Annotated in this window: 53 protein-coding genes and 2 tRNA genes; 10 read left to right on the forward strand and 45 right to left on the reverse strand. The window is 46.8% G+C overall.

Features of this window, described 5'->3' with window-relative positions:
- Positions 1 to 297: 297 nt before the first annotated feature.
- The 18 genes from HPS55_RS11520 to guaB all read right to left on the reverse strand — a co-directional run bounded on the left by HPS55_RS11520 (position 298) and on the right by guaB (position 21,703).
- A complete protein-coding gene (locus HPS55_RS11520; protein ID WP_172178306.1) occupies positions 298 to 1,335 on the reverse strand; it encodes an SIR2 family protein in 1,038 nt (345 codons plus the stop codon).
- Positions 1,336 to 1,350: 15 nt separating this feature from the next.
- Positions 1,351 to 1,932, reverse strand: coding sequence for an RloB family protein (locus HPS55_RS11525; RefSeq protein ID WP_172178308.1), 582 nt, complete (start codon positions 1,930 to 1,932; stop codon positions 1,351 to 1,353).
- Positions 1,933 to 1,943: 11 nt separating this feature from the next.
- Entirely contained in the window at positions 1,944 to 3,125 is a 1,182-nt protein-coding gene (locus HPS55_RS11530) for an AAA family ATPase (protein WP_172178310.1), read from the reverse strand.
- A gap of 537 nt (positions 3,126 to 3,662) precedes the next feature.
- Positions 3,663 to 4,859 (reverse strand): MFS transporter, encoded by a 1,197-nt coding sequence (locus tag HPS55_RS11535; RefSeq protein ID WP_172178312.1) that lies wholly within the window; start codon positions 4,857 to 4,859, stop codon positions 3,663 to 3,665.
- 78 nt (positions 4,860 to 4,937) lie between these two features.
- Entirely contained in the window at positions 4,938 to 5,585 is a 648-nt protein-coding gene (locus HPS55_RS11540; protein ID WP_172178314.1) for a DUF1349 domain-containing protein, read from the reverse strand.
- Between the two features lie 160 nt (positions 5,586 to 5,745).
- Positions 5,746 to 6,519, reverse strand: a complete 774-nt coding sequence (locus HPS55_RS11545; RefSeq protein ID WP_253945881.1) for a DUF1349 domain-containing protein — start codon at positions 6,517 to 6,519, stop codon at positions 5,746 to 5,748.
- Positions 6,520 to 6,684: 165 nt separating this feature from the next.
- Positions 6,685 to 7,449 carry a response regulator transcription factor gene (locus HPS55_RS11550; protein WP_172178316.1) on the reverse strand — a complete coding sequence of 255 codons (765 nt, stop codon included), beginning with the start codon at positions 7,447 to 7,449 and terminating at the stop codon, positions 6,685 to 6,687.
- Between the two features lie 150 nt (positions 7,450 to 7,599).
- Positions 7,600 to 7,674: transfer RNA gene (locus HPS55_RS11555), tRNA-Val, on the reverse strand.
- A gap of 305 nt (positions 7,675 to 7,979) precedes the next feature.
- Positions 7,980 to 9,092, reverse strand: coding sequence for a hypothetical protein (locus HPS55_RS11560; RefSeq protein ID WP_172324973.1), 1,113 nt, complete (start codon positions 9,090 to 9,092; stop codon positions 7,980 to 7,982).
- A 48-nt stretch (positions 9,093 to 9,140) separates the two neighbouring features.
- Positions 9,141 to 10,346: a YjbH domain-containing protein gene (locus HPS55_RS11565; protein WP_172178320.1), complete on the reverse strand. Its 1,206-nt coding sequence runs from the start codon at positions 10,344 to 10,346 to the stop codon at positions 9,141 to 9,143.
- 6 nt (positions 10,347 to 10,352) lie between these two features.
- Positions 10,353 to 11,015, reverse strand: coding sequence for a YjbH domain-containing protein (locus HPS55_RS11570; protein WP_172178322.1), 663 nt, complete (start codon positions 11,013 to 11,015; stop codon positions 10,353 to 10,355).
- A gap of 332 nt (positions 11,016 to 11,347) precedes the next feature.
- Positions 11,348 to 12,526, reverse strand: a complete 1,179-nt coding sequence (locus HPS55_RS11575) for an OmpA family protein (RefSeq protein ID WP_172178324.1) — start codon at positions 12,524 to 12,526, stop codon at positions 11,348 to 11,350.
- Between the two features lie 676 nt (positions 12,527 to 13,202).
- Positions 13,203 to 15,194, reverse strand: a complete 1,992-nt coding sequence (gene mutL / locus HPS55_RS11580; protein WP_172178326.1) for a DNA mismatch repair endonuclease MutL — start codon at positions 15,192 to 15,194, stop codon at positions 13,203 to 13,205.
- 18 nt (positions 15,195 to 15,212) lie between these two features.
- Entirely contained in the window at positions 15,213 to 15,461 is a 249-nt protein-coding gene (locus HPS55_RS11585) for a hypothetical protein (RefSeq protein WP_253945882.1), read from the reverse strand.
- Between the two features lie 28 nt (positions 15,462 to 15,489).
- Complete coding sequence (locus tag HPS55_RS11590) at positions 15,490 to 17,280, reverse strand: OstA-like protein (protein WP_172178330.1); 1,791 nt, start codon at positions 17,278 to 17,280, stop codon at positions 15,490 to 15,492.
- Positions 17,277 to 18,611: a peptidylprolyl isomerase gene (locus HPS55_RS11595; RefSeq protein ID WP_253945884.1), complete on the reverse strand. Its 1,335-nt coding sequence runs from the start codon at positions 18,609 to 18,611 to the stop codon at positions 17,277 to 17,279. Before HPS55_RS11595 ends, HPS55_RS11590 begins: the two co-directional genes overlap by 4 nt.
- 72 nt (positions 18,612 to 18,683) lie before the next feature.
- Positions 18,684 to 20,105: a peptidylprolyl isomerase gene (locus tag HPS55_RS11600; RefSeq protein ID WP_172178332.1), complete on the reverse strand. Its 1,422-nt coding sequence runs from the start codon at positions 20,103 to 20,105 to the stop codon at positions 18,684 to 18,686.
- Positions 20,106 to 20,215: 110 nt separating this feature from the next.
- Complete coding sequence (gene guaB / locus HPS55_RS11605) at positions 20,216 to 21,703, reverse strand: IMP dehydrogenase (protein WP_172178333.1); 1,488 nt, start codon at positions 21,701 to 21,703, stop codon at positions 20,216 to 20,218.
- Between the two features lie 531 nt (positions 21,704 to 22,234).
- On the opposite strand from guaB, the gene HPS55_RS11610 reads away from it, so the two are divergent.
- Positions 22,235 to 22,402, forward strand: a complete 168-nt coding sequence (locus HPS55_RS11610) for a hypothetical protein (RefSeq protein WP_172178483.1) — start codon at positions 22,235 to 22,237, stop codon at positions 22,400 to 22,402.
- 99 nt (positions 22,403 to 22,501) lie between these two features.
- On the opposite strand, the gene HPS55_RS11615 is transcribed toward HPS55_RS11610, so the two are convergent.
- From HPS55_RS11615 to HPS55_RS11690, 16 genes are all read right to left on the reverse strand, one after another.
- Complete coding sequence (locus HPS55_RS11615) at positions 22,502 to 22,984, reverse strand: Lrp/AsnC family transcriptional regulator (protein WP_172178484.1); 483 nt, start codon at positions 22,982 to 22,984, stop codon at positions 22,502 to 22,504.
- Positions 22,985 to 23,088: 104 nt separating this feature from the next.
- Entirely contained in the window at positions 23,089 to 23,550 is a 462-nt protein-coding gene (locus HPS55_RS11620; RefSeq protein WP_172178485.1) for an ExbD/TolR family protein, read from the reverse strand.
- Entirely contained in the window at positions 23,547 to 24,152 is a 606-nt protein-coding gene (locus HPS55_RS11625) for a biopolymer transporter ExbD (protein WP_172178486.1), read from the reverse strand. Before HPS55_RS11625 ends, HPS55_RS11620 begins: the two co-directional genes overlap by 4 nt.
- A 3-nt stretch (positions 24,153 to 24,155) precedes the next feature.
- Positions 24,156 to 24,695 (reverse strand): hypothetical protein, encoded by a 540-nt coding sequence (locus HPS55_RS11630; protein ID WP_253945892.1) that lies wholly within the window; start codon positions 24,693 to 24,695, stop codon positions 24,156 to 24,158.
- The gene (locus tag HPS55_RS11635) at positions 24,670 to 25,482 is read right to left on the reverse strand and encodes a MotA/TolQ/ExbB proton channel family protein (protein WP_410543864.1); all 813 of its coding nucleotides are present in this window, start codon (positions 25,480 to 25,482) and stop codon (positions 24,670 to 24,672) included. Before HPS55_RS11635 ends, HPS55_RS11630 begins: the two co-directional genes overlap by 26 nt.
- A 111-nt stretch (positions 25,483 to 25,593) precedes the next feature.
- Positions 25,594 to 25,681 (reverse strand) — tRNA-Ser (locus HPS55_RS11640).
- 395 nt (positions 25,682 to 26,076) lie between these two features.
- On the reverse strand, positions 26,077 to 26,415 hold the full coding sequence (locus HPS55_RS11645; RefSeq protein ID WP_172178488.1) for a DUF2149 domain-containing protein: 339 nt from the start codon (positions 26,413 to 26,415) through the stop codon (positions 26,077 to 26,079).
- Entirely contained in the window at positions 26,412 to 27,056 is a 645-nt protein-coding gene (locus HPS55_RS11650; RefSeq protein ID WP_172178489.1) for a MotA/TolQ/ExbB proton channel family protein, read from the reverse strand. The genes HPS55_RS11645 and HPS55_RS11650 overlap by 4 nt, the downstream gene beginning before the upstream one ends.
- Positions 27,057 to 27,069: 13 nt before the next feature.
- On the reverse strand, positions 27,070 to 27,756 hold the full coding sequence (locus HPS55_RS11655) for a hypothetical protein (protein ID WP_172178491.1): 687 nt from the start codon (positions 27,754 to 27,756) through the stop codon (positions 27,070 to 27,072).
- 48 nt (positions 27,757 to 27,804) lie between these two features.
- Positions 27,805 to 32,160 (reverse strand): cobaltochelatase subunit CobN, encoded by a 4,356-nt coding sequence (locus HPS55_RS11660; protein ID WP_172178493.1) that lies wholly within the window; start codon positions 32,158 to 32,160, stop codon positions 27,805 to 27,807.
- Positions 32,161 to 32,202: 42 nt separating this feature from the next.
- Complete coding sequence (locus HPS55_RS11665) at positions 32,203 to 34,344, reverse strand: TonB-dependent receptor (RefSeq protein ID WP_253945893.1); 2,142 nt, start codon at positions 34,342 to 34,344, stop codon at positions 32,203 to 32,205.
- Positions 34,345 to 34,350: 6 nt separating this feature from the next.
- Entirely contained in the window at positions 34,351 to 35,007 is a 657-nt protein-coding gene (locus tag HPS55_RS11670) for an HmuY family protein (RefSeq protein WP_253945894.1), read from the reverse strand.
- Positions 35,008 to 35,019: 12 nt separating this feature from the next.
- Positions 35,020 to 35,544: a calycin-like domain-containing protein gene (locus HPS55_RS11675; protein WP_172178495.1), complete on the reverse strand. Its 525-nt coding sequence runs from the start codon at positions 35,542 to 35,544 to the stop codon at positions 35,020 to 35,022.
- Between the two features lie 468 nt (positions 35,545 to 36,012).
- The gene (locus HPS55_RS11680) at positions 36,013 to 36,783 is read right to left on the reverse strand and encodes a TatD family hydrolase (protein WP_172178497.1); all 771 of its coding nucleotides are present in this window, start codon (positions 36,781 to 36,783) and stop codon (positions 36,013 to 36,015) included.
- A 37-nt stretch (positions 36,784 to 36,820) separates the two neighbouring features.
- On the reverse strand, positions 36,821 to 37,795 hold the full coding sequence (locus tag HPS55_RS11685) for a polyprenyl synthetase family protein (RefSeq protein WP_172178498.1): 975 nt from the start codon (positions 37,793 to 37,795) through the stop codon (positions 36,821 to 36,823).
- Between the two features lie 61 nt (positions 37,796 to 37,856).
- A complete protein-coding gene (locus tag HPS55_RS11690) occupies positions 37,857 to 38,588 on the reverse strand; it encodes an energy transducer TonB (protein WP_172178500.1) in 732 nt (243 codons plus the stop codon).
- Between the two features lie 122 nt (positions 38,589 to 38,710).
- On the opposite strand from HPS55_RS11690, the gene porQ reads away from it, so the two are divergent.
- Both porQ and cmk read left to right on the forward strand, forming a co-directional pair.
- Positions 38,711 to 39,655 (forward strand): type IX secretion system protein PorQ, encoded by a 945-nt coding sequence (porQ, locus tag HPS55_RS11695; RefSeq protein ID WP_172178502.1) that lies wholly within the window; start codon positions 38,711 to 38,713, stop codon positions 39,653 to 39,655.
- Between the two features lie 34 nt (positions 39,656 to 39,689).
- On the forward strand, positions 39,690 to 40,382 hold the full coding sequence (gene cmk / locus HPS55_RS11700; protein ID WP_172178504.1) for a (d)CMP kinase: 693 nt from the start codon (positions 39,690 to 39,692) through the stop codon (positions 40,380 to 40,382).
- Positions 40,383 to 40,498: 116 nt separating this feature from the next.
- Here cmk and recQ read toward each other — a convergent pair whose 3' ends face one another.
- The 5 genes from recQ to lptB form a co-directional block, all read right to left on the reverse strand.
- Complete coding sequence (gene recQ, locus HPS55_RS11705) at positions 40,499 to 42,682, reverse strand: DNA helicase RecQ (RefSeq protein WP_172178506.1); 2,184 nt, start codon at positions 42,680 to 42,682, stop codon at positions 40,499 to 40,501.
- A 29-nt stretch (positions 42,683 to 42,711) separates the two neighbouring features.
- The gene (gene clpX, locus HPS55_RS11710) at positions 42,712 to 43,950 is read right to left on the reverse strand and encodes an ATP-dependent Clp protease ATP-binding subunit ClpX (RefSeq protein ID WP_172178508.1); all 1,239 of its coding nucleotides are present in this window, start codon (positions 43,948 to 43,950) and stop codon (positions 42,712 to 42,714) included.
- Between the two features lie 12 nt (positions 43,951 to 43,962).
- A complete protein-coding gene (clpP, locus tag HPS55_RS11715) occupies positions 43,963 to 44,628 on the reverse strand; it encodes an ATP-dependent Clp endopeptidase proteolytic subunit ClpP (protein WP_172178535.1) in 666 nt (221 codons plus the stop codon).
- A gap of 137 nt (positions 44,629 to 44,765) precedes the next feature.
- Entirely contained in the window at positions 44,766 to 46,130 is a 1,365-nt protein-coding gene (gene tig / locus HPS55_RS11720; protein WP_172178510.1) for a trigger factor, read from the reverse strand.
- 736 nt (positions 46,131 to 46,866) lie between these two features.
- The gene (gene lptB, locus HPS55_RS11725; RefSeq protein WP_172178512.1) at positions 46,867 to 47,661 is read right to left on the reverse strand and encodes an LPS export ABC transporter ATP-binding protein; all 795 of its coding nucleotides are present in this window, start codon (positions 47,659 to 47,661) and stop codon (positions 46,867 to 46,869) included.
- A gap of 206 nt (positions 47,662 to 47,867) precedes the next feature.
- On the opposite strand from lptB, the gene HPS55_RS11730 reads away from it, so the two are divergent.
- The 7 genes from HPS55_RS11730 (at position 47,868) to HPS55_RS11760 (ending at position 52,784) form a co-directional block, all read left to right on the forward strand.
- A complete protein-coding gene (locus HPS55_RS11730; RefSeq protein WP_172178514.1) occupies positions 47,868 to 48,209 on the forward strand; it encodes a type II toxin-antitoxin system RelE/ParE family toxin in 342 nt (113 codons plus the stop codon).
- Positions 48,181 to 48,486, forward strand: a complete 306-nt coding sequence (locus HPS55_RS11735; RefSeq protein WP_172178515.1) for a helix-turn-helix domain-containing protein — start codon at positions 48,181 to 48,183, stop codon at positions 48,484 to 48,486. Before HPS55_RS11730 ends, HPS55_RS11735 begins: the two co-directional genes overlap by 29 nt.
- A gap of 453 nt (positions 48,487 to 48,939) precedes the next feature.
- Entirely contained in the window at positions 48,940 to 49,191 is a 252-nt protein-coding gene (locus tag HPS55_RS11740) for a hypothetical protein (protein WP_172324977.1), read from the forward strand.
- A gap of 235 nt (positions 49,192 to 49,426) precedes the next feature.
- Positions 49,427 to 49,615 carry a hypothetical protein gene (locus tag HPS55_RS11745; RefSeq protein ID WP_172178517.1) on the forward strand — a complete coding sequence of 63 codons (189 nt, stop codon included), beginning with the start codon at positions 49,427 to 49,429 and terminating at the stop codon, positions 49,613 to 49,615.
- Positions 49,616 to 49,873: 258 nt separating this feature from the next.
- Entirely contained in the window at positions 49,874 to 50,620 is a 747-nt protein-coding gene (locus tag HPS55_RS11750; protein ID WP_172178518.1) for an MlaE family ABC transporter permease, read from the forward strand.
- Positions 50,621 to 50,795: 175 nt separating this feature from the next.
- Positions 50,796 to 51,560, forward strand: coding sequence for an ABC transporter ATP-binding protein (locus HPS55_RS11755; protein ID WP_172178519.1), 765 nt, complete (start codon positions 50,796 to 50,798; stop codon positions 51,558 to 51,560).
- Between the two features lie 144 nt (positions 51,561 to 51,704).
- Positions 51,705 to 52,784, forward strand: coding sequence for a linear amide C-N hydrolase (locus HPS55_RS11760; RefSeq protein ID WP_172178520.1), 1,080 nt, complete (start codon positions 51,705 to 51,707; stop codon positions 52,782 to 52,784).
- Positions 52,785 to 53,041: 257 nt separating this feature from the next.
- Here the strand turns inward: HPS55_RS11760 and HPS55_RS11765 are convergent, their stop codons facing one another.
- The 6 genes from HPS55_RS11765 to HPS55_RS11790 form a co-directional block, all read right to left on the reverse strand.
- Positions 53,042 to 53,443, reverse strand: coding sequence for a hypothetical protein (locus HPS55_RS11765; RefSeq protein WP_253945895.1), 402 nt, complete (start codon positions 53,441 to 53,443; stop codon positions 53,042 to 53,044).
- A gap of 45 nt (positions 53,444 to 53,488) precedes the next feature.
- A complete protein-coding gene (gene der, locus HPS55_RS11770; protein ID WP_172178521.1) occupies positions 53,489 to 54,805 on the reverse strand; it encodes a ribosome biogenesis GTPase Der in 1,317 nt (438 codons plus the stop codon).
- Between the two features lie 126 nt (positions 54,806 to 54,931).
- Positions 54,932 to 55,813, reverse strand: coding sequence for a GTPase Era (gene era, locus HPS55_RS11775; protein WP_172178522.1), 882 nt, complete (start codon positions 55,811 to 55,813; stop codon positions 54,932 to 54,934).
- A 94-nt stretch (positions 55,814 to 55,907) separates the two neighbouring features.
- Positions 55,908 to 56,924, reverse strand: coding sequence for a beta-ketoacyl-ACP synthase III (locus HPS55_RS11780; protein ID WP_172178523.1), 1,017 nt, complete (start codon positions 56,922 to 56,924; stop codon positions 55,908 to 55,910).
- A complete protein-coding gene (gene rpmF / locus HPS55_RS11785) occupies positions 56,924 to 57,112 on the reverse strand; it encodes a 50S ribosomal protein L32 (RefSeq protein ID WP_172178525.1) in 189 nt (62 codons plus the stop codon). The genes HPS55_RS11780 and rpmF overlap by 1 nt, the downstream gene beginning before the upstream one ends.
- Positions 57,113 to 57,137: 25 nt before the next feature.
- On the reverse strand, positions 57,138 to 57,665 hold the full coding sequence (locus tag HPS55_RS11790) for a YceD family protein (protein WP_172178527.1): 528 nt from the start codon (positions 57,663 to 57,665) through the stop codon (positions 57,138 to 57,140).
- Positions 57,666 to 57,671 lie beyond the last annotated feature (6 nt).

Below are 57,671 nucleotides of genomic sequence, written 5' to 3' on the forward strand. Positions count from 1 at the left end.
CCGCTCATATAACGTTCATTTTTGAAATACAATATAAAAAGTCAATTATTTAAATATCATACAGTTATTGCTAAATTTAATGCTATTTTGATACTAAAAATGAACCACAAATTATGGGCACCCTACCCGCCACGCCTCTATCCGTTTCCGCAGTGTAAAATCGGCTATAAACTCAGTTTTTTGTAAAAATCACCGTTATAATCGCAAAAAATTGTACCTCGCTCCGGTTTTAAACTCAATTTTTTGTACGGTGATGCAATTTATGGGAATAAATTGCATCACCAACCATAACCAATTTCAGATAACATTGAAATTCTTTTTATATTCGTTCTGTATCAGCGGTGATAACAAATCTTTAAGTTCATCTAATGCATTGCAAGACTTTAATCTTAGGCTTGATTGTCCCCACCAACCGCTATATAGTCGTTTATAATAGCCCTCGATGCTTCTTCTCGGAAATTCCCCCACAAAACTATCAAATAAATTATTATAGGTTTTTACATGGTAGTTAGTAGGTTGAATGAAGTCATCCCACGTATCAAGCAATTCTGACTCAGGCTTTACATCAATAATTTCAATTTGGTCATAACGCCTAAACGTAGAAGAAAATGCTGTTTTCATGGCTTTTATGGCTTCAACATCAGTTTTTGGCGCACTATAACCAAATACCGTCAATATGCTGGCATTTTTAATTATTTCCAAAAAGCCATTCCAAGCGTTGCTTATATATGGATCTAAATTGTAATTTTTCTTTTTTACTGGAAATAAAAGTTTGGGGCGATGTAGTGATTTGTTATCGCATTTATAACAGTGTGAGTTTCTATATGCCTGTATCGCTCCACATTCACCACATATACCAACTCCTATATTTCCATGCAAAAACACTAATTGCGGTAAATCATTTGTAAAATGACAAACTCTGTTATATGCTTGAATTAGAAGGTCATCCCAATTAAACGTAAAAATGTAATCTTTTGACCTTAATGACAAAATCAAGTAATCATATATAGTAGGTTGGTCGGGCAATTCATACTGGGAAAACTTTTGTATTATTTTATTTTCCAATTCATCCTTCACCGATGAATATTCTGACATAGTATCCAACTCCGAGTAAATATCCTCCAAATTGGTACTTGTAGTTTTTAATTCTACGCCAGACAATATATGCGATAAATCCAATTCCTCAAGAAAATTATTCATAACGGAGCATTTCAACCCGTTCCTATCTCCATTAGGAATTGCCGCAATAGTCGCGCCCGCACCCAAAATAAACACATGAGGACGATTTAAGATAAAGTCATGTATGTACTTTTCAATTTCTGCTTTGTCTTCCATTTCGGTACAACCGATCTATTTAGTATCTACAATCTCAAACAATTTCGGCAATCTGCTATATGACTCTCCTTCCATACCTACTATATTAGCATTGGCTATTGCTTTATCAAGACGATTATCTGCAAGCAATTCCGATACCCATGCTTCTTTTGAAAGGAATGATTGGTGTTTACTGAAATTGGGCATATATCGGTGAAGGACATCAATCACATCATCCGATGTTGCGAAATATCGGTTGGTGTTCAGATAGTGCAAAAGAAACCAGAACTCAATTGACGGCATACTGTCACACAATATGACCACCGGATTGTCAGCATACTTACGCCTCATATCCTCAAACTTTGCTTTTTCTGCCGGTCGTGTACGGGTAACATCGGCATCAAAAACACATACGGCAATTCCATTGTCAGCAAGCACTCGTTCTATCTGCTTCTGCATTTCATCAAAAGTCTGTTCTGTGAAATTTCGCGGTTTGCAGACATAGTTATATCCACGCAGTCGTTTGAGGTGGGTGAAATAGTATCGCTCGGTCGCCCCTTCTCCGATAATTGTGATTGTCGGATTTTTGAGTTTACGCTCCTTTATTCTTCGTGCCATAACTTTACCTCTTACAATACATTCGGTAATGCGCCAAACTGACCGTTCATATATGCCCGATGGATTGACGACAACTTGTTAAGCCCTTTGAAATCAACGAGAGAAAACAGCGTAGTGTTACCGTCTTTGCCCTTTTCGGTAAACCATACGGAGTCCTTGCCAAACAAATCATCAATATCCTTCAATATCGGATCATAATGCGTCGATACAAGCAATTGCGATTGATTGTCCGGGGTATTTATGAATTTGGCGAGGATGTATTCCATCAGATTTGGGTGCATAGATGCCTCGATTTCATCAATGCACAAAAACGCTTGCCGTTTCAACTGTGTATATATAAGCGATTCAAGTTCGACCATACGTTTTGTTCCTGTACTCTGACAGTTCTCAGGCAAAACATAGCTTTCGCTCCCGGCTTCGCTTTTTACGGTATGACCGAACAATGCCGCCATTTTCTGAATTTTGATGTCGGAAATATTGAAATCAGCTTCCTGTGCGAACTGCATAAGGTTTTCCCGGAAATCTTCGCTGTCGGCAATCATCTTCTTAGCTCCCTGCGACAATGAGGATAGTGAACCGCTCTGCAATGGCAGCATACGGTTGTCAATCCAGCGGCGCATATTGTCAAGATAAGGCACGGCGATATTGACTTTCTTCAATACAGCAAGAACCGACATATTCCGCAGGCAGTTCATTGTCATAATATCTACTTCCGCCGGCGAAAGTTTGGCGACAGTTGGATTAAATATCAACTTTGATACCCCCTGCACGTCCTCACGGCAAAACACCTTTGTCGGGCGGTTTGTAAGATAGACAAACAATGCCTCCCGGCATACTTTTTCGGGATTTACCGTAAGCTGATACCAATAACGTATGCCATCCACATACAGCTTGATTTCAAACTCCGTGTCATACGACAGCGCGGACTTTCGCATAAGAAATGGCTGGACATTCGTGCCGTCATCATTCGTTGCCGGAATATTATTCCAAAAATCACGAAGGAACTCAACAGCATCCAAAAGGTTTGACTTGCCGCTGGCATTGGCTCCGAAAACAACTGCAAAACGGAGCAGTTGTACCCCGTCGGGCATCGTTACAACGCTGTTGTAACGGTCATCTCCTGAAGGCTCGAAACTTAGTTCAACCTCATCACGGAAGGACTTGAAGTTTTTTATTTTCAACTCTTGTATCATCGTAGGTGGATTTAATTTGACAAAGTTAGCCATTAAATGCGACACCACCAAAACAAAACGACGATATTTCAAATTTTAATTCCAAAATAAGAGCAAAAGCAGCCAAAAGAGAAATTAAAATTAAAATATAAGTTGATTTAGCAAGCAAAAGGGAGCCGAAAAACTCCGTAAATCCACAACCAAATTAGTGAGGGAGCAAGGATTAGCGAAAAATGGGGCAATAAATAAGGCTTATTTAACGCTCTTAATTGCCGAAAATCAGTGAATTATTACTACCTTTACATAGTAAACGAAGAAGAACATTGAAATATCGGGGTGCGCAAAAAGGGAGCATCACGATTTTTGGAGAGCTAAGTATTTGATAATCATATAGCATACGCCTGTGACATAAATACCAGGCGGATCACAGAGAAAAACGGCAAGATGCCGCAAATCGCTGAAACTAAGATAGTTTCAGCGATTTTTGTAATGCCTCTATCCGGCAAAATGACGCACATTGTAGGTCACCCGATAATTTTTTATGCACTGCACACTTGATTACTCCGGCTCAGCGGGCATTTGTTGAGAAATATGTTTTGCTCTTAATATCATAAACGAGACCATCGCGACAATTAAAGCAAAAACAGCAATTCCAATAAATGATATATTTAAACCATATTGTTTCCCAACGAATCCAATTATTACCGGACCGAGGAGTATCCCCGAATATCCGAAGGCATTAATAAAACTGATAATGTTATGTACAGCCATACCTTTAATGTGTGCCGCAAAGGAAACCAATTGAGGGACAACATTGGCGGCACCGCAACCGACCATCGCAAAGCCAACGACAGCAGCAATGGCACTATCAACCAATACTACAGTCATAAAACCGATAGCAATAAGCAAAGCTCCCCCGACCACAACAATTCTTTGTCCCAACCGATCTACCATTTTGTCTCCACAAAGTCTCATAATTGTCATTGTTATGGCAAAAGCTGTATAAAAAAATCCGGCCATAGACATTTCAATGCCACGCTCTTGACTAACAAATATTGCCGACCAGCCCATTACAGCGCCCTCCGAAGCATACATGACAAGGCACAACAATCCAACCACGACAACCATAGGAGGAATATATAATTTACCTTTCCTTGGTTTCTCAACAGGCGTGTCTGGCTCAAGTTCCTCTTTCGGTAACAAATCCTTGCATCCTAATACCAACGCAATAATTGTGACCACCATACAAATGATGACAGCCCATTTAGGTATGAGTCCCAAAGTAAACAGTACGCTCATTGTTCCGGCACCAATCAGTGTCCCCAACGAGTAGCCGCCATGAAAGCTTGACATAAAAAACCTGCCCGTCTTACGCTCTATGGCAATACCATTCACATTTGCCGCAACATCAATGGTTATGGTGCAACCTCCGAAAATCATAAGCATCACGCCTGTCAGCCATACATTTACAAGCAGGCTTATAGCTAATAATGCAAATGCCATCAGCAGTCCAGACACATAAATAACTTTCTTCGCGCCATAACGATTTACCAAAAAGCCGGAAAGCGGAAGAGCGCAAATAGAACCAAACCCACTACACAGCATAAGCAATCCAAGAGAACCCTCATCTATTGCAAAAGCGCTTTTGACATATGGTACAAGCGGTGCCCATGCAGCCTCAAGAACCCCTATTACCATAAAAGCGACCCGATTAGCGACAAGCAAATGCTTATGTTGGCTGTGAAGTATATTCATCTCAAGTTAATTTTAAACATCATATTGAGCAGGCAATCATTTTATTGATTGCCTGCTCGCTTTTCATTGGATTGCAGTTTATTGGTTTGCGGTCTGTTTGAAACCTGTGTCTTCTGCTGACCAAGACTTCCATTTGCACTCTCCGACTTCCATTTCAGAGAACTGTGCGGTGAATGAATGCTCAACCGGGCTTGCCGCATATATTCCGAACGAAATTTCTCCATCACCCTTGTCTAAATGAAATGTGCGCATCTGGTGGAAAGCGATACCGTCAGTGCTCGTTTCTATATAATAGTCACTTCCCCGGCGGCTAAGACGATACCACATTTCTCTTATGGAAGATGGAATGTCATGTGTGGCCCAGTCGGAATATCCGTTGTTTGTCACCACACTGCCCAGTCTTTGATATTCCTCATTCTCGTATTCAATTGACGCCTTCATCCAATTATCACTGTCAAGATAGATTGCAATACCGCACTGGTCAAACAAGGCAGAACTGTTGAACGATGTCTTTACGGTGAAAGAAAAGAACTTGTTAGAAGTTTTCATTTGCAGCACCGGAGCATTGTCATTGCTGAACCCATAATAGGTGCGCTGCCATAGGTCGGTGTGAGGCTCTGAAACGATTGTAATCAAAGAGTCCGTGATTGTATATTGTTTTGGTTGACGAATCCAAAACAAGTTTTCCGCCACAAATGGCTTTAAGATTGTGTCTTCTTTTTCCATATTCGATTTGTTTGTTGTTGCTGATTGTTGTCTCTGCCCATTTTGACATGATAACAGGGTGCATGCAAGTAGTGACAATGCTATGAAAATTTGATTTCTGTTCATTTGTTGAGATATTAAACCTGTTTATAAAGTCTGATTATAGTGTAATATAAAAATCTTATTCCTTGTTTAGTTTGCCTATGCGAAAATCGGGGACAGCCTCTTGCTTAAGCGATACTTCCGTGAAACAGCAGGTGTGTTCATCGTCTTTAGGACTTTGGGAACTCAGACCAAGAAGCAACTTCTCAGGAAAATCATTCTTGTAGAGGCGAGCCATATGCCATATTTTCCCATCTTCTGAAAAATAACTGCCAAGAGTGGTGCCATCGGAGGATAATCTCATATAAACATACGGACCGACAATTGCCTGATGATTATTGTCATCAGAGGTACCTATTGTGCGAACTGACACTACCCGATGGTCACCATATTCGTCCTGCTCGAAACATAGTTTTTGACAATGAGTGTCATTCTCGTATGCGTATAACACACCAGCCGAATATGTTCCGGTTTCAGTGAAGTCCGGCTGTACTTTAGCCGTAAAAGTGAAAGGCCTGGTATTGTCAATCTCTGTGAAAACGACCGCAGAACTATTAACGACGCTTCCGTCCGGTGAACGGAAATAATCAGTTTGTGGACCGGCTACAAACTTGATGGTGTCGCCCGCGAGTGTAATGCTTTTCTCTGCGCCGTTTTTAGACTTTGTAAAACGGATTCCGCCTACATTGATGTCACATGGAGCGAGTTCAACGGTTTCCGCCATAACTTTTTCGCCCAAACAGCCTGTCTTTTTCCCGGATTCTTTCTGAGTGCATCCAGTCATTGCAAGACTTGCAATGACTGCGATAAATACCATTTTTTTCATTGTGATATTGATTTGATTATTATTCATTTGCAACTTCCTTGTAAATTGTTTGTGGTTGCAAAATTAAATAGAATGCAGGATGTGCGCAATACTGATTTCTAACCAATTTTCGCATCAGTTAAATATAATTACTAACCAATAATAACTGGTGCAACACTTGTTTTTTAACCAATAATTAAGTGGACAAACCTATTAAATAAGGTTCATTCTTAATGCAATTTCTACTGCCGCTGCAGTATTTGCTACTTTTAATGCCGCCAAAATATCCTGACGATGACGATTGACAGTATAAATTGAGATGTTTAATTTATCAGCGATCTGTTTACTTGGCACTCCTTTTGCCATCAAGGACACAATTTCGAGTTGTCGGCGGCTAAGAATTTTATGGTCACTCACTTCGTATATGTCTCGTCCAACCGTCTCTCCTGTCAATAGATTGACAATGATTCCGTCTTGCCGGTTATGAGAAACGGGGTATGGAATGTAAGTGCATAGACCGAGTAAAACACTTCCGTTGGCACTACAGCCAAAATATCTCGTTGTATGGAGTATTTTGACTTTTTCATTGCCTCCGGTCCGATAAAAACTGAGGATGCATGAAGCTGAAAAATTTGTCTTTTCTTTTACTGAAAGTTCTTTTATGAAGTTAAAGAAACGAAGTTCCAGCACATGACGTTCAATAAGTTCGTCTTCTTTTGCATGACTGAATACTATGTCCTCAAAAGCTGAATTACGGTTTACCATATATTCAGGGAGATTCATTATAGTTTGACCGAATTTCCCAGAGAAAATATGGCATTCGTTGTTCTGAAAATCAGACACAACTGCTATACCTTCTGTTGCAAGCGCATAACCATTAGCACATGCTTTTGCTTTAGCAAGTAAAATGTCTCTATTATCCGAGGACTCAAACTGTTGTTCAGTCAAAAGCGATTTTAGTTCATGTTCTTGCTTCATTGTGAATTGAATTAGTTGTTATTCACCATTGCTGGGTTGTGCCATTTGACCTGGATTGCGGAACATCCCATCCCTCTCCATAAAAAACACTTCAAACAAAAAAATCCTGCCTCCAAAATCTTGGATTGCAGGATTAACCTTTTCCCTTTGTGGGCGCTGACGGATTCGAACCGCCGACCCTCTGCTTGTAAGGCAGATGCTCTAAACCAGCTGAGCTAAGCGCCCTTACTTCTTGTAAGCGATTGCAAAGGTAGTGCTTTTTTTTGTAACCGCAAACTTTTTTATTCATTATTTTACCGAATGATAAAAAATAATTCAAAAACAACTCAAATAACCGATTTTGAATCGTATCTTACATACAATATACATCTTAAAGATGAAGATTATCCTAAAAAGCATTTCCGTATCTCCTAAAAATAAAAAAACAATAACATAAATAAAAAAAGAGACTGCATTGTGAGATCATCACGACACAGTCTCCGTTATGTCAATTCTACATTCTGTTTTAATAGAATACCGATATCCTATTATTAGTTAGTGCCAATACCTCCGGAGTGTCCTGTAGTATCGTAAGTAACGTTAAGAACATCCACCCTAATGGCACCGTAAACAGTTGCTGTAAACTGTGTATTGCCTGACTTGTATGTTATAATTTTCTTGGTCTGGATGACACGGATACGAGCCGAGCCCTCGCCAGTAGAAGAAAGAGTTCCTGTCTTGGCTACATTCGTAAGTTTTGAACCGAACTGACTTATCAAGAATGTCTCTGCAATACCATTACGGTTTGAAGATACACCTGCCTTTGCCGTATAATTGAAAGCATTGCTGCCTGCATGTATCAGAATATCTCCATCAAAAAGAACTTCTTCCTGCTCTTCAATCTTGATTACACGAGCCATCAGCGAGAATGTCCAGTTTGAGAAGTGATCAACCTTAGCCGAAAGTGTATTTTGTCCGACACTAATGCTCTTAGCAGGATCGCCTTCTTTATCGTTAGTACACTCGAAACTCAAACCTTCAGCATTCTGAGCTGCAACAGATATTGTAACAGGCTCGTCAAATCTGGCACCATCGGGCTCGCAGACAGCAACAAGCACATCGTGAGGCTTGTCGTTTTCTACCTTATCCTCTGTAACTTTAGGCTCTTCAGTAACGGCAACTACATTATACACACCGATACCAAATTTAGCATCATCCGATACACTTTCGTTTGTTTGGGTTATACCTGCAGGGATAACAATCGAAGAGTTATTGTTACCGTTTACTTCTGTTTCGCTTGTACTGGCTTCTGCATCAGCAACAGAAGTATTGGAAGTAGGTTTCTTAATCAGAGTAACATCAAGTACAATGTTCTTGTTTTCACCAAGAACAACGTTGATTGTCTGTGCTACATAACTATCATCAGCAGAAACAACAAGTTCACCATTCTCTTTTGTAGTGAATGTCTTGTCAACAGGCTTACCGTTGTAAGTCAGTTTTGCATCAGCAGGGTTCGTCTTCACTGTAATTGTGTAAGTAGTCTCAGCAGAAGGAAGAGTTACTTCCGGTTTCTCGTCGAAAGTAGGATCACTAAAACAAGAACTGAGCAAACTTGTGCTTGCTGCAATCGTAAGGATTCCTAAAAGGAACTTGATTTTTTTCATAACCTTTTTTTATTTTAAAAATTAATACTAAGAATTCTTTATATTCAGTCATCTTGATATACCATTCAGGTATCGCTGCAGATTCTGCTCTATGTATTCGGCCTGAAAATATCGTGCCGAACGGTTTTCGTCTGCGCGGACAGTATATTCACGCCCCATATTTTCATTGGCATACCTGTAGTTCGAAACCATACTGTATTCCCAATTGAAATATTCCGGCATCCTCAAACGTATTCTCCCGTTGCGCTTCTGCCGTTTGCCCATCATCGGAATTGCAAAATGGAATCCGGCATTGTGCTCTCCATCTGTCAGAACACCATATACACCTATTGCATAGTCACCGAAATGACGTGTCACGTCCATCCGTCCTCCATAGTCACCATAAACGAACCTGCCGGCCGTAAGCTGTACTTGCAAGCGAGAGAATCTCTCATAATAATCAGCTTTTGCCAAAAACGTGAGTTTGTCAGGCTTGACGAAATGATAGCCTTTGTTGTCCACATAAGCCTCGCCCAAGTATCCCACCTTAAGTTTCAGTCCCAATGCGTCTGTCAGTTGACGACCGGCCTCGACATTCGCTCCCATGAAGTTAGAGTATAGGATTCCAGCCGCAGCCTTCAGACTCCAGCGTCCTCCTTTCATAAATTCCTGCTCAATATCGGCTATACCGATACGGCAATATCTCAACGTGTTGTCCTTCCGCAGATTACCGCCTATCAGCGGTATCACCGGTTGGACCGTTATCCTGCTACCACGCCATAAGGTCGTTTCTATCGACGGTGCTATGGCTACCGCATATTCGTATAGCACATCAAAACGATGGTTGTCAATGGACACCTTAGGGTGGAAGGTCACATCTATTTTACCAAACGAATTGCCGTTTTCATCCGTATTGTCAAGGATAGCCATTGCATTCTCCACCTCATAGTCAGCCTCCAAAGACCACCTTGAATCTACATGGCTTGCATGTACACATACCTTAGGCACTTTTGAATCGAGTACCACTATTTCAAATCTCTCCGCATCGAGATAATATTGCGACAACTGTTCGAGCATGATGCCAAACCCGCGATATGTTCCACGGTAAACAGGATCTTCAAAAGCGGCATAGACCACATTGTCTTCCACGCCTACCCTTACATTCTCAAATCCCATGTCCACAAGTCGCGACATGATGTCAACATCCGACTTGGCCATGCAGAGAAATGTCTTCAACAGCAAAAGAACCAATATGCAATATCTCTTCATCTTCATATAATGTCAATATTTAATTGTATAAAGATAGCTGAGACCTCCACACACTCCCTCAAAATCGCGTGTAAGACACATTGCTCTAAGATGTCGGAAAAGCACGACCGATGCCCCGACATTGATTCCTCTGGTATCGTATTCTGCCATTATCTTCAGATTGTCAAAAGATATCGGCGAGACAGAAATGCCTCCAAAGACTCCATCATACGTAACACCGTCATCTATAGGATGTGCATAACCCAACGTTGCTCCTACGTTCACCATGCCGCCCAAACGGACATTCTTGGTAATCACTCCGTATACTGCAGCATATTCACTGTTGCCGTGATCGGAATATATATCATTTACTCCTACCACAACACTCGGCCACCATTTACCATCCTTCTCTCTCACAGGCCGCAAACGAAGTGTTGTAGAACGGTCTTGTTGGTAATATCCCATTTTGGGGTTGGTGGCACTTTTTCTTGTTTTCCGCAATGTCTCACGAAAAGTTAGTTCGACAAAAGAAAAAGGTGTAAAATTTATATAATAAAGTCCGGTATAGTAGTCATATACGTCTACCATCATCCTCTTCTGAAGAAGATTCATCCCTCCTTCAAAAGTTCCTTCCGGATTCATTTCCGCAGACGGTATGTTCATTAGTCCTTGTGTTCCTATCAACTGCTGAGACATTACGGGTAATTGAAATACCCAAACAGTCCACAAAACAATAAACCACCGGTTACGGACAAATTTTGTCATAACCTCTTTCAACATGTAATTTCTCATTACAAACGGAGCAGACATCAAAATATCTTACTCCTACTTAATTCATATTGCCGTTGCAAAATTACACAATTAAATCCGAATATATTCCATTAGACATTGTCTTTTTTTATCCTTTCAAAAAAATATCCGCAATTAGCTATATTTTACAAACAATTTGGACAATGCGTAAGAAAAAGACCGGTACGGACAACATCCGCACCGGTCAAAATTATTTTTATTTTTATATGTATACAATATTACTTCACAACAACAGTAGCACGGCGGTTGTAAGAAATCGGTGACAAGGTGTTAACACCACCTGCAGCAACAATCTCAATGTTATCGCGGTTCACACCCATCTTAACCAATTCATCAGCAACGGTCTCAGCACGCTTCTTGCTGAGTTTCTGGTTGAATGCAGCACTACCGGTTCTGCTATCGGCATAACCTGTAACAACAATCTTAGAGTTGTTGTCCTTGGCAAGTTCAACGAGATCCTTAACATTCTGAAGATCCTTTCTTGAAGCAATCTTAGACTTACCTATGTTGAAGAATACAGATACCGGAGCAGCTGCAATTTCCTTAACGACCTTAGTAACTTCTGTCGGTTTCTGATTAGCCAGCATATCCTTCAACTTGGCATTTTCAGCCTGAGAATCTGCAAGCTGTGCGTTAAGGGCGTCAATCTGGCTCTGTGACAGAGCTTTCAATGCCTCTACATCAGGAGTCTTGCTGAAACGTGTCTTACCGATGTTGTAAGTCAAACCTACCTCGACATTGAACATCTGGTCACGGCTGGCAAGTCCCTTCTTGTTCTCACCCTTGGCACCGTTGTTAACGCCGTCCATGCTTGTCTCCCAAACACCGTAGTTCACGTCAAGGTTAACAGCAAAACGATCGCTAAGACGGAATGTGTTGAGGATACCACCATTCAGACCCATGGCATAAGTATTTCCACTCATATTACGGCCCACACCGGCACCTATGTAAGGAATGAAGTTCCAAACACGCTTCTCATTGTATCCATAGAGCATGTTGCTCAGATTGAAAAGAGCCTGCTCGCTCAATGTCCAATACTTGTTGCCGTTATCCTCTTTATCGACTGCAACACCCTCTTTTTCAGCCATTACAGTACGACCCCATACACCATTGAACTTCGTACGGAGACCGAGTCCGGGAGTAAACCACTTACCGAGAGCTACAGAAAAACCGAGATTGTTGCGGAAACCTTTGAACGGACTCTTGTCAAGATCCCAACCACGCTCCTGATTGCTATAGAAAGCAGTACCTACTACGTTTGCCTGAACAAACCAATTGCTCCAGAATGAATTTGTAGCAACGCTATACTTCATTTCCGGTACAGCAGTCTCAGTGTTCTGAGCCATTGAAGCCACAGAAATGCCGGCAAAAGCCAGCCCCATTAATAACTTTTTCATACCTATACTAAATTATACATTAAACAATATGCACTTTTGGTTGTGCAAAAGTAAATAATTATTTTTGAATAACCAATTAAATAACAAGGAAAATCATTTTAAGTCACAATAAAAAATCATAAAAGACCATTTTATATAATATGTGCATATTTTTTTTGAATATCATTCGACAATTTAGAATGTTAAAGACGACACCAACACAAAGGATTCCGGTGTTCATGTCTTGAAATAATATATAAGTTGGTCAACAAAATTAAACTACATAATAGTCCGGATATAGGATGGATGCGCCTTGAAAAGGCAGCAAGCACATAACCCGGGGCTGAGCGCAGCGGCACCCCGGGTATCATGTTCAATTATCCTATTCGTCTTGAAAGGGCAAAAGCATTAATTATCAGATAATTACATTTTTCATATCCCATATGTTTTTATGCTTTTGCCCTTGCAGGGCGCAGGGATTGTCGATGTCGATTCCCGGGGTGCCGCTGCGCTCTGCCCCGGGCTATGTGCTTGTTGCCCCGTTGGGGCGCGTTCTGTCAGGGAGCTTTCTGTCAGGGTACGTTCTGTCCAGAGGATGATATAGTTTAATTTTATTGACTAACTTCTTTTTATTTCCAAGCAAACCATATGAAACTCTAAAAACTTGCGACACCTTATCCCCATAAAGCCCTAAAAACTACCCTAAAAGCTTCTCAATATCACGCTGAGGGAGTATACATATGATAGATTTGCCATCAGGGGTATAATTAACATTCGAGCATGCAAACAATTCGTTGACAATGCTCTCCATCTCCACATTGCCGAGCACCTGTCCATGCGGAATAGCCGCAGTGCGTGCAATGCACAAAGCCAGCGACTTGTTTATCTCTTCAAGTGAAGTGCTTCCGCTGTCCACCGCATCACTAACCATATTATGAAGCAACGCCACGTAGTCCAATCCCTCTATACCGGTAGGAATGCCGTTGACGGCATAACTGTTGCCTCCAAGGTCGGTAAGTTCAAATCCGATATTGGCAAGTTCCGGAATAATCTTATCAAGTACAATCCTTTCCGACGGCGAGAACTGCACCACTTCTGGAAACAAGACCCTTTGGGTGCTTGACGCACACGACTCCATTCTGGCCAGACAGCGTTCGTAACGTATACGCATATCTGCACGTTGCTGGTCTATAATCATCAATCCCGACTTCACGGCTGTCATGATGAAACGTCCCTTATACTGATAATGAACCGGCGATTTCTCAGCTATCAAATCATTGGCGTATTTATCGGCCGGCAAACCATATTGTAACGGTTCTGTCGGCATACCGGCCGGCAACTCGTCATATCCTACATCAGTCAAAGGTTCACCGTTACCGTCATCGCCTGTATACAATCCGCCGAAGATGACATTTCCGTCATCGGAATTCATCCCTTCCGATTCGTTTTCCAGACCGGAATATCTACTGCCGACAGCCTCTGCCCCAAACAAGTCTATATCCTTTGGCGGTTCCTTACTGAGTCTTTCGTACATATCGTCGTTCCAACTCTTAGACGACTCTCCCCGTACGGAAACACGTGTCTGAAAAGGATTGTAAGACGAATTGTATTCCGGAGACGGCGGTTCGACGTCCTTTGTCGGGTCATATACAGGAATCTCCGGTTTGCCTTCCGTATCAAAATCAATCGACGGCACTTCGCAGAATTTTCCTATAGAATCCTTCACTGCAGCAGTGATAATCTGCCATACGGCCTGCTCGTTCTCAAATTTGATTTCCGTCTTTGTGGGATGTATATTTACGTCGATATCGGCAGGATCAACGTCAAGATAAATAAAATACGGCACTTGCGTACCGGCAGGAGTCAGACGGTCAAAAGCGTTCATCACAGCCTTGTGAAAATAGGCATGCTTCATATATCTGCCATTTACAAAGAAATACTCGTGGGCACCCTTCTTGCGGGCAGATTCCGGTTTACCCACATATCCGCTGATACGGCATATTGCCGTGTCCACACCTACGGGTAATATGCTATGCCCGAAACGTTTGCCGAAGACGTCTATGATTCTCTGACGCAGACTGCCGGCACGCAGGTTGAGCACCTCATTTCCGTTACTGTGCAGAGAGAAGCTGATTTCAGGATATACCAATACGATACGTTCAAAGGCCGTCATGATGTTGTTGAGCTCCGTAGCGTTGGTTTTTAGAAACTTACGGCGTGCGGGCACATTAAAAAAGATATTCTCCACAAGAAAATTACACCCTACAGCACATGATACCGGCTCCTGCCCTGTCACCTTCGATCCCGAGATGGATATATGCGTACCTACCTCGTCACTCTCCATCCTTGTCTTCAACTCTACCTGAGCCACCGCTGCAATAGAAGCAAGAGCCTCGCCGCGAAATCCCATGGTATGCAGGGCGAACAAATCGTCGGCCTTGCGTATCTTCGACGTGGCATGACGCTCAAAAGCCAGGCGCGCGTCGGTCTCCGACATGCCTTTGCCGTCGTCTATAACCTGAATAGATGTACGCCCGGCATCCACCACAAGCACGCGGATAGTATGTGCACCGGCATCAATGGCATTCTCCACAAGTTCCTTAACGACCGATGCCGGACGCTGTATCACTTCACCGGCAGCAATCTGATTGGCCACCGAATCCGGCAGCAGTTGTATAACATCACTCATTGTCGAATCTTTTTTATTTCACATAAACAAATCCCCCGTAATCAGCCAATGCATCAACAGCAACATAGCCGCTATAAGAACAATAAGAACAATGTTGTTCTTCCGGCCTTCACGCTCCTTGATGCGACGCAAATGTCCGGTGCTTCCGGCAAACACACCACGCAGCCTGTCCCTGTCCGCAACATCCGGCCGAGACATACCGAGTTCACGCATGGCACGCTCCTCCAGGGCCTTCAACCTTTCCTTACGTTCATCAGAATATATCATCACATGATGATACCCCCTTGGACGTCTGTTACAGAATATCCCCATCGGCAGCGGTCTGTTCGGATTTGTTTGCAGGAGTTTCATCTTGTTCCGCCGGTTCTGACACAGCCGTGCCTGCCCCGGCCGGCTCTTTATCCGCAGCACTGCCATTGTCCCCAAATCTCCTCAGCGGTGCCTCACGGCGTTTTTCCTCTTTCAGTTCCGTGCCGGCTTTCTTTCCGCGCCAGTTGAATATATCATTCTTGTCAATCGGACGAATATAATCAAACCACGCATAGTTCGGCAGAAATTTCCTTTCGGGAGGAATCTGCGACATAGGATACAGAGTTCCCTCGGCCTTTGGCATCCAGATACGCTTCATCTTACGGTTCTCAAGAAACATCCTCAGTTTGCTGGTCTCCGTATAATTAAGTCCTATAAGCATACTGTCGCTCTCGTCGACCGGATAATACACTATCAGCACATTATCGTCAGCCTCTGCCTCATATATCTCTCCGTTTCTGAAAAAGGCAAACATCTCTCTCGACGCTACCTGATTATAATGTACCGAGTCAGGCATCTGCTCCACAGAAAGCGCCTGTCCTATAACGTGGGCACGGTCTATCGTAGAATCACGCATATACACCTTTATCACCTCGCCAAGCAGCTGCTGGCTGAGATTCCATACAATGGGGTCGCGATACATCGTAAGACACGAGTCCTGGCTGTTGAACACCATTGAGTCGCACACAGCCTGCACGTCGGTACGGTACGCCCGCACCTTGTTGTAGGCATGAATCTTGCGGTATACGGAATCGGTATTGATGTTGAACGTATAAATCTTGAATGTGTCGGCGTGCATATACAACGTGTCCGCCTGCGAGAAATCCATAGCCACGGCCCGCTTGGTCGACATGCCGTAACCCGTCTGTTCATTATAGAAACAATAATCACCTGTGAGTCTGTTACGGTTTACCGTATCTGTATACACTACATTTCCAAAAGCCTCGCTCGTGCCGTTCACCTTGTCGTAATACACGCTGTCCCCGATGATTACCTTTCCTCCGTCGCGCACCACCGACCGCCCGTACAGTTCGGCCTGTTCGCTCTTCGTGTTGTAATATCCGTCCTCGGTATATATACGGCTGCTGCCCGACACCACCTCCGACGGGCCAAGCACATGAGCCCTTGAAATGTTCATGTCGTAATAAAGAGTATCAGACGTAAGCACATAGTCCTTACCGCGCAACTTCACACTATAGTTGAACAATGCCATCTTCGTACCTGTATTATATTCTCCCCAGTCGGATGTAAGAACACTGCCGTTGTCCACGAGTTTCCCCCCCTCGAAGAAATAGCCTATGCCATATAGCCTGTCAAAATTAAGACTATCCGTATAGAGCGTAGACTCCCGGTTTTTCAACACCACATTGTAACGTGCCTGACACATCTGCTCGTTGCCGTCATAGTAAGCATAGTCACTGAAGAGTGACAGAGTGTCCCCTTGATACATCTTCACATTGTTGAAAGCCTCGAACGAGTTTGTATTCTCGTAAAAATGGGCACTGTCACAATATAGTATGGCTCCCTGATGACGGAATGACACGTTTCCGTTCAGAATCTGTGCGTCAGGGTTGATATACTTGTTGTAGCTCAATTCGTCCGAATGCAGCAGATAAACCCTGTTGTCTTCATATTTGGGTGCGGGGGGGGGGCCGGTGCGCTTTTTCCTAACCGGCTGCCCAGACCAGACCGTACATAGTCCAAACAGGCACAGAATCACTACAAGAATGACTCTATGCCCGCAGAACAAATAATTTGTCATTATTTTCAATATCATCTGATCCAACCTTGATATTCAAAATCGCAGTTCTTGTACTTGTCGTTGATACGCACATATGTAGACTTTATCTTGTCGACCACCCACTCGTGCAGAACTTCTTCCCTACGCTTGTTGAGCACAACATCCTTCATGACCTGAAAATCCTCGGTTATCGTAGCCTTGTGCCCGTTAACCCGGTTTTTCAACTTCACTATCGCACACACAGTCTTTCCCTTGCCGTCTATCATCTCAAACGGAGCCGACACATCGCCTATCTCCATTTTTTCGACGGCTCGCGCCACCTCCGAAGGCAAATCCTGCATTCTGAATTTTGACGTCCGTGCTCCATCCATCACATTGGCCATCAGACCATAATTGTTGCGCGTGTCCTTGTCGTCGGATATGACCGAAGCACCGGCCTCAAACGTAAACTTACCGTCTACAATGTCGGTACGGATCGAGTCAAGACGCTCCATTGCCTTTGTCATGGCATCAGACGACACTTGAGGCTTGCGCAGAATGTGGCGCACCTTAACCTTGTCACCACGCTTGTCTATCAACTGTATTATGTGATAACCGAACTCCGACTCGACAATCTTCGACACCGTCTTCGGATCTGTAAGGTTGAAAGCCACTGCTGCAAAGGCCGGATCAAGCATACCGCGGCCGGTATAGTCCAATTCACCGCCACGGCGTGCCGTACCGGGATCTTCCGAATACAATCGGGCAAGCGTGGCAAACGAAGCCTCGCCCTTGTTCACACGGTCTGTATATTCACGCAGTTCGTCTTTCACACGGTTTATTTCCTCAGGCTCTATCCTCGGCATCTGCGTGAGTATCTGCACCTCTACCTCTGTCGGGACAAAGGGAATGCTGTCGGCAGGCAGATCCTTGAAATAGCGGCGCACCTCGGCCGGCGACACCGTAATGTCCTTCACCAGCTGTTCCCGCATCTTCTGCATTGTCTTCCGGTCGCGCAGAGCGTCACGCAACTCATTGCGCAACTGGCTGATAGTAGCTTTCTTGTATTCCTCCAGTTTCTCACGGGAGCCTGCCAGATTGGTCCAATAGTCAAGATACTGCTCCACGTCAGCCGAGATCTCCGCATCAGTCACTTCGATACTGTCTATCGCAGCCTGATGCAAATACAGTTTCTGAACGGCCAACTGTTCGGGAATAGCACAATCGGGATCACCCTTCCAGCGCGTCCCCTCTTCTTCCGCCTGCTTTCTCATTGCCTCCACGTCCGACTTCAATATAGCTTCGTCTCCTACCACCCATATCACTTCGTCCACTACACTCTTTCCGCCTTCCACAGCAATGCTGTCGACCGGCAGTCCCGTGGCCATGAGATTTGTGAATGCCGTCGTCAGCAACGCAAGCATCCCCATGCGTATCTTGCAAGTCATACCCATTCTGCCTTATTTGTTTTTATTTACAGTCTTCAATACTTCGGTGTCCACTTCAACGGCATACTTCTTGCGCAACGCAGCCACCCATTCCTTCTCAAGCATCTCCTGATAGTCGGCCGTCACCAGTCCGCGCACATCGGTGTAGTCCTCCGGTCCCTTTTTCAACACTTTTCCGAAAACAGCGTCGATAGGATAGTCTTTCATCGGCACCACCGTAGTGTCGGCCTTGAACACCTCCCGATCCACAAGGGCGTTGTCACCTTTCTTGAATATGCCTTTTTCCACGCGTATGCGGATTATGGAGTCGTTGTTGAACGTTTTCCGCAGAGCGTCAGCCCATTCTCCGAATGCCAGTTTTTTCACACAGTTCTTCACTGCCTTTACATCGCCCTTTGTCTTCACATGATAAGCCATTCCCTTGAAACGAGGCTCATCCCAGGCATACTTTTTCCTGTTCTTCGCAAAGAAAGCAGCCAAAGCAGCATCGTCTTTCGACGCCTTATCCCACACCTCACGGTTACTTATCTCGTAGAGCAACAACCCGTCATGATATTCACGTATCAGGTGTTTCATCTCGCTGTCAACAGCCTGAAGCGAGTCAGAGCGATGGTTCATGAAATCCTCTTTCGACACACCATCTGCCGCAGCCAGTACGTCAATCTTGCGATCGATGATCTGCTCACGAAGATTGCGCTGCTCGATGTAGCGCAGTATATTGGCTTTCAGCGAGTCAAACGGTTCCAGCTGTTTACGTTCGTTCATCAGCACGATATGATATCCTGCAGGCGATATGAACGGCTCGCTCATCTCTCCCGGCTGCAGGGCATATGCCTTGTCCTCAAACTCTTTCAGGGTCTGACCCGGACTTATCCATGGCAGCATGCCGCCCATACGTGCCGAACCGTAATCCTGAGAGACAGCCTTCGCCAACTCGGCAAAGTCAGCTCCCGCCTTCAGCGCACCATATATTGAATCTATGCGCACCTTTGCCTTGTCTATCTCTTCCTGAGGGGCTTTCTGGACCAGACGCAGAAAGATGTGCGAAGGGTGTATCAGTCCGCGCTCACCTATACCGGCCTTGGTTGTCTCATATATATTGCGGGCTTCCTGCTCCACATCGGCATCGGTGATTATCGTAGGACGTATCTGTTGGTCACGATACTGCGCAAACTCTTTCTTGAACGAAGTCAGTGTGTCAAGACGTGCGTCAAGAGCGGCAGCCACTTTTAACTTGTAGTTGACAAACAGTTCCACATACTCGTCTATTGTCTTCTTGTCTATCACACCCTCGGTGTTGTTCTTGTTGTAGGAATACTCAAATTCCGAACGCGAAACGGGCTGACCGTTGATGGTCATCACGGTGGGATCGTCCTGAGCGCAAACAAAGCCCGACACCATCAGCATCGCGGCAAGCAGATATGTCTTTTTCATTCGAACCTTTTTAGTTGTTTTTTATTGTAAATAATAGAAAGACGTGTGCGGTAAGACTCCGTTTTTGACGACGGAGTCTGCCGCACATTCTTCTTTGTATTCTTGCATTATCAGTCGTTGGGACGCGAATAATTGGGTGCCTCACTCGTAATCGATATGTCATGCGGATGACTCTCCATCACACCGGCATTTGTAATGCGGGTGAACTTTGCATCATGCAGATTCCCTATGGTCTTTGCACCGCAGTATCCCATACCCGAACGCAGGCCGCCCACCATCTGGTATATCACCTCCTGGACAGTACCTTTGTAAGGCACACGACCGGCGATGCCCTCAGGCACGAGCTTCTTCACTTCTGTCGTATCGCCCTGGAAGTAGCGGTCCTTCGAACCGTTCTTCTGTTCCATGGCCTCCAACGAACCCATTCCACGATAGCTCTTGAACTTACGGCCGTTGAAGATAATCGTCTCTCCCGGGCTTTCCTCCGTACCGGCCACAAGCGAGCCTATCATCACCGAGCTTCCTCCGGCGGCGAGAGCCTTGACCACATCGCCCGAGTAGCGCAGGCCGCCATCGGCTATCAGGGGGACATCGGTATCACGAAGTGCATTATACACATCGTAAACGGCGCTCAACTGGGGAACACCGACACCGGCTACCACACGTGTGGTGCAGATCGAACCAGGGCCTATACCCACCTTTACGGCGTCGGCACCGTTATCCGCCAACAGCCTGGCAGCAGCGCCTGTAGCCACATTACCCACAACGATGTCTACGCCAGGGAATGAGGCCTTGGCCTCGACCAGCTTCTCGATAACATATTTCGAATGTCCGTGAGCCGTATCTATAACGATGGCATCGGCACCGGCATCGACCAATGCCTGCATGCGCACCAGTGTATCGGCCGTGACCCCCACTCCGGCTGCCACGCGCAGACGCCCCTTGCTGTCCTTGCAAGCCATGGGTTTGTCCTTAGCCTTGGTTATATCCTTATATGTAATAAGACCGACGAGGCGGCCTTCCTTGTCCACCACGGGCAATTTCTCAATCTTGTTTTCCTGCAATATCTGGGCGGCGGCGGCCAAATCGGTCTGCTGGTCGGTGGTGACAAGGTTCTCCTTTGTCATCACCTCGTCAACGGTCTTGTCCAAATGACGCTCGAAACGCAAATCGCGGTTGGTTACGATACCTACCAGATGATTGGCTTCGTCAACCACGGGTATACCACCGATATGGTATTCTGCCATCATGGCGAGAGCATCTTTCACTGTCGAACCGCGACGTATGGTCACAGGATCGTAAATCATACCGTTCTCCGCACGCTTCACAATAGCTACCTGACGGGCCTGATCTTCTATCGACATGCTCTTATGAATCACACCTATACCTCCCTCACGGGCTATGGCGATGGCCATGCGCGATTCCGTAACGGTATCCATTGCCGCCGTAACAAAAGGTATGTTCAAGTCGATATTACGAGAGAACTTTGTTCTTAACTCGACTGTCTTGGGCAACACTTCTGAGTAAGCGGGGATTAAAAGGACGTCATCATACGTTAAGCCGTCCATTACGATTTTATCTGCAATAAAAGATGACATATAAATGATACTTTAAAAATTATTGCGTGCAAATTTAGCACAAAAAATCCACATAAATATCAATTTCCATCAATTTCTTTGTTAATTAATGTAAGTTAACGCTAACTCCGAACTTGTTTTCATGAATACTTTCAAACGGTAAGTCAGTCAAATGAAACCATAGATTTTCCAATTACGCAAAGGGATAACCGCAGGAAGCCGCGGCAACTTGAAAATATATTTACTTTAACGTATGTTAAGCAGCCTCCAAAGAGCAAAATCCGACATAGGCCCCAAATACGGCGTATTTTGCCTCAAACGGGGAGCACTGAAAATCAGCGCGTTACGACGGCAGGACTTTGTCAAGAAAGCAGAGAGGGCCGTTTGACGTTGCAATAAGGCCGTTATTGCATTGCGACAGCGGCCTTATTGCAACGTCAAACGGCCCTTACGGGAGTGTCGGGAGGCCCTTACGGCAGATTGGACATGCAAAAAAGGTGTGTCAAGAAAGCAGAGAAGGCCTCCCGGCTTTTCTATTTCGAGAAAAAAGAAATGCGTTTTTTTCAGAATAATAATGACAATGATTTCATATACAAAACCCTTGCCGGTATGCTTGTCCCAGACCTGACGACAATAAATACACCAAGACAAGACATACCGGCGACAGGTCTGATGCTTCCGGAACCATTGGTATATACCATCGACAAAGTAGGGGCATAATCCTGCTTTGTCCATTATACAATCATTGAACACCAATGTGCACTTAAGGCAAAACAAGGTTACGCCCCTACCCGAATGACATGATTTATCCTACACGGTCTATCTGTCACCGTCAGACGACATTTCCATTATCGGCAGCTGACGGCTGATAGCTTGATTGAACGATATGATGGTCTCGCTTCGCGCCAGTCCCAAAGGCTGCAACTTGTCGTGTATTATGTTCAGCAAGTGATGGTTGTTGGTAGCGTAAATCTTGATGAACATGTCAAAATCTCCTGTGGTATAGTGACACTCCACTACCTGGGGAATCTTTTTCAACTCTTCCACCACAGAATCAAATGCCTCGGGATTTTTCAGATTAAGCCCTATATAGGCACATGTCTCGTAACCTATCTTGTCGGGATCTATCACATAATAAGAACCTTTCAGAATACCGAGATTTGTCAGTTTCTGTATTCTCTGATGGATGGCCGCACCGCTCACATTGCATGCACGTGCCACTTCAAGAAAAGGTATCCGCGCATCTCCTGCTATCAGCCGCAGAATCTGCTTGTCAAGTTTGTCCAATTTCTGATATACCATTTGTTTTTATTTTATGGCGCAAAGGTATAATAAAATTCCGACTCTCACAACAAGTATGTAAGCAATATTTGATTTTTAATGATAAATCGTAAATTTTACTGACTTTATTTATCCTTATTATCAGCAAAATATACGATATTCAGAATATCGGCCTCACGTATGGCCTGTTTCACATCCATTATTATTCCCATTGGCGTATCCCTGTCGGCCTTGATACATACGCTCATTCCGGCCATGTCTTCCGGAGCCATCCGTGAACGTTCTTCGGTGAGATAGCTCACGATATCGGACGTCTCCACCAACCTGTCGTTCATCTGTATACACATCTCCGAATCGTTGCCGCCGTACTCCGGCGGGCGTCCTATATGTATGTAGGTGACGGACGACTTCTTGGTAAGCCGCTCCAGTTCTTTTCCTTGCGGGACCTTGTATTCCACTTTCAGCTGCACCTCGCGCATGTTGGTGACAATCATGAAGAAAAACAGCACGGTAAATATCATGTCGGGCATCGACGACATGTTGAGTCCGGGCATCTGTTTTTTTCTGCGGCGGCCGAACATGCTCATAGCCGGCCCTCCTCTCTGCCGGAGGATTCCGGCACTGTTTCTGATATGCGCTGCGGATAATACCGGCCTATGGCTTCCCGCTCCTCTGCTGTACATTCGGAATATGGGTGCCCGAAACGGCTGCGCGACAAACGGTCGCGCAAGAATATATAAGCCTCGGCTATGGTGTTCTGCATCTTGAAATATACATCATAGCCGGCCTGGCGATCCACCTGTATTGCTATAACGTGTCTGTCGGTCACAGCACAACGCCCCAGCATAGGTATGTCGCGCAGATGCTTCTCCGGCAACTGCGGGTCGTCGGCCTTGTTGTCCACAAAGTTTTCAACAACGGCCTTAAGCTCGCCTAACGTCACTTCACGCCCGGAACAAGTAATACGATTGTCTGCTGCGACAGATATGTGCAACACATTACGCGGTTTGACAACTTGTTCAACCGGCTGCTCCTTGTCGCGTGGCATCGGCGGCAGTCTTTGACGCAAGCCCTTGTCGCTTTCGATCGACGTGGTGACAAGAAAGAATATCAGCAACATGAACGAAATGTCGGAAGTGGACGTGGTGTTAAGCGCCGGAACATGGTGCCGATGGCGGTTCTTGAACATAAGCTAAACCTTTTTTTTATTGTGACCGCCCAACCTGCGGTTGAGTCCTGACATGCCGTAACCCACCGCAGCGACGGCTATGACACCGAGCACAATGGATGTATTGATGAACATGTCGGTAAGTTTTAGCCAAAATGCCGATGTAAACCGTCTGCCGTTTACAATCAGAGGTTCGGAAGAACCGAACAGAAAAGTAATCAGAAGACTTGACGCAAGCAATACGCCGATACACCACGCAATGCGCATGGCAGGTATGCCGTTGGACAAGCGGTCGTCACCGGCATGCATCCGTATGCCATGAATCACGGATATCACGGTGACAACAACGGCCGCAACAAGCAACGCATAGGAAAACCAAAGCACAGCATCGGTAAGAAGCGGAGCATTGAAACGCGGATCTTCATCATAAGGAAAATCAAAGCCCACAAGATAGAACAAGCCAAAGAGCAGCACCGACATTATGACAAGCACTGCCTGCACACGGCCCGATGCCCTGTCAGACGGCAACTGCCTCTGTTCATTTCTGCCGAATATCATCTTCATTGTGGGTGAGCTTGAATTTCATTATCATGTCGAGCACGGCAATGGACGACTCTTCCATCTGTGACGTAAGATGCTCAATCTTCGAGATAATATAGTTGTAGAACAGTTGCAGTACAAGAGCCACAATGATACCGAAGATGGTGGTTATCAAGGCAACTTTCATACCCGAAGCCACTATCGTGGCACTTATATCGCCGGCCATCCGTATCTGGTCGAAAGCCATCACCATGCCTATCACCGTGCCGAGAAATCCCAACGACGGGGCAATGGAAATAAACAGTGTTATCCAAGAACAGCCGCGCTCAAGATTGGCGGCCTGCACGGAACCATAGGATACTATGGAACGCTCGATATTTTCTATCGACTCGGTAATACGCAACAGACCTTGATAGCATATCGAAGCTACCGGTCCGCGAGTATTGCGGCAGATGTCTTTCGCTCCGTCTATATCACCGGCTGCAATCTTCGCATCAATATCTTCCATGAATTTCTTTGCATTTATTTCCGACAGTGTCAGATATATGATACGCTCTATACAGAACGCCAGGCCGAGCACGAGGGCAAGGGCCACAAGTGACATGAAACCGGCCGTACCTTCGATGAACTTGGTTTTAAGGATATTATGAAACCCGCCTTTCTCCTCAGGTAATACTTCTCCGCTGTCAGTGGTTTCCGGCAAGCCGACAGCACTAATGGCAGAATCTTCCGAGGCCGTCACGACCGTCTGGCTGTCTGTCGCGTTTGTTATGATTTGAGTGGAATCTTGCGAAACATTGTTTTGCGCCATAACCGTATGGCCGCACAACAGTAAAACATTAATTGCCAAAAGTGCAATTACTTTCTTCATTCCTAAACAAGGGTATATTATAGTTATACTTCGGATCTGAGAAAAACGTTGCGGAGAGAGGGGGATTCGAACCCCCGATACGCTTTTGACGTATACACGCTTTCCAGGCGTGCCTCTTCAGCCACTCGAGCACCTCTCCCTGCGTTTGCGGTTGCAAAATTATCTCTTTTCTGCCGAAATACGATATATCGGGAATAATTTTATATTTCTTTAACCCCCGCCACCGCGTCGGTGTAACTGTTCTGAGCTGATTTTAACCGCTGTGTTCTTTGGCTGTTCCGTTTCTTTGGTGTATCTTTGCAAAAATAACCGCCGTGAAATTCGCGGCGGTGAAAATTCAACACCGGATATGAAGTTCTATAATAGGGAAAAGGAGTTACGGCAACTCGCAGAAATAAGACAACGCAGTGTAGAGCATGCTGCCAGCACCTCTCTCCAACGGCACACCGGCATATTTTCAAAGCCACAAAATGTTTTCTAAAAAACTCGCTGCACACCGACACCGGATGTGCAACGAGGAGTTAGGTGCTTTCTTTATTCGGGTACATATATTATCTGCCCGTTTTCAAGCTGGTAGGCCGTGCCGAGCCGTTTGCCTTGCCTGCCATTCCCGTCGGCACTCTCACCCAAAGCCTTGTAGGTGTTTATTTCCTTTCCTTCCTTTGTGATTATCTCCATATTGTCCTTGCCAGGGTTCTTCACGATGGTGTAGTCCTCCTTGCCGAACACTTCGGTCATGTTCATGTGCATCACCATGGCCACCATGAGCGACACAGCAAACACCATAGCCACATCGAACAGGTTTACGACAACGCTTAACGGGTCGCCGTCGTCCTCGCCAAGAAAGCCGCCTCTATGTCTGCGTCTGCTCATGCCTGTGCCTCCTTCTTCTGGTCTATTGGCACATTATTGTTTGCAGAGTTGTTCACGCTGTTGACAATGCGACAAACACGGTCGAGATTGTTCACGTCCTTGGCATACCAACGCTGCTTCAGCTGGCAAGTGGCCAGACCTACGGCACTGATTACAAGACCGACGACGGTCGATGCGAACACCACCTGCATGTTGTAGGCCATGCCCGAGATGTCGCCCGTTGACAGTCCGACGAGAGCCGGCGACATTGATATGAGCGTACCTACAAGACCGAGCACCGGACCGAGCTTTGTAAGCAGCCGCGACAGGTTGATGTCCTTCTGCACCTCAGTCTCGTAGCGTGCCAGGATATAGTCGGAGTAGTCCTCGGTGTCGTCGTTGTCGAGGATGTCGGCAAGATACTGTGTGAATACGGAGTTGTGCTTCTCGGGTAGCAGTGCCTTCAGCCCGGCAAGTCCAGCGGGCGTTAGCGACTTGATTTTCTCGTCAAACACACGCGCATTCCTGCGCCGCACCATGAAGTTGTTGTACGTGCCGCCCACGAGAATGAGGGAGCGGAAGAAGAATACGATGAGGAGTACTACGTCCGGTATGAGCAGTGAGTTGGCTATGCCGAACAGGGCTTTTGATATGATTTCCATTGTGTTTTGTTTGTTATCGTTTCAGTCTGTATTTTATTCTGTCTATTACTATTCCCAAGGCAAACAGCACAGCGAACACACCGGCGGACAGTGCTATCATGTGCCAGTCGGCAGTTGCCTCCTGCACCTTGTATACTATTTTGCCGCTTTCCGTGGATATCAGCCCGAGCACGCATACGAAGCAGCCAGATAGCAGTTGCATCTCCACGCGGCCGTCACGTTCGGGCACAGGCCACTTGCAGCCTTCGGCAAGGAGCGGCAGCCCTACAAGGCAGGCAATGGCAAAAAAACACACCGTAGTGGAAAAATCAACGCCTACGGCAACGAACAAGGTCTGCGTAAAGGCGTAGAACGTTACTGGAAACACCAGCAGCGAGGGATACCATTTCAAGATGGTGAGCCACCATCTGCCCCGTTGTTGATCTGTGACGTACATGTCCTGGAAGTGGCAGAACGCATAGCCAAAGCAGAACACCGAGTCGACGGTAACCACCACTGCCATGTTCTGCAAGGCAGTGACATTGGCGAGATAATCGGCGAGCTGCGTCTTCGACTGCTGCACGGCATACCGCTCGCTCCACGCCACAAAGGCAGCGAGCAAAGCGCCGAAGACTATCCGCGCAGTCCATCCCCACTGGCTGAGCTTGAAGGCACAGCCCAGGAGGACGAAGACAATGAGAGTATAGATTAATATTTCCATATATTGGTTTAATTTGAGGTAGAGGCCGACGGCCTCCGCGACTTTTGCCTACAGTTTCTTGCGCTTGTTGCGGATGATGACTGCAAATGCGATGAACACCACGAGCACAATGACCACGACATACAGGCCGTTGAAGCCCGTCTTCTCCATCTGATCCCCGTTCTGCACCGTCTGTTTCTTCATCACCATACCTTTCCTGTCCCGGTCGGCAACGGTCTGCTGTTGCCGGCGCATATCTTGGCGGTAAGCCTCGGCAGCGGCAGCGGCCTTGCTTACAATGAAGTCCTGCAACTTGCGGTTGCCGCCCTCGAACGACGAGCCGCTCGCACCATATTTCCTTGTGAACGCCGTGTGCACCTTGGCTATCTCCTTAAGCTGCTCGGGCGTGGCCTTCCAGTAGCCCTTGCGTGCCGTCTCCATCATGGTGGCGGTTATCTCCTGCATGGCGGCGGGGTTGGAGGTCCCCATCTTCTCATGCACACCGAGGTTGTACTTGTCCTTCACATACACATCGTATATCTCGTTCCACATGTCTTTCGATATGGCCTTCGGCTTCATAACGTTCCAGCCGTATGTGTTGCGCACCATCTCGGCCAAAGCGTCGGCAGACGTCGCGCCGCCCTTGAGCGACTCCTTCACATACTTCTCGTTGAACAACTTTGTGCGTGCCTCCACGGCGATAGCTTCTTTGGAATCCTGCACACGGTAGTCGTTGCGGTTGCGGTAGTCAGCAAAGTATGCTTCGGGGTCCTTGCCGGTCACCTGTCGCACAGCGAGGTTCATTCCACCCATGAACTCATACACATGGTCGAGACTCAACGCGCCCCACGTATTGTTCTGTCGCGGCTGCATAACCACGTCGGTGCGCGTCAGTGCGGCTCCGAAAGCGTCGGCGGCGTAAGCCTCCCAATGATCCCGGTCACCGTAGAATGCCCCCATGTTACTGATGTACCGGTCGGCTATCTGCTTGTCGTTGTCCCATGAGTCACCTTTCTCTACCATATTCTGTATGCCGGTGCCATACCCACCCTGCACACCGCCGAACACACGGTACTTGGAAATCTCTCGTGCTTCGGCCGGCGGCACACCTTTGTCGATGAGATAACGCTCCGACTCGTCCACACCGTCCTTAACCATATTGCCGAAATCGTCGTCAGAGGCGGCAGCCGCCATCTGCACGGCGCGGTTGATGAGGAACAGACGCGAGGCGGCGAGGTCGCGCAGCTGGCCCGAAGTCTGCACCACCACGTCGATGCGCGGACGGCCGAGTTCTTTCGACGGAATGAGCTTCAAGTCGTTCACACGTCCGTAGCGGTCGCGCACAGGCTCAACGCCGAGCATGTAAAGCACTTGGGCTATGGTGGCCCCACCCGTCTGTATGAACTCGCCCGACCACAACGTGTAGCTCACCTTGCGCGGAAACTCGCCCTTGTGCGCTTTCCGGTAGTCGGCAATGGTAGCCTTGGCAAGTGCCACGCCCTTATCCCAAGCGTCCTCCGTAGGAGTCTCCTCTGCATTTATGGCGAACAGGTTACGGCCGGTCGGCAGGGTATTGGGATTCACTATCGGGTCACCACCGGGCGACGGGGCCGTGTAGCCGCCGTTCAGTGCGTTGCATATAGAAGCCAGTTCTGCCTGTGGACAGTCGTGCAGCATCCGGCGGTAGGCACCGACATTCTTCAGTGCTGTCTCCACCTGGCTTATAGCCTCAGCCATTTCCACCTCCTTACGGTCGTACTTAGGCTTCGACGAACCGCCGGCCATGTCCATGCCGCCAGACTTCTTTTTGGTCATTGCAGCGCCCATCTTCTTCAGAGCCTCTTCAGATCGGGCCACGTCAATCATCTGCGACATATCGCCTTTGGCGAGCATCTTTCGCATCCGGTAGCGCATGAACTTGGCCATCGGGGTGTTCTTGGCCTGTGGCACTTCGTCTGATGCCTTTTTCATCTTGCCCGTCATTCCAGCCATGCCGTCCTTCCCGGCTTCCTTATCTCTCTTTGACATAGCCATCATCATGGCGAGCATGCCCTTGGGAGCGTTTTTCCATTCTATCACCTTGCGCGACTGCTGCAGTTCTGCATCGCTAATGCCTGCAATGTCGCATATTGTCCGGTCGCTCACGCCTGATTCGTTGTCATAAAGACTTGTCACAGTCTGCTTTGCCGTAGACAGGTAACGGTCGTTGAACGCAGCCTTACCAAGTTTGCCCACACGCCCCTTCATGCGGTCGAGGTTGTAGCGACAGTAGGCTACCGGATCGGTGGTCATTGCAAACACCGACGTGCGTATGTCCTCGTCGTCGTAAGGCACGCCCATGGTGTATGGTGTGCCGGTCACCTTCTCGTTGGTTATCTCCTCGGCATAGTTCTCTATCTGTGCCACCTCGTCGTCGGTAAGGGGTTTCAAGAGGTTTGTGTCGATATCCAAGTCCTTGCAGAGATCGAGTTTCACGGCAAGTGTCTTTATATCCTTGCGCAACTGCTGCTTGTCGCCTTGGGCGGTATCGAAATCGCGTATTTTTTTGGAAAGCTGCTGATAAGTGTCGCGCAGTCCGCTCTCATGAAACGGCGGAGTGAGATAGCTTATGATGTCGGCATACGCGCGTCGTTTGGCAATCATGCCCTCACCAACGTTGTCAATGCTGTATATATAGAAATGGGGCAGTGCACCCACGAGACGGTCGGGCCAGTCCTTGTCGGAAAGAGCCACCTGCTTGTGCGGAGTGAACTCCAGCGAACCGTGCGTTCCGAAGTGGATAAGCGCGTCGGCCCGGAATCCGTGCTGAATCCAAAGGTAAGGAGCTATGTATGAGTGGGGCGGACACTTGTCGGTGCCGTGCACAATCTTGAACTCGTCCTTGCCCTCGCCGGCCATCGGCTGAGGCAGCAATGCCACGTTGCCGTATCTGATGCAGGCGAAAGCAAGACGCCCGTCGGCGGTCTTCAAGAGGTTGTCGTCGCCGGGAAACGCCCCGAACGCCTTGTCCACCTCGGCCGCCTTGTCCTTGCAGAGCGACTGCGCAGTCCATGCCTCATACTGATTCCTGGTCACAAACTGGGGATATCCTGTCTTCATGAACTTCTCCGCATCCCCTGCGGCAAATGAGTTGAACAACATTCCGCGTTGCCTTATCTGCGCGGCAAACTCTGATACCGTGGCCGGAAGACCTACAACACTATATCCCTCGGCTTTCAGACGCGTCAGCATATTGTAAAGCGACGGCACCACATCCATGCCACTTGCCACGAGCGATGCCTGGCCGGGCCCCTTGAAGTAAACCACAGCCACACGTTTCTCGACATTGGGCTTGGTGCGCAGGGCCATGTAGTGGTCGAGAGTCTGTAGGAACGTTGCGAGCCGTTCGGGTATGGCATAAGGCCGGAGCAGCCCGTTCTTGTCCTTGCGCTGTGCAAAGAGGGCCGATGTGCGTATTGCGCCGTCGATTTCGGGCATTACCACACTCTGCGACATGAAGCCGCCGGCCATGCCGAGCTTGTCCGCTTCCCAGTTTTCCTTGAGGTCGTTTATGGTGAGCGGATCAAACAGCAGCGTGTTGGTTTGCTTGAGCCATGCCACCATATCATCGCCCAAGCGTCCGTGCGCGAGGTTGATTATGGCTGCAGGGCGTATTTTCCCGGCATATTCCCGTAGCCTTGTCATCGAAGCTATGGGATAGACGTTGTACCTGCCCGTCTTTGCGAGGGCGAGGATAAGGTCCGACGGGTCGGTAATCTGTCCTGTGACGATGATTTTCTGCGCCCCGTCGTGCCACAGACCGTTCTTGTGCATGAACTGCTCATATTCGTCAACGGAGAGAAACTCATGCTCGTCGTCGCTGCCGTTCTCAGCCGGATAGTACAGATAGTTGTTTGGCTTGCTCTGCGGTTTCTCAGCTTTACCTGTGAAAATTATCTTCCCGTCTATGTTGTGGCGTATGAACGACAGCAGCGAACGGCAGTTCTTCTTGCCGCCATACATCATGTACTCCTGCACCATGACAATCTCATTGGTGGTGAGGTTTGAGATGTTGTTGTCGGGATTGGTGGCCATCGTCGTGTAGATGGGTTTTCCGTCTTCCGCGAGTTTCTTTATATACTCGCGCTGTTCGGCTGTTATGTTCAGTCCCATGCCGTTGACAAACACGATGTCGTAGTTGCCGAGCTTCTTGATGTCCTTGACCGGCACGTCGCTGAGCGAAATCATCGGGTTGTCGTTGGCCTGCGAGAATCCTTGCAGCGCGATGGGCTGAAAGTTGACAAAAGCTATTCTTGTGCGGCTTAGCCAAATGGAGTAGAACTCCACAAGGCACAGAATCAGCACAGCGCAGCCAATGACAGTGAAAATGCGGCGGCGTGTCCAATGCACGGTTCTGATTTTACTGATGATGTTGTTTGCTTTCATTTGTTTCGTTTATTAATGACCGGGAAAGGGATTGCTTTCCGGTTACTTCTTCTTGAAAATCTGCTCCACATCCACTGACGCCCCTAAGGAGAACGATGTGCCGCCGTTGAGCGGCGAGTTGTAGGCATACTTCTGCGGACGATAGTTGAAGATGTTGTCCACCGACATTATGAGTCGCCAAGCCTGGAAGAAACGTTGTGTGAGCGTAAACTTCCAGATGGAGTAGGCTGGTGACGATGCCTTGATATATGTGTCGTACCGACCCGATTGAAGCTCATGGTAGTTGGCAGAGGAAAGATAGCGGCCCGTCAATGCTGCATCAATCTCGTAGTCGCGCAACGTCTTGTGGTAGTCAAGGCGTGCCGTGATGGAATGCGGGCGGGTGTCCGACATATTGGGCGTGCCGTCGCGCGTGTACTCATGAAAATAGGAGTACGAGAGTTTTCCGCCTATTCCGCACGGATAGCGCACAATGAGCGACACGTCAACACCGAGGAGGTCGCGGCCTTCGATGTTCCGGTATACCATTGCGCCATTGCCGTTCTCAAGACTATTGTCCCAGATGGTTGTTATCTCGTTGTTTACGATGTTGTAGTAGCCGGTGGCGGTAAACGAGTAACGGCTTTTGGCATATTCACCCGAGAGAGCGAACGAGTGCGAGTTTTCTGCACCGAGGTTGGAGTTGCCGTAGATGTTGAATATGCTGGCCATATTAAAGTCCATGTACATCTCCTTGAGTGTGGGCGCACGAAAACCACCCGAGTACGAACCGCGTATGTTGAGATGTCCGGTGCGGTACATGGCAGCAATCTTAGGCGTCACTTTCCAACCCGTTTCGGAAAAATAGTCGGCACGTGCTCCGGCAATGATGTTCCAGTTTTTCGACAATGCCCAATCAGCCTGCGCGAAGGCATCGGCAGTGTACTGCTTGCGGTTGCCGTCGTCGGTAAACTGATAAGTCATAAGATAATCAATCATCGCGTCTCCACCGACAGTCAGTGCGAGGTTGTCCTGCAAATGGTGCGTGTAGAGTGCGCGCAGCGAATTCTGCACATTCTTGTAGTCGATGACGTCCTTCTTTATCTCCTTGTAGTAGTCGCTCTTGTCGTAACGGTCGAACGTGTAACTTATGTCGAGCTGGTTCTTGTCCGCGAGCGTGGCCAGAAAGCGCAGACCTCCGCTGAAGTCGCGTGCCCGGTCGTTGGCTATTGCCGACGAGTTTCGCTCGTGAAAGTAGTAGCCGGCACGCCCTGTGAGCGACATGCGATCGTTGAACCGGTATGTCAATTTCTCTTTGAAGTTCCACTGGCGTGTGCCGTATACGGTCATCCGGTCGCCCTCGTCCTTGCCGTTGAGCGTATAAGTGTGGGTGCCGTCAGTCTGCACGTTGGTCAGAGAATTCCATTTGCCCGACTTTATGCCAAGCGCACCACCGTGACGCTGCCCATTGTGTTTCGAGCCGAAATGGGTGTTGAGGTTGAGCGACCACGGGTCGACGGCTTTCTTGGTGATGATGTTTATCACTGCGCCAACCGAGTTGGAGCCGTACAAGGCCGATGCCGCGCCTTTGACTATCTCGATGCGCTCGATGTTGTCGGTGGATATGCGCTGGAAGTCTATGTTGTCGAGTGTCTCGCCCGCCATGCGCTCGCCGTCGACAAGGAATAGGATGGCCATGCCACCGAGTCCCTGCATGTTGAGCGACACCTGCTGATTCATCGAGAGCGTGAACTCCAGGCCCGGCAGTTCGGTGAGAAGCACGTCCTTGATGTTGGTGGCGTCGGTCTTTGCTATATCTTCGGCGGTGATTATCTGTGTGACTACTGGAGTGTTCTCAAGAAGTTTCGGGGTGCGTGTGCCCGTCACAGTGACGGTATGAAGATTAATCATGTCCTCTGTCAGCGAGAAGTCCACCTTAGAATCGGCTGCCGCCTTTATATATTTCGACATGGGACGGTAGCCAAGTAGGTTTGCCTTGAGCTCATAGTGCCCCTCGGGCAACTGCAGAGTATAGTAGCCGTCCTTGTCGGCCTGTGTGGCATATTGCTTGCCCTCTACGCGCACATAGGCGTAGGACAGAGCCTCACCATCGGCAGTGGTAACACGGCCTCGGATGGTGTAAGGCGAGGCGAGAACCGAAGAGTAAGCCATTGCCAATAAGGCAGAAACGAATATATTGTTCATGAGAATTTACTTTATCCTATCATATTCAAACGAAATGTAACCCTTCGTGTTACTTTGGTATGGGTTGGAGTAGCCCGTGAACCGGATGGCATACACGTTGTCGCTTTTTGTGCGAACAAGATACACATTGCTGTCCATCGCATAGTCCGGTGGCATCGACGATGTGTCGACGTTGAGCCACTTGCCTATTACATTGTTTATATTGGCGTCGGCATAGTCGATGTAGCCGTCCATCATGTGCGACATGTCAATGGTAATCTTAGACGGCTCGTCCCGAGTGAACTCCGAAGCGTCGGGCATGGGAAACGTACCCGTCTTTGCTGCTGTCTTCACCTCGTCGAGTGACGTGTAACCGGTGCGGAAGGCACTGCCTGAATTTGTCTTGATGTCGTAGCGATGAAGGGCGATGGTCCAGTCGGCCGGTATGTCGGCAGTGTTGTCGTATGGAAGTGATGTCTGTGAACCGTCGGCGAAGTTGAGATATACCCAAGTAGTGTACGATGTGGCGTCGACATTGGTGTAACAGTTCTCCTTGTCGTTGTTCGACGGTATTTCCGACAGGTCGTCGTATATGTTGTCACAAGAAGAAACAGACAACAGCGACAAGGCTACCATCCCGATGAATCCGGTAAACTTGGCTATATGAGAAATTCTTGAAAACATAGATTAAGCGAATTATAAGTTCGCGGAGGCCAAAGACCTCCGCAATTTAAGCCCTGCCACCGACTCTTCGGCAGGTGCCTCTCCCTGTGCGAATGTGATTGTCAGTCCGCCCATCACGGCAGGCATATTGAAAGCGATGCTGTAAGTCTTCCTGTCGGCAGATATTGTACCGGTGAGATTGCAGTCGTAATCGGTCTGTTTGTCGCCCATGCCCATTGCGAACTTGCCCGAGCCGCTGAGGTTGAAGCCGTTGCCGGTCTTTTCGACCTTCACTCCATGAATCGTTGTCTCGCCCCACATCTGCGAGGTCAGTTTCACATCTATGGTGCCGTCGTCATTGCTGCTTATGGCAACACTCTCACCATTCTGCGTGCGGTTCTTGAAATACTGGCAATCGCCCTTGGTCCATCCGCTGTACAAGCCGGCCACGAGCTTGGCCGCCGGAGTATTGTCTTCGTCATCGCTACTACATGAAAAAGTGGTAAAAACAGTGAGCACCAACACTAGGAGGCCCAAACTCTTAAGAATTTTGTTCATAACTATAAAAAATAAATTGGTTTATAACTTAAAAATGCGCTGCAAAGTTACGCCAATGCGCCAAATGCCGCAATACCTAAAAAATGCGATTTTTCCGGCACCGGAGGACCATTTTATCCTAAATAAATTGTAATTATGCGTAGAATTGGGATGCTTCAAAATCCAGACTCGCGTTAAATTTCCCAACGATGCGTAAACCATACCCTTAAAGTGGGCCAGGGGTGTTGCACTGCACGGCAAGCAAACAACATCATGTCGCGACACAACGAGAAAGACAACACAGCGCAAAAGACGATTTTGCGGTTGGCGAGGAAGAAGATCGTAAAAAAGAATATGTAGCGGACGGCCACCTATAATCCACCAAGTAGGGAGTATTGGGCACATAACTCAGTAGGGGCAAAATACATATTCAAATCAAATGCCCCTACTTGTGCGATATTTGCATTCTGCAACATCACCACGCGTGTATCATATCCCGAACACACGGTTTACATTGGCACACGTCACTTCGGCAACGGTTTCATCGCTCACACCGTAGCACTCGGCCAGACGACGCAACACATGCAGGACAAAAGCACTCTCGTTGCGTTGTCCGCGCATGGGAACAGGAGCCATATACGGGCTGTCGGTTTCGAGCACGATACGGTCGAGCGGCACACCCGAGGACAATACTTCAGGCAGATGAGACTTCTTGAACGTTAGTACTCCGCCGATTCCAAGCACAAAACGTTCGAAACGCAACAACTCCGCAGCCTCGCGGCCGTTGCCGGTGAAGCAGTGGAACACACCACCGGGCAGGTCATTCTCATAATGACGCAGAAGAGCCACCATCTCGTTCTGGGCCTTGCGGCAGTGTATCATGAGCGGTTTGCGTGTTTCCACGGACCAACGCACCTGTTCCTCAAAAGCCTCAAGCTGCTCATGCTCAAACTCACGACTCCAATAATAATCAAGTCCTACCTCGCCAATGGCGATGAAACGGTCGTCAAGCATAGGGCGCATGGACGACAAAACGTCATGCCAATCAGCCCTGACCTCCTCAGGATGCAGACCAAGCATAGGAAAAGCATAGCCTGGATAACGGGCACACACGGCAAGCACGCTGCCAACAGACTGTAAATCGATAGCGGGCAGAAAAATACGGCTAACACCGGCTTCACGGGCACGGGCCACAACTTCGTCACGATCAGTGTCAAATTCGGTGCCGTCAAGATGGGCGTGGGTATCAATGAAGTTCATATCTTTTATTTTTTAACTCCGTGACTCCTAAGGAAAACTATTTCTCACGTTTCAGAAGGTTGGCCATGAACTCACGAAGCTGCGCCTTACGTTCATCCGCCACAGCAACAAGAGCAAGACATTTTTCGCTCTCGGCAAAATAATGGTTTATACGAGCCTCACAAATTTCACGTATACCAAGTTGATTGTATATATCCGTAACAGCTGCAATCTTTTCGGCACGGTCAAATTCGCGGGCATTTATCCAACGGTCGAGTTCGGCACGCTGAAAGGCGTCGGCACGCTGAAGGGCATTGATAAGCATATACGTCTTCTTATTTGACGTGATGTCGCCGCCAATGGCCTTTCCAAACACCTTAGGATCACCATATACATCGAGCAGATCGTCTTGTAACTGAAATGCTAGGCCAAGCTGCTCGCCAAACTTATACAACAAGTCGGCATCAGCGGCAGGAGCATCGGCCAAAATGGCCCCTATCTTCATGGCACAGGCCAAAAGCACGCTTGTCTTGAGACGTATCATCTCTATATATTCATCTTCGGTCACATCGTTGCGGCATTCAAAATCCATGTCGTACTGCTGTCCCTCTCCAATCTCGAGAGCCGTCTCGGTGAAAAGGTCGAGAACGGGTTTGAGCTTGCCGGCATCGCACTGTGCCATGCGCTGATAGGCCACAACGAGCATCGAATCGCCGGAAAGAATGGCTGTGTTGGCATTCCACTTGCGATGTACGGTAGGCACTCCGCGGCGTACATCGGCATTGTCCATAAGGTCGTCGTGCAACAATGTATAATTATGATAGGTCTCAAGGGCACAGGCTGGCATGAGTATGCTCTCGGGATTATCCTTGTACATATTGTATGCAAGCAGCATCAGTACCGGACGAATGCGCTTCCCTCCGATGGAAAGCACATACTTTATGGGTTCGTATATTGTTTCCGGTTTACGATTGTAGGTCAGACCATCGATAAACCCGTTGACTTTATCCAGAATTTCCTTGGGTGTAAACATATTATTATAAGAATTATAGATTATGAATCGTAGTTTTTATCAGAAGAATTTACAGAATGTACTACAACTTGAATACTACCGGTATACGCACCATTGTACGACAAGGTCTGTCATTCTGCATGCCGGCATTCCATGCCGGCATTTTCCGTAGCACACGCAACACCTCACGATCGCAGTTTGGTTCGAGCGGTGCCACAATCCTGAGATCGGATATGGACCCGTCGGTGCCCACGACAAACTGTGACATCACCCTGCCCTGCACCTTGCGCCGACGGGCCGAATCGGGATATTTGAGATTGAGCGTAAGCCATCTCATAAACTCGACAGGGCCTCCGGGATATTCTGGCAGTTGCTCTACTATACGGAAATTGAGCGGATTGTCGTCAATGTCGGGATTGAGAATCGGAGGCATATCCTCGGCGTCATCAGGCTGCGGCGGTTCAAACTTTGCTATATCCAATATTTTGTCTGCATCACCGTCGGTGTCGCTGCCCTTCTCCTCGGGCATTACAATCTCTGCATCATCGTCAAGAATCTTCATGCGATCGGACACCGACTTTTCATTACGGGCTTCAGGCATCTTTAACCGGACAGGCAGGACAAGTGGTATCATATCGTCATCCTTACGATGCAGTTCGTCAAGCATGCTCATATCGGTATCTATCGTGCCACTGTCGTCAGAAGAATATTCGAAAGCGACAAAAAAAGCTGTCAGCACCACGGCAAATGACAAGAGAAACCTCGCAGTTCTCTTATCCTCCAAGTCGGCTTTTTTACTCTTCTTAATCTCCATCCAATTATAATATTCACCGGTATTTTGCGTTATAATATCATGAATATAACGATTTGCTGCTACAAAATTAGCGCAGATATTTGAAAAAAGGCGTATCTTTGCCGACAAAATAGTTTAAATGGATGAAAAAAGTCGTTTTTGCCATACTTTTCATATTGTTTCCCGTCATCACACAGGCACAGGAGAGTCGTACAGACTACAACTTTCTGCGACTGCCCATGAGCGCACATGCCGCAGCATTAGGCGGGGACAACATCACTATAATCGAAGACGACCCGACCTTGATATTCCACAACCCGGCACTTATCAGTTCGGTAAGTGACAAATCAATCAACCTGAACTACATGACATATATGGAGGGTGTCAAGACCGCAAGCGCATCGTTCGTGAGAATGGCCGGTGAAAAAGCCACATGGGGCGTATCGGCACAGTATATGGACTATGGGACAATGAAAGAAATGACACCTGACAACATACAGACGGGAACATTTTCAGCCAAGGACATAATGGTGGGCGGAACGTTTGCATATACCCTGACCGACAAATTGGCCGGTGGAGTGACAGGAAAGTTCATCACATCAGCCATCGGTGGATACAACTCCGTAGCCGTTGGCGTAGATTTGGGGTTGAACTACTATTCGCCCGAAAACGAGCTGTCCATATCGGCTGTGGCCCGAAATTTGGGAGGACAGGTAAAAGCGTTTGATGATGAGTTCGAGAAGATTCCATTCGACCTACAGATTGGTATCAGCAAAAAACTCGGCAATGCCCCACTCCGTTTCTCGGCAACGATGACCGGACTGAACAACTGGGAAGGACGCTTCGCCGACCATTTTGTAGTTGGTGCCGATGTGATGATAACAAGCAACATTTATATTGCCGGAGGATACAACTTTCGCAGAGTGAAAGAAATGAAGGTGCCCGAGGAAGAAGGCGAGAGCAGCCACGGAGCCGGCCTGTCTATAGGAGCCGGTCTGCAACTCGAACGGTTCAAAATGCAAATGGCATACGCGAAATATCACGTATCGTCAACATCACTGCTGTTTAACGTAACATATACATTATAATAATGTTTTCTTTAGGAGTAAAAAAGAAAGATTTATGAAGAAGATAACAATCGCAATCGACGGATTCTCATCGTGCGGCAAGAGTACGATGGCCAAAGACCTGGCCCGTGAAGTGGGCTACATCTATGTAGACACCGGGGCAATGTACCGTTGCGTAACACTATATGCACTGCACAACGGACTTTTTGACAAAGACAACAATATCGACATTGCAGAGTTGGAAAAACGTATGCCACAGATAGTACTGTCGTTCAGCCTCAACAACACAACAGGTATGCCGGAAGCATGCCTCAATGGTGAGAACGTAGAACTGGACATTCGCTCTATGGAGGTGTCAAAACGTGTAAGCCATATAGCGGCCCTGCCATTTGTGCGTCGTGCACTCGTGGAACAACAAAGACGGATGGGCAAGGAGAAAGGCATTGTGATGGACGGACGTGACATTGGTACAACGGTATTCCCCGATGCCGAACTTAAAATTTACGTCACTGCCAATGCACGTGTAAGGGCACAACGCCGTTATGACGAACTGAAGGCAAAAGGCATTGAGGCAGACTTTGAAAGTATACTCCACAATGTGGAAGAGCGCGACTACATTGACTCCCACCGTGAGGTTTCACCACTGACCAAGGCCGCCGATGCCATCGAGCTCGACAACAGCCGGATGACTCTCAGCGAACAGAAGCAATGGCTTCTCGACAGATTCCACGAGGCGACAGAGCAATAACCCCAAAGCGAATAAAAAGGCAAAATAAATGGAGAATTATGACAGCCGCCAAGGCCGTACATAATTCTCCATTTATTATTATTTGTATATACAGACAACCGGACCGCCTGACCGTGTCAGTTGGCCATCTCGGAGATGAACTTTATCCTCACAAGGCGTATCTCATCTTCCGAACAGTCCTCTCCCAGCTCGTCGATTGCAGTCTCGAGATCGTCGGTCTCCGAATTCCGGAAATAATCATATATGTCATCGACATGATCCTCGTCCATCACTTCTTCAAGGAAATAGTCAATATTGAGCTTGGTACCGGAATAAACAATGGCCTCCACCTCGTCAAGCAGATCTTCAAACTCTATACCCTTGGCATTGGCAATGTCATCAAGAGCTATCTGGCGGTCAATGCTCTGAATTATGCTGACCTTCAACACTGATTTCTTGGCTACCGTGCGCACACGCAAATCAGCCTGCCGCACAATATCGTTCTCGTCGCAATAGCGTTTTATCAGGTCTACAAACTGCTTGGCATAAGGCTGCTTGATTTTACCCTCACCAACACCTTGAATGTTTTTCAACTCATCGAGCGTTACCGGATAGTCTGTAGCCATCTGTTCGAGCGACACATCCTGAAATATCACGTATGGAGGACGCCCCATCTTTTTTGATACCTTCTTGCGCAAATCTCTCAACATGGAGTTTAGCATTGGATCGAGCGCACTCGTACCACCGTCGTGCTCCAATACAAAATCTTCGTCTTCGTTAAATTCTTTATCCTTTACAATCATAAACGGCTTTACTTTCTTTATAAATTTCTTGCCTTCCGATGTTATCTTGATCAAACCATAATTCTCTACATCTTTTTTAATGTAACCTGCAATAAGAGCCTGTCTGATGAGTGGGCTCCAAATGCTCTCATCTTCATCCTCACCAGATCCGAACAGTTCGAGTGTATGGTGCTTGTGGGCCAATATTTCCTCGGTCTCACGTCCGGTTATGAAATCTATAACATAGTCCGAACGGAAGTTCTCCTTGATGGCAGCAATGGCATTCAGAGCTATCAGCAACTGTTTCTCGGCCTGTATCTTCTCCTTCGGATGACGACAGTTATCGCAGTTGCCGCAGTTTTCCACATCGTAGACCTCACCAAAATAATGCAGTAGCATCTTCCTACGGCACACTGAGGTTTCAGCATATGCCGATGTCTCCTGAAGCAGCTGCCGGCCTATGTCTTGTTCTGCCACAGGCTTGCCTTCCATAAACTTGTCGAGTTTCTGCAAATCCTTATGAGAATAGAACGTTATACAAAGTCCCTCACCACCATCACGACCGGCACGTCCGGTCTCCTGATAATATCCTTCGAGACTCTTGGGTATGTCATAATGTATAACGAAACGCACGTCCGGTTTGTCGATACCCATTCCGAAAGCTATTGTGGCCACTATAACGTCTATTTTCTCCATCAGGAAGTCGTCTTGTGTCTGCGAACGCGTCGAAGAGTCAAGACCGGCATGATACGCCGCTGCCTTTATTTCGTTAGCACGGAGAATAGCTGCAAGCTCTTCCACTTTCTTACGAGAGAGACAATAAATAATACCACTCTTTCCACTATGCTGTTTTATGAACTTGATAATGTCTTTGTCCACAGCATTAGTCTTCGGACGCACCTCATAATATAGGTTAGGACGGTTGAAAGAACTCTTGAATTCCTGTGCATCGGGCATCCCGAGATTCTTCTTGATGTCCGTTCGGACCTTGTCCGTAGCCGTAGCGGTAAGGGCTATCACCGGAGCCTTTCCAATCCCGTTTATGATAGGCCGTATACGCCGGTATTCCGGCCGAAAGTCGTGCCCCCATTCCGATATGCAATGAGCCTCGTCTATGGCATAGAACGAAATCTTAACAGTCTTGAGGAAATCCACATTATCCTCCTTGGTCAGTGACTCCGGAGCCACATACAGCAACTTAGTATGTCCGGCCCGTATGTCATTCTTAACCTGATCGATGGCCGCCTTATTTAGCGACGAGTTAAGATAATGTGCCACTCCATCGGTTCCACACAGATTACTTATGACATCTACCTGATTCTTCATCAAGGCTATCAACGGAGAGATTACTATTGCAGTGCCATCCATAAGCAATGACGGTAATTGATAACATAACGACTTACCACCTCCCGTGGGCATGAGCACAAACGTGTCTCTGCCAGCGAGAACATTACTTATTATGGCTTCCTGATCACCTTTGAACTTGTCAAAGCCAAAATATCTCTTCAGAGATTCCGTGAGATTAACCTTATATGCCATATTATCGTGATATAGATTATTTATGTGTGTTACGCTTCCAACTGATGAAGGTGGGATTTGTCAAGTTGCCTACGGGCATAGTCAAGAGTAACATTGAATGTCTTGGCCTTCTTCGACGGCACTTCAAACATGGCGTCCATCATAATGCTCTCCACAATCGAACGCAGTCCGCGAGCTCCCAACTTATATTCAACCGCCTTGTCTACCACAAGGCTGAGAACCTCGTCACTAAACGTAAGTTTGATTCCGTCCATGTCAAACAGTTTGACATACTGCTTGATGATAGAGTTTTTGGGTTCCGACAATATCCTGGCCAGAGCCTCCCTGTCAAGCGGATTCAGATATGTGAGAACAGGCAGACGGCCTATTATCTCGGGTATCAGTCCGAAAGACTTCAAATCCTGTGGCAAAACATACTGCATCAGGCCACTTTTATCTATCTTACGGACATTCTGAACCGAGTTGTATCCAACAACATGAGTATTCATGCGCTGGGCTATCTTCTGCTCTATTCCGTCAAAAGCTCCTCCGCAGATGAACAGTATGTTCCTTGTGTCCACATGTATGTAATCTTGATCGGGATGCTTCCGCCCGCCCTTTGGCGGTACATTGACAATAGTACCCTCAAGCAGTTTGAGCAGTCCCTGCTGCACGCCCTCACCACTAACGTCGCGCGTTATTGACGGATTGTCGCTCTTGCGGGCTATCTTGTCTATTTCGTCTATGAAGACTATACCACGCTCCGCAGCCGCAACATTATAGTCAGCCACCTGAAGCAAACGCGAAAGTATGCTCTCCACGTCCTCACCCACATATCCGGCCTCTGTGAACACCGTCGCATCGACAATGGTAAACGGTACATCAAGCATCTTGGCTATAGTCCGGGCCAGAAGAGTCTTTCCCGTACCAGTGCTTCCCACCATTATTATGTTGCTCTTCTCAATCTCCACACCACTGTCATCCTTCGGCTGTTGCAAACGCTTGTAATGGTTGTAGACTGCCACCGAAAGAAAACGCTTGGCCTCGTCCTGACCGATGATATATTCATCGAGATATGACTTTATATCCTTTGGTTTGGGAACTTTCTTGATATTGAAATTCCCGTCATCATCCCCTTTTGCCGATACGTCACCAGCTGCCGGTATGGCGGATTGGACTATCTGATAAGCCTGTGTGGTACAGTCCTCACAGATAAATCCATTAAGCCCTGTGATGAGCAGGCGCACTTCCTTCTCCCCACGTCCGCAGAAGCTACAAACTTTCTTCATCGCCACCACTTCTTACTTTTTCCTCGTCAACACGTTGTCTATCATGCCATACTCCTTGGCCTCGTCGGACGTCATCCAGTAATTGCGGTCAGAGTCGTTCCACACTTTCTCATAAGGAGTATGCGAATGGTTGGCGATAATGGTATACAGTTCCTTTTTGAACTTCATTATCTCCTTGGCCTCTATCTCGATATCCGAAGCCTGCCCCTGCACACCGCCCAACGGCTGATGTATCATAACACGACTGTGGGTCAGCGCCGAACGCTTGCCCTCGGCACCTGCCACAAGCAACACGGCTGCCATAGAAGCAGCCATACCCGTGCATATGGTGGCTACATCGCTTGATATGAACTGCATCGTATCGTAGATGCCCAGACCGGCTGTAACACTTCCGCCGGGCGAATTGATGTATATGGAAATATCCTTACCTGAGTCCACAGAGTCAAGATAGAGCAACTGTGCCTGCAAGGTATTGGCCGTATAGTCGTCAATCTGTGTTCCCAGGAAGATTATACGGTCCATCATCAGACGCGAGAAAACGTCCATCTGTGTAACATTGAGCTGACGTTCCTCAAGTATATACGGGTTAAGATACTGAGCCTGCGAGCTCACCACTTCGTCAAAAACAAGGCCGTTGATGCCTAAATGCTTGGTCGCATATTTTCTGAAATCTTTCATCATTTTTGTTTCCTTTCTATATCCAAACCGAAATAAAAAGGGAGGTTATCGACCTTTTTATTCGTTCGTTGGAACAAAATTAATAAAAAAAGTCGATAACCTCCTTAATTGTGAGATTATTTTTTAGAAAAAACAAATTATTTTTCCTGCATCATCTTGTTGAAATCGTCGAGTGACATAGTTTTCTCGTTGAGCTTGACTATGCCCTTGAGAGCGGCAATAAGTTTCACATCAATGGCACGGTCAACGAGAGAGTCGATATTCTTGCGCTCCTTCAGCATATCATCGGCATACTTATCGAGATATTCATCGGGCACGTTTGTCATACCATACTGTGCAAACTGTGCACGGGCCGACTCTATAGCCACATTCTTGATATCCTTGTCGTCAACCTTGATCTCGTTGGCAGCGACAAGCTGCTCCTTGATAAGATGCCACTTGAGTTCCTTTATGCTGGCCTCGTAGTTGTCCTCTACAAACTTCTCATCCTTGTCCTTGTTATTGTTCTGCATGATACGCTTCAACAAAGCGTCCGGGAACTGCAGTTCGCCCACTTTATTCTCAATGTAAGCACGTGTATCAAGCAAGAACTTATAGTCTGTCTCAACTGCGAGCTGCTCCTTGATGCCTTCGGCTATCTTCTGACGGAAAGCGGCTTCATCCTTTACCTCATCCTTACCGAACACTTGATCAAACAGTTCCTGATTTACCTCTGCCTTTACGAAACGCGAAACTTCATTAACCTGGTATGTAAAGTCAGATGTCATTTCTGCCACTTTCTCCTTGTCAATCTTCAGAAGCGAAGATACCTCGGAATCGTTGTCTGGATAAGCCTTGCGGGGATTGAATGTGATGATGTCACCAAGTTTGGCACCGTTGAACAGATTCTTCTGCTCTTCCACCTTGATGTATTCCGGCATCATTACGGCACCCTCCACGGTAATACCGTTTTCTTTCACATTACCTTCAGCGTCAAGTTCGCGCAAGTCGCCTTTCAACAAGTCACGCTGTGCGGGATCGTAAGCCTCCACTTTCTCATGATGGCCTGTACGTGAGCAGAACATATCCACCTGCTTTTCCACGAGAGCGTCGTCAACCTCAATGTTATAGTAGTCAACCGTATCGTCGGCTGTCATTTCGGCCTTAAACTCAGGAGCCACAGCTATATCGAACACGAACTCCATAGTCTCGTCCTTCTCAGGGTCAATCATTTTCTGCTTGTCACTCGGCAGAGGTTCGCCAAGCATCTGTATCTTGTTCTCGCGTACATATTCATAAAGTTTCTCGCCAAGCAACTTGTTCACCACGTCCATCTTGACAGAAGTACCGAACTGACGTTTAATCATTCCCATTGGAACCTGACCGGGACGGAATCCGGGCACATTGGCCTTCTTGCGATAGTCTTTCAACTGCTTGTCTACAGCTGGCTGATAGTCCTCCTTCTCGAAAGTCAAGGTCATCAGACCATTGATTTTGTCGGGGTTTTCAAATGAAATATTCATCTTAATTTTATTATTATTAATGTATTAGTCGTTTTTTTCGAGGTGCAAAAATACGGATAAATGCCGTAAACTCCTAACGTTTACGATTTTTTAACTATTTCCAAGAGCCCCTCCCGGTAGGGTGGCCATAATTTGTCTGTCATTTTTAGTATCAAAATAGCATCAAATTTAGCAATAACTGTATGATATTTAAATAATTGACTTTTTATATTGTAGCTCAAAAATGAACGTTATATGAGCAGAGTCGTTAAAATACAAAATTACTCAATTGCAACAATGTCATATTCTGTATTTTAATAAGTTGGTCAACAGAATTAAATTAGAACGCGCCCCAACGGGGCAACAAGCCCATAGCCCGGGGCAGAGCGAAACGGCACCCCGGGAATCAAACACCGACACTCCGCGCCCTGCAAGGGCAAAAGCATAAAAACACAAGGGATGTAAAAAAAATGTAAGTATTTGATAATTAACGCTTTTGCCCTTTCAGGGCGAATGTATGAATCGTATTATTCCCGGGGTGCCGCTTCGCTCTGCCCCGGGCTATGGGCTTGTTGCCCCGTTGGGGCGCGTTCTGGTTTAATACTGTGACTAACTTAATATATTTTTGACTATGATTTCAGAAATGAACAATAAGTTTTGGACGCCCTACCCTCCTGGGCTCCCCAAGGGGAGGTGAAGCCGCATGGGGATTTATCTTGTGCGGTCGGTTCCTCCCCTTGGGGAGGTTAGGAGGGGCTTACTCCTGGAAATCTTTCTTACGCAAAACGAAGTCGCGTCCGAGATATTTCTCGCGAACAATCTTGTTGGCAGCGAGTTCCTCCGGATTACCTTGGAAAAGTATCCGCCCCTCGAAGAGCAGATAGGCACGGTCGGTGATGCTCAGAGTCTCGTGCACGTTGTGGTCGGTAATGAGTATGCCAATGTTGCGGTCCTTCAACTGCCAGACAATCTTTTGAATGTCGCCGACGGCAATGGGGTCGACACCGGCAAAAGGCTCGTCGAGCATGATAAACTTAGGATTTATGGCCAGACAACGCGCTATCTCTGTACGGCGGCGTTCACCACCGGAAAGGCGGTCACCGGTATTCTTGCGCACTTTCTGTAAACGGAATTCGCTTATAAGGCTCTCAAGCTTGTCGAGCTGCTCCTGGCGGTTGAGTTGCGTCATCTCGAGCACAGACATGATATTGTCCTCCACGCTCAACTTACGGAACACGCTGTTTTCCTGTGCCAGATAGCCGATACCGGCCCGAGCACGTTTGTAGACGGGATAGTCGGTGATCTCAAGATCGTCAAGATAAATATGTCCGCCGTTAGGCACGATGAGCCCCGTCGTCATATAGAACGACGTGGTCTTTCCGGCTCCGTTGGGACCGAGCAGGCCCACAATCTCGCCCTGACGCACATTTATTGACACGTCGTTCACCACTGTGCGCTTGCCGTAACGTTTCACCAGACCCTCCGTACGCAGTGTCATACATTCCTTGGCAGCCGGTGTGGCAACCGTATTGTTGTCTATGCTGTCGCTCATGTGATTAAGTACTTAATTGTTTAAACGGCACAAAAGTACATCAAAAAAACGAGAATACGGACGATTGGAGCGAAAAACAGATATAAAGATTAGATAACGCGGCATAAAATGCCGGCTTATAATCGCACGAACATTAAACCACGAGCGTGCGCGAAGAAACCTGCAAAATAGTTGCACGATAGAATAACTTTCATTACCTTTGCAACATGAAGCGTCGGATATTGACATACGGTGGTTACTTCGAGGCATTCATGAGAACCTTGAAGGAAAAGGAACAAGAGAAAATCCAATATGGTCTTCTCTTGCTCAAAAGCCAAGAAAGACTTCCCAAGAAGTTCATCAAACTAATCAGGGACGGACTGTACGAGTTACGTACTGAATATGGAAGCAACATCTTCCGGGTGTTTTTCATATTTGATGAAGGAAAAGTCGTTGTCTTGTTCAATGGCTTTCAAAAGAAAAGCCAGAAGACACCGCCAAATGAAATTGAAAAAGCATTAAAGATAAAGGAGGCATATTATGCAGACAAACAATCATCAAATAGTTGACTACGACCTCGTACTTGACCGGAAGTTTGGCAAGGAAGGGACACAAGAGCGTATCAAGGCAGAAGAAGACGCTCTTTCTTTCTACTCCGGCCGAATACTGCTTGATGCACGCAAGGAGGCAAAAATTACTCAAACGGAACTGGCAAAGCGCATCAACTCCACCAAGTCCTATATATCCAAGGTAGAGAATGGAGTAATAGTACCCAGTGTCGGTGCGTTTTACAGAATCATCAACGCACTCGGAATGAGGGTGGAAGTCGTCAAAACGATATATTAGGAAATACCAGCCAAAGACAATGAAGGGTTGTGTCAAAGTGCTATGATTAAATTTTGACAATAATGAGATTATACACTGGCATGATAAAGAAAATGATTTTTTTTAGAAGAAAGATAAGAAAATAAATCCACAACACTATGACTTCGTATAATATTTTTATAAAGAGGACGTACCGTGGTTCCAATCGGTTTATACTGTGCCTTGATGGATCTGTGCCAAAACAGGCTCAACCTCTTAGAAAAACCAATTAATTATTTTTACAAAACACTTTCTCGCTCATCACAAAATCGCATTTTCCCGCCAACACCCCGAAAAACACCATTTTTCGGTCAAAACAGGACACACTGATAATCAGCAAGTTACGCTCACATATTCATAACAACACCTTGTAAAGAAAGCAGAGAGGCCCTCGCGAGGTTGCCGTAAGGGCCTCCCGGCCCTGCAACGAGGCCGTTGCGAGAAGACAACTACGCCGTAATGGCATCACCGGGAGGCCCTTACGGCAAGAGACAGACACTCGAAATGTGTGTCAAGAAAGCAGAGAAGGCCTCCCGGCTTTTCTATTTCGAGAAAAAAGAAGTGCGTTTTTTTAAGAAAAAGCGAGACAATACTACTTTTTCCATACACTGTCACCAAAAGGCATCCGCCTTGCCATATTACTACAGGACTGACGAAGTATCGGAGCCGGCGGAGTATCCGGATTAATGGCGAAGCAGAATCAAGAGCAAGACGGTGATGCCCCGTAATGAAGCATATTCTCTCATAAGCACTTAATTAGATAACGCACGTGAAAAAACTCCAAAAAAGACTACCACCGGCAGACAAGACGATGGCGAAAAGAATATTTTCAGTATCTTCGCACCATGAGATTGCAATTGTATCTGCAATTTGGAATACAACCAATCTGATGTCTAACTAATAAAACAAGGAGGATAACATTATGAACTATTCAGAGAAAAAACACAATGCAAGCAATGAAGAGAAGACAACCATCAAAGACTATCCCGAGATGAACCAGGGACTGCCCGTACAGCAGGTGATAACCGACGGGGAGGAGCCTACAGCCAAGGAGTTGAGAGACGCCACACGCGAGATGGGCATAGACATTGACACGCCCGACCGCGGATAACTTTTAGTTAAGAGTGTAGAGTTGTGAGTGCAAAGGTATGATTACCCTTGGTGGTTGAGCTATCATAAGGTAATCATACCTCTGCACTCACAACTCTGACATCTTCACTTTAAGTTAATATCCGTTGTTATTTTCAAAAACTATTCGCGATATTGCAGTTTCTTGGGTATTTTGGTTATTTTTGCACAGTTAAAATCCAAAATACCCACAAAACGGTCTGACGACCGATGAAATGGGGCAAAACAACAACACATCAAAATGTTACTGTCTAAATATCTTAACACGCTGGGACGCTACTTGATGCTCATGGGACGTACATTCCAAAAGCCGGAACGAATGAGAATGTTCTTCAAGGAATATATCAAGGAAATGTCGCAATTGGGGGTCAACTCAATAGGCATCGTGCTGCTAATATCGTTCTTCATCGGTGCTGTTATCTGCATACAGATGAAACTCAACATACAAAGCCCATGGATGCCCCGATGGGTGACGGGCTACACCACAAGAGAAATTATGCTGCTTGAGTTCTCCTCGTCGATAATGTGTCTGATACTGGCAGGCAAAGTGGGGTCCAACATTGCTTCAGAGATAGGCACAATGCGTGTTACGCAACAGATAGACGCCCTTGACATAATGGGTGTCAACTCAGCCTGTTACCTCATACTGCCCAAAATATTGGGACTGATAACCATAATGCCGTTTCTTGTAATATTCAGCTCAGCCACAGGCATACTCGGAGCCTACGGAACGGCATATATAGGGCACGTCCTGAGTCCGGAGGATCTGACATTGGGACTTCAGCACACTTTCAACCCATGGTTTGTATGGATGAGCATTATCAAGAGCCTGTTCTTTGCGTTCATCATATCGAGCGTGCCGTCATACTTCGGCTACACGGTGGAAGGCGGGTCGGTCAATGTGGGCAAAGCCAGCACTGATGCCGTAGTGAGCAGCAGCGTATTGATATTATGTTCAGACGTGTTCCTGACGCAGTTGTTGTCGTAGTTTTTTTCAGGATTAAAATTAGTTAGCGGGAGTTACCGCTCCTTACGGCCGCTCAGTAGTCAAAGACAAATGTCTTATAAAACCATCCACAGGGCCGTTGTCTTTAAATCCCGAGTGGGCACAGCCCACGATAACTCCTCTAACTCCCTTTAACTCCTTAAAATAAAAAAAGAATATGATCGAAATAAAGAATCTCTGCAAATCATTCGAAGACAAACAAGTACTGAAAGACATCAGCGCTGTGTTCGAAAACGGAAAAACCAATCTGATAATAGGACAGAGCGGCAGCGGAAAAACAGTATTGATGAAAAATCTCGTGGGGCTGCTTGACCCTACAAGCGGCGAAGTACTGTACGACGGTCGCGACTTTGTAGCAATGTCAAAGAAAGAAAAAATCATGCTTCGACGTGAGATGGGTATGATTTTCCAAAGTGCAGCATTGTTCGACTCACAGACCGTGTTGGAAAACGTAATGTTCCCTTTGGACATGTTCTCAAACATGAACCTTCGCGAACGCCAACAGAGGGCACGCACATGCCTCGACCGGGTGAACCTGGTGGAGGCCGAGCGCAAATATCCCGGCGAGATATCAGGTGGCATGCAGAAGCGCGTTGCCATAGCACGCGCCATAGCGCTGAATCCGAAATATCTGTTCTGCGACGAGCCAAACTCTGGATTGGACCCGAAGACATCGCTCGTAATCGACGAACTACTGCACGGCATCACACAGGAATTTGACATTACGACCATCATCAACACACACGACATGAACTCGGTGATGGGCATCGGTGAGAACATCATATACATATATGAAGGGCAAAAGGAATGGCAGGGACATAGCAAAGACATCATGGAATCTACCAACCGCAAACTTACCGACTTCATCTTTGCCAGCGACTTGCTAAAACAAATGAGGGCCGCAGTAAGAGGAAAAGAATAAAAAAAACGTCAAATCTGATTTTCATTAACGTAAGATATCATAAACTATTCAAAACACACATTGTTTGCACTTTCTTAATGCGTATCTTTGTCTCGTAAGTATATAATTAATGTATAACATTCTGACTAAATGATTATCACGACTATGAGACAAAGACTTTTTTTTATCATCGCATCACTGATGATGCTCGCACATGCAACAAAAACGGAAGCCTGTACCGGTATCACACTCAAAAGTATGGACGGCCGGACAGTAGTGGCACGAACCATTGAATGGGGAGGCAGCAGTCTGGAAAGCAGCTACGTGATTGTGCCTCGGGGATATACACACAGTTCTTACATCAACGGCCAAAAAGACGGGATGCAGTTTAAAGCCCGATACGGATATGTGGGCATGGCCGTGGAAACAGAAGAAAATGTAACCGAAGGACTAAACGAAGCGGGACTATCGGCCGGTCTGTTCTACTTTCCACATTACGGAATGTACGAGAAATTCGACCCAAGCAACAGACATACAACCATAGGAGACCTTCAAGTTGTAGCATGGATTTTAAGTAACTTCAAGACTATAGACGAAGTTAAAGAAAGCATCAGAAATATACACATAACAACGGCAGATCCACGATCCTCTACCGTGCATTGGCGCATAGCCGAGCCTTCGGGACGACAGGTGGTATTGGAAATCGTTAATGAAAAAGTGAATTTCTATGAAAACACTTTGGGGGTTCTAACCAACTCTCCGGGATTTGAATGGCATATGACCAACCTGAACAACTATATCAATCTGCGGCCCGGCACAGAAGAGCCGCGCGAATTCGCCGGGATTACAATGGCCTCGTTCGGGGCAAGCAGCAGCATGCTCGGTCTGCCGGGCGACGCCACTCCGCCGTCAAGATTCGTAAGGGCCGCATTCTACAAGGCCACAGCGCCACAAAAAGCCACAGCCAATGAAAGCGTGATGCAATGTTTTCAAATACTGAACAATTTTGATATACCTGTAGGCATAGAGTTTGCCGGTGGAAAAATCCCGTCAGACATCCCCAGTGCCACTCAATGGACCGTAGCAACAGACATGAGCGGCAAAAAGATATACTACCGCACAATGTACAACAGTGCCATACGATGTATAGATCTAAATTCAATTGATTTCGGAAAGGTAAAATATCAGTCGGCTCCACTTGACAAAGTAAAAACACAGCCGATAACGATGATAAAAATAAAATAGTTAAATTGAATTAAAAATCGGGGGGGGGTAAAACGTGTATAAATATTTTTATTACCTTTGCAAGCAAAGCTGCCGTTTTGTTGAGAAACGGGTCTTCGCTTGGCAAAATGGTACAATATAGGTTAAAAGAAGACCCACTTTTAATATCTAAAACTCGAAAAAACAGTTTATATATGACAATGGCGGTATCAAAATCTGGAACATCCCAGATTTGATACCGCCCATATATTTCATAAACATGTATTGGGAAAACAGTTCTATCTCATCTTCCAAACTCCATCATGCTCAATCATCGGCACCACAATCTCTTCCCGCACACTATCACCGAAGCACAGCATGAGATACACCAATGTATGTCCGGAGATGGAATCGGTCTTGACCCGCAATACATCCACGCCACTCATACCTTTATGTTCACGCTGCTGAATGACAGCAAACATCTTGGCATTGGTTGTCAACTGCTCACGGTAACCGTCAGGAATGGTGTCAGGAACATTAAGTCCTGCTACATATTCGGCATAACGCCCCGCTATAAGATGGTCGTAATATGTCTTCGCCGCCCGTGCTGCCAATTCCTCGGGTGCTGGCTTCGACTCACCGCATGCTCCAAAGAATACAGGCACAAACATCAGCGTGCACATTGACATATATCTTGTCATGGCATAAAGCCTTAGGCTAATGACACTCAGGCAATGGCTACGCATCTACTTCTGACGTATGAAGATGTTGACAGGCGTGCCGGTAAGTGTCCAGTTCTCGCGCATCTTGTTCTCGAGGAATCGACGGTATGGCTCTTTGACATACTGCGGCAGATTTGCATAGAACACAAATGACGGTATCTGCGTGTTAGGCAACTGTGTACAATACTTTATCTTGATATACTTTCCCTTGATAGATGGTGGCGGATAGGCTTCTATCAGCGGCAGCATCACTTCGTTGAGCTTCGATGTCCCGATCTTTGCCTTGCGGTTAAGATAAACTTCTTTTGCAGTTTCAAGCACACGGAAAATACGCTGCTTGGTGAGTGCAGAGGCAAAGATAATCGGGAAATCGACAAACGGGGCCATACGCTTGCGAATGGCTGCTTCGAACGTATCAATGACTTTCTGGGTCTTGTCTTCCACAAGATCCCACTTGTTGACCACAACCACAAGCGACTTGTTGTTCTTCTGTATCAACTGAAATATGTTCATGTCCTGTGCTTCGATACCTCGTGTGGCATCTATCATGAGTACACAGACATCGCTGTTTTCTATGGCACGGATGGAACGCATCACACTATAGAACTCCAAATCTTCAGTAACCTTGTTCTTGCGGCGTATGCCGGCGGTATCGACAAGATAGAAATCAAATCCGAACTTGTCATAACGTGTATAAATACTGTCACGTGTGGTACCGGCAATCTCTGTCACGATGTTGCGTTCCTCACCGATAAAGGCATTTATCAGACTGCTCTTTCCTGCATTTGGGCGCCCGACAATAGCAAAGCGAGGTATGCCGTCTTCTATCAGTTCGCCGCCATCGGTGGGCAACTTGTCGAGTACAATGTCAAGCAGATCGCCAGTGCCACTGCCTGTGGCCGCACTTACACAGTAAGGCTCGCCCAAACCGAGTGAATAAAACTCGGCGGCATAATACTGATGTACATTATTGTCGGCCTTGTTGGCCACGAGAATTACAGGCAACTTGGAACGCCGCAGGATTTTGGCTACATCCACATCGAGATCAGTAACACCGTTTGTCACATCAACGAGAAAGAGAACCAGACCGGCCTCTTCTGTGGCTATGATTACCTGCTTGCGTATTTCCTCTTCAAAAATATCATCGGAATTGACCACCCATCCGCCGGTATCCACTACCGAAAATTCGCGGCCGTTCCATTCACACTTGCCATACTGGCGGTCGCGAGTGGTACCTGCCTCGTCGCTCACTATCGCCTGACGCGACTTGGTGAGACGATTGAAAAGCGTAGACTTGCCCACATTGGGACGACCTACTATAGCTACTAAATTATTTGCCATAATCTATGTATATTTATTATTAGAAACAACCCATACCAAATAGTGGGAACTGCCGCTTAAAAGCACCAGACACAGCATGACTTAATATTCAAGGCTGTTTCTATATTAATCACTGTTCTATCCATCTTATTCCGGATTGTATCCGAAATTATTAAGTTCTTTCTGCGAACTGCGCCAATCCTTATCTACTTTGACAAATACTTCAAGGTAGATGCTCTTGCCGAAGAATTTCTCAAGTGATTTGCGGCTTTCTGTACTGACCTTCTTAAGTGCCACGCCTTGATGGCCTATGATGATACCTTTCTGCGAGTCACGCTCCACGTAAATCACAGCACTGATATGTATGCGGCGGGCATCTTCCTTGAACTGCTCCACACTCACCTCCACCGAGTAAGGTATTTCTTTATCGTAGTAAAGCAGTATTTTCTCACGGATTATCTCACTTACGAAAAATCTGGCAGGCTTGTCTGTCAGCTGCTCTTTGTCGAAATATGGAGGACTGTCGGGCAGAAGTTCGCGTATGCGGTTGAGCAACATATCCACACCAAATTTGTTCTTTGCCGATATTGGCAGTATCTCTGCTGTAGGCAAAAGCCCATGCCAACGCTCCACAATGTCGCCCAATGTCGTCTGATCGCTTTGGTCTATCTTGTTAATAAGCAGTAATACAGGCACATTCATACGTGCCACCTTATCAAGGAAATCACGATTCTTCTCCGGATCTTCCACCACATCAGTCACATATAGCAAGACATCAGCATCTTGTAACGCCGATTCCGAAAAAGCCAGCATTGACTCTTGCAATTTGTAATTGGGCTTGAGCACTCCCGGAGTGTCGGAAAAAACAATCTGCATGTCGTCCGTATTTACTATGCCCATAATACGATGACGCGTCGTTTGGGCTTTAAAAGTGGCTATAGAAATACGCTCACCCACCAATTGGTTCATAAGCGTTGATTTGCCGACATTGGGATTTCCCACTATGTTCACGAATCCGGCCTTGTGCATAAGATATATCTTTAGTTTTAATTGACAAAAAAACGCACCTTAATCATAATCGTTAGGATGCGTTTTTTTGTTCTGTGTCTGATTTAATTGTCCGTTATTTAGCCGCTGCAGCCGAACCGTCATACGCCCACTTATAGTAAGAAGCTCCGTGAACAAATCCGGCTCCGAAAGCAGTGAAGATCAGATTGTCTCCCTTTTTCAAGCGATTCTCGTTTTCCCAAAGAGCCAACGGGATGGTGGCTGCACTTGTATTTCCCAAATGCTCTATATTGACCATCACATTGTCCATTGACAAGTCAAGACGTTTGGCAACGGCCTCAATGATGCGCATGTTGGCCTGATGGGGCACAACGAAAGCAATATTATCTTTGTTCAGTCCGTTACGTTCAGCTATGAGGGCACAGTCGTCGCTCATGTTCGTCACGGCATAACGGAACACCGTACGCCCCTCCTGATAGAGATAATGCAGACGATGGTCTACTGTGAAATAAGACGGAGGACAAACAGAGCCGCCGGCCTTCAGATGAAGGAAAGGCAGACCTTTGCCGTCGGTGCGGAAATATGAGTCTCGCAAACCGAGTTCCGGTTCGGTAGTACCTTCCACAAGTACAGCGGCAGCACCATCTCCGAAAAGAGCACACGTGCTACGATCCTTGTAGTCAACTACCGATGACATCTTGTCGGCACCTATAACGATTATCTTTTTATAGCGGCCACTCTCTATCATCGAGGCTGCCGTATCAAGCGTGTAGAGGAATCCACAGCATGCGGCCCACATATCAAACGCATATGCGTTTTTCAATCCGAGCTTGCCGAGTACGATCGAAGCCGTTGAAGGGAACTTGTAATCTGCAGTAGATGTTGTAACTATAAGTGCGTCTATAGTATCAGGATCTACACCTGTTTTCCGGAGCAACTGTTTCGCTGCCTTACGCGCCATGTACGAGGTACCAAGACCTTCTTCTGTCAGAATACGACGTTCCTTGATGCCGACACGCGTCATAATCCACTCGTCGTTGGTGTCAACCATTCTCGACAATTCCTCATTATTGAGTACATAGTCGGGAACATAGCCACCTATACCGGTGATTATCGCGTTGATCTTCTCCATTATTCAGCTACTTCTTCCTTTACGATAGCAATCTTACCCCTGTAGTAACCACAAGTCGGGCATACAGTATGATATACATAGTAAGCACCGCAGTTAGAACATACTGCCAATGTAGGTGCTACTGCCTTGTCATGGGTTCTTCTTTTAAGTGTGCGAGTCTTTGACTGTCTTCTTTTAGGATGTGCCATAATTCTTTAATGTTTTAAAAATCTTTTAATTTTTCAGTTTCAATAATTCGCTCCATCTCGGGTCTATAGTCTTCTCATCCACCCCACCGCTACTTCGGGTAGCTGAATAATGCTCTGTGAGCATCTCTATCATCGCACGGTTACATTTTCCAGGTGCATGCACGTGCTTAATGGGAATGTTCAAAACTACAAATTCGTATACGAACCATGATATATCGATAATACCTTCGTTCTCGTCAACTATCACGAGTTCATCCTTTTCCGAATAATCCTCACCGAAACGAGCCACGAGATGAGTGTCTGTTTTTATGTCCTGAGGGATATCGTCAAGACACCTGTCACACGGCACAATCACCTCGCCTTCAATGTGAAAGTCCAAATCAAAATAGCGCTCGGCAACTTTATGAATAAGCAATCCGACACACACTTTACCTTTATGCACTTCTGATGACCCGACAGCCTCAAAAAAGCCATCGTCAAGACTGAACTCAAACGTCGTATCGCCGTCTTTCAGCCCTTTCAAATCAATCTTAAAAGGTTCTAAACTACACATTTCGGG

Source organism: Xylanibacter rodentium (assembly GCF_013166575.1).
Classification (GTDB): Bacteria; Bacteroidota; Bacteroidia; order Bacteroidales; family Bacteroidaceae; genus Prevotella; species Prevotella rodentium.

Excerpts from the sequence above, each read along its gene's own strand:
- HPS55_RS11540 (WP_172178314.1), bottom strand. The coding sequence starts at position 5,585 with ATGGAAAAAGAAGACACAATCTTAAAGCCATTTGTGGCGGAAAACTTG.
- der (WP_172178521.1), bottom strand. The coding sequence starts at position 54,805 with ATGGCAAATAATTTAGTAGCTATAGTAGGTCGTCCCAATGTGGGCAAG.
- HPS55_RS11600 (WP_172178332.1), bottom strand. The coding sequence starts at position 20,105 with ATGAAAAAGACATATCTGCTTGCCGCGATGCTGATGGTGTCGGGCTTT.
- HPS55_RS11590 (WP_172178330.1), bottom strand. The coding sequence starts at position 17,280 with ATGATATTGAAAATAATGACAAATTATTTGTTCTGCGGGCATAGAGTC.
- HPS55_RS11615 (WP_172178484.1), bottom strand. The coding sequence starts at position 22,984 with ATGGTATATCAGAAATTGGACAAACTTGACAAGCAGATTCTGCGGCTG.
- HPS55_RS11735 (WP_172178515.1), top strand. The coding sequence starts at position 48,181 with ATGCAGACAAACAATCATCAAATAGTTGACTACGACCTCGTACTTGAC.
- HPS55_RS11680 (WP_172178497.1), bottom strand. The coding sequence starts at position 36,783 with ATGAACTTCATTGATACCCACGCCCATCTTGACGGCACCGAATTTGAC.
- HPS55_RS11575 (WP_172178324.1), bottom strand. The coding sequence starts at position 12,526 with ATGAAAAAGTTATTAATGGGGCTGGCTTTTGCCGGCATTTCTGTGGCT.
- HPS55_RS11665 (WP_253945893.1), bottom strand. The coding sequence starts at position 34,344 with ATGAACAATATATTCGTTTCTGCCTTATTGGCAATGGCTTACTCTTCG.
- HPS55_RS11765 (WP_253945895.1), bottom strand. The coding sequence starts at position 53,443 with ATGACAAGATATATGTCAATGTGCACGCTGATGTTTGTGCCTGTATTC.
- clpX (WP_172178508.1), bottom strand. The coding sequence starts at position 43,950 with ATGAAGAAAGTTTGTAGCTTCTGCGGACGTGGGGAGAAGGAAGTGCGC.
- HPS55_RS11550 (WP_172178316.1), bottom strand. The coding sequence starts at position 7,449 with ATGAAGCAAGAACATGAACTAAAATCGCTTTTGACTGAACAACAGTTT.
- clpP (WP_172178535.1), bottom strand. The coding sequence starts at position 44,628 with ATGAAAGATTTCAGAAAATATGCGACCAAGCATTTAGGCATCAACGGC.
- HPS55_RS11520 (WP_172178306.1), bottom strand. The coding sequence starts at position 1,335 with ATGGAAGACAAAGCAGAAATTGAAAAGTACATACATGACTTTATCTTA.
- HPS55_RS11635 (WP_410543864.1), bottom strand. The coding sequence starts at position 25,482 with ATGGCGCAAAACAATGTTTCGCAAGATTCCACTCAAATCATAACAAAC.
- HPS55_RS11675 (WP_172178495.1), bottom strand. The coding sequence starts at position 35,544 with ATGAACAAAATTCTTAAGAGTTTGGGCCTCCTAGTGTTGGTGCTCACT.
- HPS55_RS11645 (WP_172178488.1), bottom strand. The coding sequence starts at position 26,415 with ATGAGCAGACGCAGACATAGAGGCGGCTTTCTTGGCGAGGACGACGGC.
- HPS55_RS11750 (WP_172178518.1), top strand. The coding sequence starts at position 49,874 with ATGTTACTGTCTAAATATCTTAACACGCTGGGACGCTACTTGATGCTC.
- rpmF (WP_172178525.1), bottom strand. The coding sequence starts at position 57,112 with ATGGCACATCCTAAAAGAAGACAGTCAAAGACTCGCACACTTAAAAGA.
- HPS55_RS11630 (WP_253945892.1), bottom strand. The coding sequence starts at position 24,695 with ATGAAGATGATATTCGGCAGAAATGAACAGAGGCAGTTGCCGTCTGAC.
- HPS55_RS11780 (WP_172178523.1), bottom strand. The coding sequence starts at position 56,924 with ATGGAGAAGATCAACGCGATAATCACCGGTATAGGTGGCTATGTTCCC.
- tig (WP_172178510.1), bottom strand. The coding sequence starts at position 46,130 with ATGAATATTTCATTTGAAAACCCCGACAAAATCAATGGTCTGATGACC.
- HPS55_RS11560 (WP_172324973.1), bottom strand. The coding sequence starts at position 9,092 with ATGAAAAAAATCAAGTTCCTTTTAGGAATCCTTACGATTGCAGCAAGC.
- HPS55_RS11535 (WP_172178312.1), bottom strand. The coding sequence starts at position 4,859 with ATGAATATACTTCACAGCCAACATAAGCATTTGCTTGTCGCTAATCGG.
- era (WP_172178522.1), bottom strand. The coding sequence starts at position 55,813 with ATGCACAAGGCCGGATTCGTGAACATAGTGGGAAATCCCAATGTCGGC.
- recQ (WP_172178506.1), bottom strand. The coding sequence starts at position 42,682 with ATGGCATATAAGGTTAATCTCACGGAATCTCTGAAGAGATATTTTGGC.
- HPS55_RS11570 (WP_172178322.1), bottom strand. The coding sequence starts at position 11,015 with ATGTCTCAGCAGTTGATAGGAACACAAGGACTAATGAACATACCGTCT.
- HPS55_RS11620 (WP_172178485.1), bottom strand. The coding sequence starts at position 23,550 with ATGAGCATGTTCGGCCGCCGCAGAAAAAAACAGATGCCCGGACTCAAC.
- HPS55_RS11565 (WP_172178320.1), bottom strand. The coding sequence starts at position 10,346 with ATGAAGATGAAGAGATATTGCATATTGGTTCTTTTGCTGTTGAAGACA.
- porQ (WP_172178502.1), top strand. The coding sequence starts at position 38,711 with ATGAAAAAAGTCGTTTTTGCCATACTTTTCATATTGTTTCCCGTCATC.
- HPS55_RS11545 (WP_253945881.1), bottom strand. The coding sequence starts at position 6,519 with ATGAATAATAATCAAATCAATATCACAATGAAAAAAATGGTATTTATC.
- HPS55_RS11755 (WP_172178519.1), top strand. The coding sequence starts at position 50,796 with ATGATCGAAATAAAGAATCTCTGCAAATCATTCGAAGACAAACAAGTA.
- HPS55_RS11525 (WP_172178308.1), bottom strand. The coding sequence starts at position 1,932 with ATGGCACGAAGAATAAAGGAGCGTAAACTCAAAAATCCGACAATCACA.
- HPS55_RS11530 (WP_172178310.1), bottom strand. The coding sequence starts at position 3,125 with ATGATACAAGAGTTGAAAATAAAAAACTTCAAGTCCTTCCGTGATGAG.
- HPS55_RS11670 (WP_253945894.1), bottom strand. The coding sequence starts at position 35,007 with ATGTTTTCAAGAATTTCTCATATAGCCAAGTTTACCGGATTCATCGGG.
- HPS55_RS11595 (WP_253945884.1), bottom strand. The coding sequence starts at position 18,611 with ATGGCCACGGGACTGCCGGTCGACAGCATTGCTGTGGAAGGCGGAAAG.
- HPS55_RS11745 (WP_172178517.1), top strand. The coding sequence starts at position 49,427 with ATGAACTATTCAGAGAAAAAACACAATGCAAGCAATGAAGAGAAGACA.
- lptB (WP_172178512.1), bottom strand. The coding sequence starts at position 47,661 with ATGAGCGACAGCATAGACAACAATACGGTTGCCACACCGGCTGCCAAG.
- HPS55_RS11760 (WP_172178520.1), top strand. The coding sequence starts at position 51,705 with ATGAGACAAAGACTTTTTTTTATCATCGCATCACTGATGATGCTCGCA.
- HPS55_RS11585 (WP_253945882.1), bottom strand. The coding sequence starts at position 15,461 with ATGATATATTCTGATGAACGTAAGGAAAGGTTGAAGGCCCTGGAGGAG.
- HPS55_RS11610 (WP_172178483.1), top strand. The coding sequence starts at position 22,235 with ATGCGTTTTTTTCAGAATAATAATGACAATGATTTCATATACAAAACC.
- HPS55_RS11655 (WP_172178491.1), bottom strand. The coding sequence starts at position 27,756 with ATGGAAATATTAATCTATACTCTCATTGTCTTCGTCCTCCTGGGCTGT.
- HPS55_RS11625 (WP_172178486.1), bottom strand. The coding sequence starts at position 24,152 with ATGTTCAAGAACCGCCATCGGCACCATGTTCCGGCGCTTAACACCACG.
- HPS55_RS11685 (WP_172178498.1), bottom strand. The coding sequence starts at position 37,795 with ATGTTTACACCCAAGGAAATTCTGGATAAAGTCAACGGGTTTATCGAT.
- guaB (WP_172178333.1), bottom strand. The coding sequence starts at position 21,703 with ATGTCATCTTTTATTGCAGATAAAATCGTAATGGACGGCTTAACGTAT.
- HPS55_RS11690 (WP_172178500.1), bottom strand. The coding sequence starts at position 38,588 with ATGGAGATTAAGAAGAGTAAAAAAGCCGACTTGGAGGATAAGAGAACT.
- HPS55_RS11790 (WP_172178527.1), bottom strand. The coding sequence starts at position 57,665 with ATGTGTAGTTTAGAACCTTTTAAGATTGATTTGAAAGGGCTGAAAGAC.
- HPS55_RS11660 (WP_172178493.1), bottom strand. The coding sequence starts at position 32,160 with ATGAAAGCAAACAACATCATCAGTAAAATCAGAACCGTGCATTGGACA.
- HPS55_RS11730 (WP_172178514.1), top strand. The coding sequence starts at position 47,868 with ATGAAGCGTCGGATATTGACATACGGTGGTTACTTCGAGGCATTCATG.
- HPS55_RS11650 (WP_172178489.1), bottom strand. The coding sequence starts at position 27,056 with ATGGAAATCATATCAAAAGCCCTGTTCGGCATAGCCAACTCACTGCTC.
- cmk (WP_172178504.1), top strand. The coding sequence starts at position 39,690 with ATGAAGAAGATAACAATCGCAATCGACGGATTCTCATCGTGCGGCAAG.
- mutL (WP_172178326.1), bottom strand. The coding sequence starts at position 15,194 with ATGAGTGATGTTATACAACTGCTGCCGGATTCGGTGGCCAATCAGATT.